The 52920-nt window shown below is 58.3% G+C and carries 71 protein-coding genes, 2 tRNA genes and 1 pseudogene (2 of these 74 running past the window's edge); 33 read left to right on the top strand and 41 right to left on the bottom strand.

Annotated elements, in window-relative coordinates; translation table 11 throughout:
• The 3 genes from VWZ81_RS02945 to VWZ81_RS02935 all read right to left on the bottom strand — a co-directional run.
• Positions 1–527, bottom strand: partial view of an ABC transporter transmembrane domain-containing protein gene (locus VWZ81_RS02945; protein ID WP_340546090.1) — the start only. Its footprint begins 1273 nt before the window's first position; the window shows 527 of its 1800 coding nt (coding positions 1–527); its start codon is at positions 525–527; the stop codon falls past the left edge of the window.
• A gap of 198 nt (positions 528–725) precedes the next feature.
• Positions 726–799 (bottom strand) — tRNA-Gly (locus VWZ81_RS02940).
• Positions 800–920: 121 nt separating this feature from the next.
• Positions 921–1469, bottom strand: a complete 549-nt coding sequence (locus VWZ81_RS02935; protein WP_340546091.1) for a CoxG family protein — start codon at positions 1467–1469, stop codon at positions 921–923.
• Between the two features lie 465 nt (positions 1470–1934).
• Here VWZ81_RS02935 and VWZ81_RS02930 point away from each other — a divergent pair, with 465 nt between their 5' ends.
• The 5 genes from VWZ81_RS02930 (at position 1935) to VWZ81_RS02910 (ending at position 7331) form a co-directional block, all read left to right on the top strand.
• The gene (locus VWZ81_RS02930) at positions 1935–2528 is read left to right on the top strand and encodes a LuxR C-terminal-related transcriptional regulator (RefSeq protein WP_416535137.1); all 594 of its coding nucleotides are present in this window, start codon (positions 1935–1937) and stop codon (positions 2526–2528) included.
• Positions 2529–2545: 17 nt separating this feature from the next.
• The gene (locus VWZ81_RS02925) at positions 2546–3799 is read left to right on the top strand and encodes an FIST N-terminal domain-containing protein (RefSeq protein ID WP_416542054.1); all 1254 of its coding nucleotides are present in this window, start codon (positions 2546–2548) and stop codon (positions 3797–3799) included.
• Entirely contained in the window at positions 3796–6099 is a 2304-nt protein-coding gene (locus tag VWZ81_RS02920; RefSeq protein WP_416542053.1) for a PAS-domain containing protein, read from the top strand. Before VWZ81_RS02925 ends, VWZ81_RS02920 begins: the two co-directional genes overlap by 4 nt.
• Positions 6100–6262: 163 nt before the next feature.
• On the top strand, positions 6263–7027 hold the full coding sequence (locus tag VWZ81_RS02915; RefSeq protein WP_416542052.1) for a CbiX/SirB N-terminal domain-containing protein: 765 nt from the start codon (positions 6263–6265) through the stop codon (positions 7025–7027).
• A 230-nt stretch (positions 7028–7257) separates the two neighbouring features.
• Positions 7258–7331: transfer RNA gene (locus VWZ81_RS02910), tRNA-Cys, on the top strand.
• A gap of 582 nt (positions 7332–7913) precedes the next feature.
• Here VWZ81_RS02910 and VWZ81_RS02905 read toward each other — a convergent pair.
• Entirely contained in the window at positions 7914–8195 is a 282-nt protein-coding gene (locus VWZ81_RS02905) for a hypothetical protein (protein ID WP_416542051.1), read from the bottom strand.
• Between the two features lie 193 nt (positions 8196–8388).
• On the opposite strand from VWZ81_RS02905, the gene VWZ81_RS02900 reads away from it, so the two are divergent.
• From VWZ81_RS02900 to VWZ81_RS02890, 3 genes are all read left to right on the top strand, one after another.
• Positions 8389–8694 (top strand): DUF3574 domain-containing protein, encoded by a 306-nt coding sequence (locus VWZ81_RS02900; RefSeq protein WP_024099680.1) that lies wholly within the window; start codon positions 8389–8391, stop codon positions 8692–8694.
• 57 nt (positions 8695–8751) lie between these two features.
• A complete protein-coding gene (locus VWZ81_RS02895; RefSeq protein ID WP_024099681.1) occupies positions 8752–9216 on the top strand; it encodes a helix-turn-helix domain-containing protein in 465 nt (154 codons plus the stop codon).
• 127 nt (positions 9217–9343) lie between these two features.
• Positions 9344–10189 carry a DUF3560 domain-containing protein gene (locus VWZ81_RS02890; RefSeq protein WP_416542050.1) on the top strand — a complete coding sequence of 282 codons (846 nt, stop codon included), beginning with the start codon at positions 9344–9346 and terminating at the stop codon, positions 10187–10189.
• Positions 10190–10249: 60 nt separating this feature from the next.
• Here the strand turns inward: VWZ81_RS02890 and VWZ81_RS02885 are convergent, their stop codons facing one another.
• Positions 10250–10966 carry a hypothetical protein gene (locus tag VWZ81_RS02885; protein ID WP_416542049.1) on the bottom strand — a complete coding sequence of 239 codons (717 nt, stop codon included), beginning with the start codon at positions 10964–10966 and terminating at the stop codon, positions 10250–10252.
• Positions 10967–11120: 154 nt separating this feature from the next.
• Here VWZ81_RS02885 and VWZ81_RS02880 point away from each other — a divergent pair, with 154 nt between their 5' ends.
• The gene (locus tag VWZ81_RS02880) at positions 11121–11351 is read left to right on the top strand and encodes a hypothetical protein (RefSeq protein WP_416542048.1); all 231 of its coding nucleotides are present in this window, start codon (positions 11121–11123) and stop codon (positions 11349–11351) included.
• Between the two features lie 246 nt (positions 11352–11597).
• Here the strand turns inward: VWZ81_RS02880 and VWZ81_RS02875 are convergent, their stop codons facing one another.
• The 25 genes from VWZ81_RS02875 to VWZ81_RS02755 form a co-directional block, all read right to left on the bottom strand.
• Positions 11598–11900, bottom strand: coding sequence for a hypothetical protein (locus VWZ81_RS02875; protein WP_416542047.1), 303 nt, complete (start codon positions 11898–11900; stop codon positions 11598–11600).
• On the bottom strand, positions 11897–12562 hold the full coding sequence (locus VWZ81_RS02870) for a peptidoglycan-binding domain-containing protein (protein WP_416542046.1): 666 nt from the start codon (positions 12560–12562) through the stop codon (positions 11897–11899). Before VWZ81_RS02870 ends, VWZ81_RS02875 begins: the two co-directional genes overlap by 4 nt.
• 189 nt (positions 12563–12751) lie before the next feature.
• Positions 12752–13129 carry a hypothetical protein gene (locus VWZ81_RS02865; RefSeq protein ID WP_416542045.1) on the bottom strand — a complete coding sequence of 126 codons (378 nt, stop codon included), beginning with the start codon at positions 13127–13129 and terminating at the stop codon, positions 12752–12754.
• An 11-nt stretch (positions 13130–13140) separates the two neighbouring features.
• Complete coding sequence (locus tag VWZ81_RS02860; protein ID WP_416542044.1) at positions 13141–13485, bottom strand: DUF1353 domain-containing protein; 345 nt, start codon at positions 13483–13485, stop codon at positions 13141–13143.
• On the bottom strand, positions 13466–13939 hold the full coding sequence (locus VWZ81_RS02855; protein WP_416542043.1) for a hypothetical protein: 474 nt from the start codon (positions 13937–13939) through the stop codon (positions 13466–13468). The genes VWZ81_RS02860 and VWZ81_RS02855 overlap by 20 nt, the downstream gene beginning before the upstream one ends.
• Position 13940: 1 nt before the next feature.
• The gene (locus VWZ81_RS02850; RefSeq protein WP_416542042.1) at positions 13941–14666 is read right to left on the bottom strand and encodes a hypothetical protein; all 726 of its coding nucleotides are present in this window, start codon (positions 14664–14666) and stop codon (positions 13941–13943) included.
• On the bottom strand, positions 14666–15001 hold the full coding sequence (locus VWZ81_RS02845) for a hypothetical protein (protein ID WP_416542041.1): 336 nt from the start codon (positions 14999–15001) through the stop codon (positions 14666–14668). Before VWZ81_RS02845 ends, VWZ81_RS02850 begins: the two co-directional genes overlap by 1 nt.
• A gap of 10 nt (positions 15002–15011) precedes the next feature.
• Positions 15012–15434, bottom strand: coding sequence for a hypothetical protein (locus VWZ81_RS02840; RefSeq protein ID WP_416542040.1), 423 nt, complete (start codon positions 15432–15434; stop codon positions 15012–15014).
• Positions 15434–16318: a hypothetical protein gene (locus VWZ81_RS02835; protein WP_416542039.1), complete on the bottom strand. Its 885-nt coding sequence runs from the start codon at positions 16316–16318 to the stop codon at positions 15434–15436. The genes VWZ81_RS02840 and VWZ81_RS02835 overlap by 1 nt, the downstream gene beginning before the upstream one ends.
• Positions 16315–20640 carry a tail tape measure protein gene (locus VWZ81_RS02830; RefSeq protein ID WP_416542038.1) on the bottom strand — a complete coding sequence of 1442 codons (4326 nt, stop codon included), beginning with the start codon at positions 20638–20640 and terminating at the stop codon, positions 16315–16317. The genes VWZ81_RS02835 and VWZ81_RS02830 overlap by 4 nt, the downstream gene beginning before the upstream one ends.
• Before the next feature lie 396 nt (positions 20641–21036).
• A complete protein-coding gene (locus VWZ81_RS02825) occupies positions 21037–21354 on the bottom strand; it encodes a hypothetical protein (protein ID WP_260081039.1) in 318 nt (105 codons plus the stop codon).
• Positions 21355–21470: 116 nt separating this feature from the next.
• The gene (locus tag VWZ81_RS02820; RefSeq protein ID WP_260081040.1) at positions 21471–21938 is read right to left on the bottom strand and encodes a hypothetical protein; all 468 of its coding nucleotides are present in this window, start codon (positions 21936–21938) and stop codon (positions 21471–21473) included.
• Positions 21939–22034: 96 nt separating this feature from the next.
• Positions 22035–22481: a hypothetical protein gene (locus tag VWZ81_RS02815; RefSeq protein WP_102874270.1), complete on the bottom strand. Its 447-nt coding sequence runs from the start codon at positions 22479–22481 to the stop codon at positions 22035–22037.
• A 60-nt stretch (positions 22482–22541) separates the two neighbouring features.
• Complete coding sequence (locus VWZ81_RS02810) at positions 22542–22829, bottom strand: hypothetical protein (protein WP_416542037.1); 288 nt, start codon at positions 22827–22829, stop codon at positions 22542–22544.
• A gap of 44 nt (positions 22830–22873) precedes the next feature.
• A complete protein-coding gene (gp17, locus tag VWZ81_RS02805) occupies positions 22874–23227 on the bottom strand; it encodes a tail completion protein gp17 (RefSeq protein WP_260081042.1) in 354 nt (117 codons plus the stop codon).
• Positions 23227–23682 carry a hypothetical protein gene (locus tag VWZ81_RS02800; protein ID WP_260081043.1) on the bottom strand — a complete coding sequence of 152 codons (456 nt, stop codon included), beginning with the start codon at positions 23680–23682 and terminating at the stop codon, positions 23227–23229. The genes gp17 and VWZ81_RS02800 overlap by 1 nt, the downstream gene beginning before the upstream one ends.
• On the bottom strand, positions 23679–24005 hold the full coding sequence (locus VWZ81_RS02795; protein ID WP_260081044.1) for a head-tail adaptor protein: 327 nt from the start codon (positions 24003–24005) through the stop codon (positions 23679–23681). Before VWZ81_RS02795 ends, VWZ81_RS02800 begins: the two co-directional genes overlap by 4 nt.
• Positions 24005–24574 carry a head-tail connector protein gene (locus VWZ81_RS02790; RefSeq protein ID WP_260081045.1) on the bottom strand — a complete coding sequence of 190 codons (570 nt, stop codon included), beginning with the start codon at positions 24572–24574 and terminating at the stop codon, positions 24005–24007. The genes VWZ81_RS02795 and VWZ81_RS02790 overlap by 1 nt, the downstream gene beginning before the upstream one ends.
• A gap of 6 nt (positions 24575–24580) precedes the next feature.
• Entirely contained in the window at positions 24581–24721 is a 141-nt protein-coding gene (locus VWZ81_RS02785) for a hypothetical protein (RefSeq protein WP_260081046.1), read from the bottom strand.
• 58 nt (positions 24722–24779) lie between these two features.
• Entirely contained in the window at positions 24780–26018 is a 1239-nt protein-coding gene (locus VWZ81_RS02780; RefSeq protein ID WP_416542036.1) for a phage major capsid protein, read from the bottom strand.
• Positions 26019–26034: 16 nt separating this feature from the next.
• Positions 26035–26871 (bottom strand): head maturation protease, ClpP-related, encoded by an 837-nt coding sequence (locus VWZ81_RS02775; RefSeq protein ID WP_416542035.1) that lies wholly within the window; start codon positions 26869–26871, stop codon positions 26035–26037.
• Positions 26849–28099 carry a phage portal protein gene (locus tag VWZ81_RS02770; RefSeq protein ID WP_416542034.1) on the bottom strand — a complete coding sequence of 417 codons (1251 nt, stop codon included), beginning with the start codon at positions 28097–28099 and terminating at the stop codon, positions 26849–26851. Before VWZ81_RS02770 ends, VWZ81_RS02775 begins: the two co-directional genes overlap by 23 nt.
• Positions 28100–28106: 7 nt before the next feature.
• Positions 28107–29885, bottom strand: coding sequence for a terminase large subunit (locus tag VWZ81_RS02765; protein ID WP_416542033.1), 1779 nt, complete (start codon positions 29883–29885; stop codon positions 28107–28109).
• Positions 29863–30270 (bottom strand): P27 family phage terminase small subunit, encoded by a 408-nt coding sequence (locus VWZ81_RS02760; RefSeq protein WP_102906744.1) that lies wholly within the window; start codon positions 30268–30270, stop codon positions 29863–29865. Before VWZ81_RS02760 ends, VWZ81_RS02765 begins: the two co-directional genes overlap by 23 nt.
• 176 nt (positions 30271–30446) lie before the next feature.
• Positions 30447–30680: an HNH endonuclease gene (locus VWZ81_RS02755; protein WP_416542446.1), complete on the bottom strand. Its 234-nt coding sequence runs from the start codon at positions 30678–30680 to the stop codon at positions 30447–30449.
• Between the two features lie 534 nt (positions 30681–31214).
• On the opposite strand from VWZ81_RS02755, the gene VWZ81_RS02750 reads away from it, so the two are divergent.
• Positions 31215–33026 carry an AAA family ATPase gene (locus tag VWZ81_RS02750; protein WP_416542032.1) on the top strand — a complete coding sequence of 604 codons (1812 nt, stop codon included), beginning with the start codon at positions 31215–31217 and terminating at the stop codon, positions 33024–33026.
• Between the two features lie 112 nt (positions 33027–33138).
• Here the strand turns inward: VWZ81_RS02750 and nusG are convergent, their stop codons facing one another.
• From nusG to VWZ81_RS02700, 10 genes and pseudogenes are all read right to left on the bottom strand, one after another.
• Positions 33139–33690, bottom strand: coding sequence for a transcription termination/antitermination protein NusG (gene nusG, locus VWZ81_RS02745; protein ID WP_416542031.1), 552 nt, complete (start codon positions 33688–33690; stop codon positions 33139–33141).
• A gap of 38 nt (positions 33691–33728) precedes the next feature.
• Positions 33729–34145 carry a DUF1064 domain-containing protein gene (locus VWZ81_RS02740; RefSeq protein ID WP_416542030.1) on the bottom strand — a complete coding sequence of 139 codons (417 nt, stop codon included), beginning with the start codon at positions 34143–34145 and terminating at the stop codon, positions 33729–33731.
• The gene (locus VWZ81_RS02735; RefSeq protein ID WP_416542029.1) at positions 34142–34567 is read right to left on the bottom strand and encodes a hypothetical protein; all 426 of its coding nucleotides are present in this window, start codon (positions 34565–34567) and stop codon (positions 34142–34144) included. Before VWZ81_RS02735 ends, VWZ81_RS02740 begins: the two co-directional genes overlap by 4 nt.
• Before the next feature lie 8 nt (positions 34568–34575).
• The gene (locus tag VWZ81_RS02730) at positions 34576–34848 is read right to left on the bottom strand and encodes a DUF2312 domain-containing protein (RefSeq protein ID WP_416542445.1); all 273 of its coding nucleotides are present in this window, start codon (positions 34846–34848) and stop codon (positions 34576–34578) included.
• Positions 34849–35025: 177 nt separating this feature from the next.
• A pseudogene (locus tag VWZ81_RS02725) lies at positions 35026–35259 on the bottom strand (DNA translocase FtsK); the annotation flags it as partial.
• A 352-nt stretch (positions 35260–35611) separates the two neighbouring features.
• On the bottom strand, positions 35612–35926 hold the full coding sequence (locus tag VWZ81_RS02720; protein WP_416542028.1) for a hypothetical protein: 315 nt from the start codon (positions 35924–35926) through the stop codon (positions 35612–35614).
• Positions 35926–36837: a helix-turn-helix domain-containing protein gene (locus VWZ81_RS02715; protein ID WP_416542027.1), complete on the bottom strand. Its 912-nt coding sequence runs from the start codon at positions 36835–36837 to the stop codon at positions 35926–35928. The genes VWZ81_RS02720 and VWZ81_RS02715 overlap by 1 nt, the downstream gene beginning before the upstream one ends.
• A gap of 324 nt (positions 36838–37161) precedes the next feature.
• Positions 37162–37398, bottom strand: coding sequence for a hypothetical protein (locus VWZ81_RS02710; RefSeq protein WP_416542026.1), 237 nt, complete (start codon positions 37396–37398; stop codon positions 37162–37164).
• Positions 37391–37891, bottom strand: coding sequence for a hypothetical protein (locus VWZ81_RS02705; protein WP_416542024.1), 501 nt, complete (start codon positions 37889–37891; stop codon positions 37391–37393). The genes VWZ81_RS02710 and VWZ81_RS02705 overlap by 8 nt, the downstream gene beginning before the upstream one ends.
• Positions 37892–37975: 84 nt before the next feature.
• Positions 37976–38191 (bottom strand): hypothetical protein, encoded by a 216-nt coding sequence (locus VWZ81_RS02700; RefSeq protein WP_416549311.1) that lies wholly within the window; start codon positions 38189–38191, stop codon positions 37976–37978.
• Positions 38192–38268: 77 nt separating this feature from the next.
• Between VWZ81_RS02700 and VWZ81_RS02695 the strand changes: the two genes are divergently transcribed.
• From VWZ81_RS02695 to VWZ81_RS02595, 21 genes are all read left to right on the top strand, one after another.
• Positions 38269–38904, top strand: coding sequence for an XRE family transcriptional regulator (locus VWZ81_RS02695; protein WP_416542022.1), 636 nt, complete (start codon positions 38269–38271; stop codon positions 38902–38904).
• Between the two features lie 59 nt (positions 38905–38963).
• Complete coding sequence (locus VWZ81_RS02690) at positions 38964–39452, top strand: hypothetical protein (protein ID WP_260103271.1); 489 nt, start codon at positions 38964–38966, stop codon at positions 39450–39452.
• Positions 39436–39855: a helix-turn-helix domain-containing protein gene (locus VWZ81_RS02685; protein WP_260103272.1), complete on the top strand. Its 420-nt coding sequence runs from the start codon at positions 39436–39438 to the stop codon at positions 39853–39855. Before VWZ81_RS02690 ends, VWZ81_RS02685 begins: the two co-directional genes overlap by 17 nt.
• Complete coding sequence (locus VWZ81_RS02680; protein WP_260103273.1) at positions 39852–40232, top strand: DUF6941 family protein; 381 nt, start codon at positions 39852–39854, stop codon at positions 40230–40232. Before VWZ81_RS02685 ends, VWZ81_RS02680 begins: the two co-directional genes overlap by 4 nt.
• A gap of 332 nt (positions 40233–40564) precedes the next feature.
• The gene (locus VWZ81_RS02675) at positions 40565–40828 is read left to right on the top strand and encodes a hypothetical protein (protein WP_416542021.1); all 264 of its coding nucleotides are present in this window, start codon (positions 40565–40567) and stop codon (positions 40826–40828) included.
• A 16-nt stretch (positions 40829–40844) separates the two neighbouring features.
• Positions 40845–41210 (top strand): hypothetical protein, encoded by a 366-nt coding sequence (locus tag VWZ81_RS02670; RefSeq protein ID WP_416542020.1) that lies wholly within the window; start codon positions 40845–40847, stop codon positions 41208–41210.
• Positions 41211–41303: 93 nt separating this feature from the next.
• Positions 41304–41687: a helix-turn-helix domain-containing protein gene (locus VWZ81_RS02665; RefSeq protein ID WP_416542019.1), complete on the top strand. Its 384-nt coding sequence runs from the start codon at positions 41304–41306 to the stop codon at positions 41685–41687.
• Between the two features lie 75 nt (positions 41688–41762).
• On the top strand, positions 41763–42182 hold the full coding sequence (locus VWZ81_RS02660; RefSeq protein WP_416542018.1) for a hypothetical protein: 420 nt from the start codon (positions 41763–41765) through the stop codon (positions 42180–42182).
• A 148-nt stretch (positions 42183–42330) separates the two neighbouring features.
• The gene (locus tag VWZ81_RS02655) at positions 42331–43104 is read left to right on the top strand and encodes a hypothetical protein (protein WP_416542017.1); all 774 of its coding nucleotides are present in this window, start codon (positions 42331–42333) and stop codon (positions 43102–43104) included.
• A gap of 42 nt (positions 43105–43146) precedes the next feature.
• On the top strand, positions 43147–43536 hold the full coding sequence (locus VWZ81_RS02650) for a hypothetical protein (RefSeq protein WP_416542016.1): 390 nt from the start codon (positions 43147–43149) through the stop codon (positions 43534–43536).
• Between the two features lie 33 nt (positions 43537–43569).
• Complete coding sequence (locus tag VWZ81_RS02645) at positions 43570–43752, top strand: hypothetical protein (RefSeq protein ID WP_260074105.1); 183 nt, start codon at positions 43570–43572, stop codon at positions 43750–43752.
• Between the two features lie 31 nt (positions 43753–43783).
• Positions 43784–44116 (top strand): hypothetical protein, encoded by a 333-nt coding sequence (locus VWZ81_RS02640; protein WP_416542015.1) that lies wholly within the window; start codon positions 43784–43786, stop codon positions 44114–44116.
• Positions 44117–44150: 34 nt separating this feature from the next.
• Complete coding sequence (locus tag VWZ81_RS02635; RefSeq protein ID WP_416542014.1) at positions 44151–44525, top strand: hypothetical protein; 375 nt, start codon at positions 44151–44153, stop codon at positions 44523–44525.
• Positions 44526–44551: 26 nt separating this feature from the next.
• On the top strand, positions 44552–44803 hold the full coding sequence (locus VWZ81_RS02630; protein WP_416542013.1) for a hypothetical protein: 252 nt from the start codon (positions 44552–44554) through the stop codon (positions 44801–44803).
• A gap of 42 nt (positions 44804–44845) precedes the next feature.
• On the top strand, positions 44846–45094 hold the full coding sequence (locus VWZ81_RS02625) for a hypothetical protein (RefSeq protein ID WP_416542012.1): 249 nt from the start codon (positions 44846–44848) through the stop codon (positions 45092–45094).
• Between the two features lie 19 nt (positions 45095–45113).
• Entirely contained in the window at positions 45114–45299 is a 186-nt protein-coding gene (locus VWZ81_RS02620; RefSeq protein WP_416542011.1) for a hypothetical protein, read from the top strand.
• A 14-nt stretch (positions 45300–45313) separates the two neighbouring features.
• Positions 45314–45604, top strand: a complete 291-nt coding sequence (locus VWZ81_RS02615; protein ID WP_416542010.1) for a hypothetical protein — start codon at positions 45314–45316, stop codon at positions 45602–45604.
• Positions 45605–45639: 35 nt separating this feature from the next.
• Positions 45640–45885 carry a hypothetical protein gene (locus VWZ81_RS02610; RefSeq protein ID WP_260087769.1) on the top strand — a complete coding sequence of 82 codons (246 nt, stop codon included), beginning with the start codon at positions 45640–45642 and terminating at the stop codon, positions 45883–45885.
• 25 nt (positions 45886–45910) lie between these two features.
• Complete coding sequence (locus VWZ81_RS02605; RefSeq protein WP_416542009.1) at positions 45911–46108, top strand: hypothetical protein; 198 nt, start codon at positions 45911–45913, stop codon at positions 46106–46108.
• An 80-nt stretch (positions 46109–46188) separates the two neighbouring features.
• The gene (locus tag VWZ81_RS02600; protein ID WP_416542008.1) at positions 46189–46371 is read left to right on the top strand and encodes a hypothetical protein; all 183 of its coding nucleotides are present in this window, start codon (positions 46189–46191) and stop codon (positions 46369–46371) included.
• A complete protein-coding gene (locus VWZ81_RS02595; RefSeq protein WP_416542007.1) occupies positions 46368–47348 on the top strand; it encodes a tyrosine-type recombinase/integrase in 981 nt (326 codons plus the stop codon). Before VWZ81_RS02600 ends, VWZ81_RS02595 begins: the two co-directional genes overlap by 4 nt.
• A 262-nt stretch (positions 47349–47610) precedes the next feature.
• Here VWZ81_RS02595 and VWZ81_RS02590 read toward each other — a convergent pair whose 3' ends face one another.
• Positions 47611–48393: a hypothetical protein gene (locus tag VWZ81_RS02590; RefSeq protein ID WP_416539071.1), complete on the bottom strand. Its 783-nt coding sequence runs from the start codon at positions 48391–48393 to the stop codon at positions 47611–47613.
• A 359-nt stretch (positions 48394–48752) separates the two neighbouring features.
• On the opposite strand from VWZ81_RS02590, the gene VWZ81_RS02585 reads away from it, so the two are divergent.
• Together VWZ81_RS02585 and VWZ81_RS02580 are read left to right on the top strand one after the other, a co-directional pair.
• Entirely contained in the window at positions 48753–52085 is a 3333-nt protein-coding gene (locus VWZ81_RS02585) for a glycosyltransferase family 2 protein (protein WP_416542006.1), read from the top strand.
• A gap of 3 nt (positions 52086–52088) precedes the next feature.
• Positions 52089–52920, top strand: partial view of a glycosyltransferase family 2 protein gene (locus VWZ81_RS02580; RefSeq protein ID WP_416542005.1) — the 5' portion only. Its footprint extends 290 nt past the window's final position; only the first 832 of its 1122 coding nucleotides appear in the window; it begins with the start codon at positions 52089–52091; its stop codon lies beyond the right edge, outside the window.

The raw sequence follows: 52920 nt of genomic DNA, 5'->3' as shown, positions 1-52920 counted from the left end.
AGCTTGGCCGAGGTCAGCAGCATCAGCACCAGACCGCCGCCAAAGATCAGCATATTGCGCAGGGCAATCGACACCGACGAGCCCAGCACCGACTGGATCAGCGTTGTATCCGTGGTGATCCGGCTCAGCACCTCTCCGGTCATGATCTGCTCGAAAAACGCCGGGCTCATGCCGATGACGCGGTCAAACACCGCCTTGCGGATATCTGCAACCACCCGCTCTCCCAGCCGCGTGACCAGCGCATAGCGCAGGCCCGTGCCCACGGCCAGCAGCGCCGCAATCACCAGAGCAGCGGCGAAATACTGGTTCAGCAGCTCAGCATCGGAAACCCGGAAGTTATCGACCACCCGGCGAACCGCCAGCGGCAGCGTCAGCGACAGGCCCGCGGTGAGCACGAGTGCTAGCGTCGCGGTGGCCATCAACAGGCGGTAGGGGCGCATAAAGGGCCAGAGGGCAGACAGGACACCAATCTTGCGCGATTTCTCGCGCTCTACATCCGCAGTCGGGACCGCTTGATTGCCCGCCATGTCAGCTCCTTCGACGTTCCGTGTGGCAGGCTCTGTCGCCTGCGCATCGCCAAGGTTCATGACCCCGCAAACCCCTGAGGTCAAGCGCACAGAGGCCGCCAAAGCCTGTCATACCGCCGCATGAATGGTTCGGGACCGCCCTGAACACCCCGGAGAGATCTTCTGCGCGGCTACCGGTCTGATCTATGTCGGAAATCCTGGAGCGGGTAGCGGGAATCGAACCCGCACCTTAAGCTTGGAAGGCTCTTATGATACCATTTCACCATACCCGCTCAGGGAATTTGGTCTATAAATCGGTGCTTTCGGAGCGTCAAGCGGCTGTGGCGTGAAATCGTGAAATTTCATCTGGAAGAGCCGGATTAACCGGCATCTCTCCCCTGACCACCTGTCCACTCAATTGCCGAGCACCCGGCCAATCCAACCTTTGCGCGGCGCCTCGTCTTGGCTGGCGTCGGGTGTCCCGGCCTCCTCCGCTGAGGCATCTGTTTCGACCGAACTATCCCCTTCGACGGCGGTCTGGAACCGCTCGAAGAACTGGTCGGCCATCTTTTTGGCAAACCCGTCGATGATCCGGCTTCCAAGCTGGGCGAGTTTGCCGCCGACCTTGGCCTCGACCTCATAAGTCAGCAGGGTATGCCCGTCCTCACCATCGCTCAGCGTCACATGGGCGTCGCCCTTGGCGAACCCAGCCGCGCCGCCCTTGCCCTCCCCCCGCAGGGTCAGACTATTGGGCGCATCTAGATCGGACAGGGTCACAGTGCCACGGAATGTCGCCTTAACCGGGCCGACCTTTTGCACCACAACCGCCGTGAAACCCTCCTCGGCCGATCCCTCCATTTCCTGGCAGCCGGGCACCGCATCCTTCAGCGTTTCGGCATCCAGAAGCCCCTGCCAGACCTCGGCGCGCGGGGCAGCGATGCTGCGGGTATCGGCAAGTTTCATAAGCCTATTCCTTTTGCTGGCGATACATCGTGTTGCGGGCACTGGGACGCCCCTGCTGGCGCCTGCATAACGCAATCCGGCTGCGCGCCGATATGCGACATTGGTTGCAGATCAGACGGCGACGGTGCGCGCAGCAAGGATAGCACAGGCCTACGCTCCCGCCAGACGCGAAATCACGGCAGTTGCATCTTCGCGAGCCGTCTTAGACTTTTCGCCTATTGGTCGCGGCTTGCAGGTGCTGCTAGCATGAGCGGCATGGCGGGCGCGTGGCTTTGGCGCGCGATGTGACCCGCGATTGCCCGGCGCAGACCATGGACCATTGGCATAGGCTTGAGGAGTGTGATGACCCATTCGCCCGCCCCAGATCATCCCCAGCGACCTCGCACCCCGGATGCGCAGGACCCGGCAGGCTTTGTGACCGCGCTGATCGTCGAGGATCACCCGCTGTTCTGCGACGCCCTGGCGATGACGCTGCGCGCCACGGTTGGGATCACCAGCATCGCAACCGCCGCGACAGTGGAACAGGCCATTTCCGAGGTTTCGGACACTCCTGCTCCCGATGCGGTGGTGCTGGATCTCAACCTGCCCGATGCTCAGGGCCTCGACGGGCTGATACGGCTGCACAATGCGACAACCGCGCCGATCCTTGTCGTATCGTCGATGGCGGACAACCGGGTCATCAGCGCAGCCATCCACGCCGGTGCCGCCGGCTTTGTGCCCAAGCACAGCCAGCGCGAGATCTATATCGACGCCTTTGACGCCATCGGCAGGGGCACGCCTTTCGTCCCGCCCGGCTATGTGCTGCTGCCGCGGGACAGTGAAACGCAGGATGCGACCGGGCGTCTGGCGACGCTGACCAATCAGCAGGCGCGGATCCTGCAACTGATCTGCGCGGGCAAACTGAACAAGCAGATCGCCTATGACCTGTCGATCGCCGAAACCACGGTAAAGGCGCATGTCACCGCGATCATGCGCAAACTCGGGGTCCAAAGCCGGACCCAAGCGGTTCTGATTGCAAAGGAAACAAGCTTTGCAAACGTCTTGCAAGATCTGGGCTGAGCTGCCTACCATCCGACATGACGCGCCCCGCCCCCTTCCCTGACACGGCTGATCCCCGCGCAACGGCGCAGGCTTCAGACCGGGTCTCTCTGCCCGCCATGGCGGGGGCGCTGCACAATGCGGATCGCATCACCCGCACGGGACGGGCAGCGGCAGACTCCCCTGATGCGCTGGCGACATTGGCCGGAACGCTGGCGCCGCTGGACGAGCTGGAGCTGGTCATCCTCTTTGTCTCGCCGCAGGCCGATATCCATGCGCTCAGCGCGGCTGCGGCGCAGCAGCTCGCACCGGCCACTGTTATTGGATGCACCACCGCAGGCGAGATCGGCGAAGCTGGCTATACCGACGGGGAGATCATCGCAATCGGCCTGCCGCGCAGCCATTTCTGCGCACGTGTGCTGAGCATCGAAGATCTGAACACCTATGATGCCCAGTGCCAGATCGACCAGATCATCCGCAACCGCAACGACATGGCGCGAGAGACGCCGCAATGGACCTCCGAATTCGCCTTTCTGCTGATCGACGGGCTGTCGATCAAGGAGGACGCGCTGACCGCCGATCTCGCACCCGGTCTGGGCCCCGTGCCGCTGTTTGGCGGCTCCGCAGGCGATGGTACCGATTTTGGCGCGACCTATGTGCTCTGTGACGGCATCGCGCGCAAGAATGCGGCGGTGTTGCTACAGATCCGCAGCAATTGCCCGGTCAAGGTCTTCAACACCGACCATCTGGTGCCCACGGCCCAGCGCATGGTGGTCACCGGTGCCGATCCCGCCCGTCGGCTGGTCTATGAAATCAACGCCGAGCCAGCCGCGCGAGAATATGCACGGCTCCTGGGCAAGGATCCTGAACAGCTGACCACCTTCACCTTTGCGGCCCATCCCGTCGTCGTGCGCCTGGGTGGCCAGCACCATGTCCGCGCCATTCAGCAGGTCGCTGAGACGGGCGATCTGGTGTTCTTTTCCGCCATCGACGAAGGCGTCGTGCTGACCCTGGCCGAACCCCTGGACATGGTCGATCACCTCGACCGCGCCCTGACCGCTCTTGGCGAGACACAGACCCCGGATGTTATCCTTGCCTGCGATTGCCTCCTGCGACGGATGGAAGCCCAGCAAAAACAGCTCACGCCGCAGATCTCATCGCTTCTTGCCAAACATCGCGCTGTCGGCTTCTGCACCTATGGCGAACAGGTGAATTCCATCCATGTGAACCAGACGCTGACAGGGGTTGCCATCTATCCGCCCCTGGCCTGCGACCCACCGGCACGATCATGACGCAAGGCCTGATTGATCCCCGCGACTCGCTGGAGCGGCAGAACGAAAAACTGCTGAAAATCACCGCAACGCTGATGCGCCGGGTGGAACAGAACACCGATGCCTCCGGTCTCGCCTATGCGCAGTTCGAACGCGCCGTTTTGCTGGAAGAGGAAATCCGCAGCCGCACCCGCGATCTGGAGCGAACGCTGGACCTTCTGAATCTGTCCAATGCCAAACTTGCCGAGGCCAACCGCGAGACCGAGGCGGCGCGCGCCAATCTCGCCGATGCAATCGAAACCGTGCAGGAGGGGTTTGCCCTCTTTAATCCGCAGGATGTACTGGTGATGTGCAACAGCCGATTTGGGATGCACATGCCCGACATCCATGCGCGGCTGCGGCCGGGGCTGGCATTTGAGGCCTATGTCAATCTGGTCAGCGGCAGTTCGGCCCTGTCGCTGCCCGCCGGGACCACAGCCGCCGAATGGGCCGCGCGCAGGCTGGCCCGGCATCAGGACCGCAGCGTCATGTTCAACGTTCGCATGACCGGGAACCGCTGGCTTCAGGTCAGCGAACACCGCACCTCCGACAGTGGCACCGTCATCCTGCAAACCGATGTCACCGACATCATGCGCCTTCAGCACCAGGAACGTGAACGCATCCTCGACGATCAGGCCCGGCTCATCCGCGCCACTTTGGAACACCTGAACCAGGGGGTCTGCATCTTCGATCAGCAGGCGCGTCTGGTTGGCTGGAACCGGCTCATGGGAGAGCTGCTCTCCATTCCGATCAGCCGGTTTCGCATCGGCAGCCGCTTCGAGCGGATCTTCGAACATCTGCGTGCGGAGTTCACATTTGAACAGGCCGATATGGCCGATCAGGTCACCCTCTGGACCCGGCCAAAAGCAGATCCTGCACCGGATATCCCTTCTGAACGGATGCGATCCGGCCCAGCGATACGGGCGCCGCTTTCCTTCGACGTGCAGCAGGGCATGACGCGGGTCCTGACGGTTTTTATGCAGGAAATGCCCGACGGCGGTTTCGTGATCAGCTTCACCGATGTCACCGCCGAACGGACCGCCGCGCGCGCGATGAGCGAGGCCCGTGACACGCTTGAACAGCGTGTGCTTGACCGAACGCTGGAGCTGGAAGACGCGCTTCAGGCCGCCGAACGCGCCAATGCCTCAAAGTCGCGCTTTGTGGCCGCCGCCTCCCATGACCTGCTGCAACCGCTCTCGGCGGCAAAGCTCTTTGTCGCAGCGCTGCAGAGCGAATTGCCGACAGGCGGTTCCCGCGAAACCCTGAACAAGGCGGCAAATGCGCTGGACAGTGTAGAGACACTGGTCTCAGCGCTCCTTGATATTTCGCGATTGGATTCCGGCCGCGCCACACGGCATGTGACGTCCGTCGATCTCGACGACCTGCTGCTGCAACTGCATGACGAATTGCGCCCGATGGCAGATGCCAAGGGCCTCTCGTTCCGCCTCAGGCTCAGCCAGACGCGGGTGCTGAGCGATGTGACCTACCTGCGGCGCATCCTGCAGAACCTGATATCAAATGCGCTGCGCTATACCAGCCGGGGGGGTGTGCTTGTCGGCATCCGCCCCCGCCGGGACACGGTCCGGGTTGAGATCTGGGACACCGGGACCGGCATTCCCGACGAGGATCGCACGCTGATCTTTGCAGAATTCCAGCGGCTGAACGCCACGGTGAGCGCCGCTGACGGCATGGGCCTTGGCCTTGCGATTGTGGAACGCGCCTGCGGGTTGCTGGGCCATCCCCTGACGCTCAGATCCCGTGTGGGGCGCGGCACGGTCTTTGCCGTTGATCTGCCCCGTGACACCACACGGCTGCACCAGTCACATCAGTCGGAGCTGTCCGGCGCTCGCATGGCCGAGGTCGCCCCCTCCGGGACAGCCTCCCCGGATCCGGCAGCTGTGCCCTTGGGGCAGCTGATCGCGCTGCTGATCGTCACCGATCCCGATCTGCGCCACGCATTGACCCTGACGATGGAGCAATGGGGGATCGATGTCTTGCCCTGTGCCAGTGAAGAGGATGCCCGCGCCTTGCTGACGGAAATCGACGTCACACCGGATGTTCTGGTGATTGACCTGCAACTGGGGGCGGACCAGAACGGCGCCGAGGTGATCGCCCGCCTCAACCGCGACCTTGGCGCGCTGCCCGCCTGCCTGATCTCCGCCGACCGCCGCCCGCAGGTCGCCCGGCTTGCCCAAAACACAGGTGCCAGACTGTTCACAAAACCCATTCAGCCGGAGCAGCTGCGCAGTTTCCTCGACGATCTGCGACAGCCGCCTCAATGACGCCCATGGCTTGCCCCCAGCGCCAGCGGTGGCGAGGCCATGGCGGCCCGCAGAAGATTGATCCAGCGCCCCCGCCCTGCCGTAATGCCATCGAAACACCCGCAGGCGACCCGCAAGGTCGATGCACTGCCAGCCCCCTCCTACAGCCGAAAGGCTCCTCCAGATGACCGATCCCGCCCCCCTGCCCCCACATCGCCCGACCGCCGTGATTACCGCGCATGGCCAGCCTTCCGATCCGGCGCCCCAGGAACGCGCGCTGGCCGATCTGGCCGATGCCGTCGCTGCGCTGTTGCCCGACTGGGATATCCGCTCGGCCACGTTGTCCACAGCTGATCGACTGGAACAGGTGACACCAAAGGGCGCGCTGATCTATCCGTTCTTCATGGCCAACGGCTGGTTCACCGGCTCGGTGCTGCCCAAGCGGCTCCAGGGGCATGATGTTCACCTGTTACCCCCCTTCGGTCTGGACCCGGCCCTGCCGGAACTGGCCTGCAAGGCGCTGGCCACGGCCTGCGAGGCACGCGGATGGTCGCTGCCCCGGACCCGCATCCTTCTGGCCGCTCATGGGTCGGCCCGGGGCCCCAAGGCCGCCGAAGCCGCCGAGGCGTTTGCAGCCGCCATGCGCCACCACCTGCCGGGCACGGATCTGATCACAGGCTATGTCGAGGAAGATCCGCGTATCGCGGACGCCGCCCGCGATCTTGCAGCGGCCAAACCGGAACACCCGACCCTCTGCCTGCCGTTCTTTGCACAATCCGGCGAACACGTCCGCGACGACATCCCCGAGGCGCTGGCCGATGCCAGTTATCCCGGCGACATATTGCCCGTGCTCGGGGCGCTGCCCGGCGTCCCCCAGCTGATCGCCGACGCCCTTAGACAGGCCCTCCTCGGGCCAAACCCGGCAGCAGACAAAGCCGGTCGGATCTGACCAAACCCGCCCGCAGCCCGGCGTAACCGTCCCCCGTTGCGACACCCGGCAGGGCTACGGACAGCCCCCAAGGCAGCCTGCCCCGCTGGCGCCCCCGGCAGATCGACACTCAAAGCGGCACTCCAGCCCATTGCGGCCGCAGAATTTTTCAAAATTTCCCGCCGGTTCTGCGCACGCCCCCTTGCACCGTCCCCCGGCATGTGATTAATCACGCCTCACACCACCGGTAAGGCGAGTTGGCGGAGTGGTGACGCAGCGGATTGCAAATCCGTGTACACCGGTTCGATTCCGGTACTCGCCTCCAAATAAAATCAATACCTTATCTGAATTTCCGGTTCGACAGATTTAGGCCTCTCAACAGGCCTCTCAACATTCCTGTTTTGGTTCTGTTCTGTTCCTTTGGAACCTGGGCGCGCTTCGGTGTGAACGAAGCGCTATGCAGCCAAGATACTGATATTTGGTCAAAGGCGCTGTTTTTAACCGGTGCCTTTTCCCGGTTTTCGCAGGCTTTGCCGGTTCAGGCCAGTTCACGGAACCAAGGAGCGCTTCGTAGGAATGGGGCGATTCGACTGCTCCGCCTCTCACAAGCACATCAACGGAAATACAATTGACGCCGTCCAAATGTTCGCTATATGTTCTCGCTCATGTAGACCATGAGAAGAACAGATATCGGCGGCGAGGTTCTCAAGGATGATTGGGTGATGATCTGGGATGGCCGCGAGGTGGGGCGAATTTTCTTCAACGATTTGCCATACAAAAACGCCAACCCTTGGGTGTGGGCGACCTGGGTGATCCCTGCAGAGAGCGGGCGGGTAAAACCATGGAAGAAGCGAGAGAGACGGTCGGGCGCGTAGTGCTGCGCGTGTCCGGCTGCGAGGAATAGCGCCTATTTGGATTGTTCAGTTTCGTCGCGCAGGTTGATAATTGACTTGATCTTGCCGTCCTCAAAAACGATGGCCTTGTCGACCGGCACGGCTTTTGATGTGCGAATTTCAATGCCGCCAAACGACCCCATGTGCTTTGAGTGTCGTGCAACCTCCTGCCCCGTCCGCCGCTGAAATGCGTGGATAAATTCATCCATATCGCCGCAGTGAATTTCCTGCTTCGGAGGTGGCGGTCCTACTTTACGCATGACTTCGAGCATCATGTCTAAGGTCAGTGTGGTCATGTCTCGCTTGGATTTGGGATGGCAAAGAGAAATACAGCAGCTGGTACGCATAAGCGAAAGGCGGGGGGAAACCCCCGCTATAAAAAAGTGGGTGCTGTAGTACACTTTTTGCTTGCCCTTGGGTGCTGTAGTACCTATTCTAAATACATCGACAGGGATTGAGTTCCCGCCCAAACAAAAAGGAGGAAAGTCGATGAAAGTAGAACTGATCATCCCCACTCTGGATAACGACGGCTCGGACAACTCGGCCATCATCGAGCGCAACATCGCCCAGATGTGCAAGCTCTATGGCGGCGCGACTGTCAGCGATGCCAAAGGCTACTGGATCAATGACGAAGGTCGCCTGTTTGAGGACGCGGTGAAGGTTCTGGTGAGCGCGACCACCGACAAAGATAGCGCCATGGCTGAACTGGAAAAGCTGGCGCAGGACATTCTGGACGCCACCGATCAAGAGGCGGTTTTTCTCTCAGTCGGCGGTGAAGCCAAGATCATCGAATAAGGGACAGGGGCGGCACCAGCCGCCCCACCACCCCCCGAACGCACAAGGAACAAACAAATGCCTATCGCAATCGCATTTTCAAATGGTGGAACAATCCCTGCCATTATTCAGGAAGCCACCGCCGCCGATTTGGTCAAGGCTTTGGACGGGCTGAAAGAGGCCCCGGCCCTTCAGACTGAAGAACAGGCCCGCCAGTGGCTGCAAACTCTGCCCATGCCCTCAGGGTGGTTTGAAACCATCAGCGAGGCCAAAGCGCACCTTGCACGCTGGAAAGAGCCAACACCGCTTTTGACCAAAGACCAGGTTCGCGCGGCCAGGGAAGAACTCGGCATGTCTCAGGCTGATTTTGCAGCGGCGGTCGGGATTGGGGGCAACCCTGATACACGCCGCCGCTATATGGTCGGCGTTGAAAGGGGCGAAATCCAGCCAAAGACAAACGCGGCCCGCGCGCTCAGCGTTGACGCCACACGCCGCTTGCGCGCGCTGATGGCTGAAAAGGGCTTGGAAATTTCGGACGAATAAGCATCTACACCACGGGCAAATAAAGTGGGTGCTGTAGTACACTTATTGCTTGCCAATAGGTGCTGTAGTACCTATTCTGAATACATCGACAGGGATTGAGTTCCCACCCAACAAAAAGGACGAGACCATGAATAGCTATGAGGAAAAACAGCAAGCCCGCCGCGCGCGCCTGGAAGCCGCGGCGGATCGGGCGGAGGCCCGCGCAGACAGCCACTACCAGCGCGCAGATCTGCGCGAGGAAGTTTCAGGAATCCCACTTGGTCAACCAATCCTGATCGGGCACCACAGCGAGGGGCGGCACCGTCGCGCCATTGCCCGCGCAGATAGCGCAATGCGAAAGAGCATTGACGAAGGCAACCGCGCCAAGGATCTGCGCGCTAAAGCGGCCTCAGTAGGAACCGGCGGGATCTCCAGCGACGACCCCGACGCGATCAGAAAGCTGTCCAAAAAGCTGGACCGGCTGGAAGAAAAACAGGTGAAAATGAAGGCAGCAAACCGCGTCATTAAATCTTGGGCAAAAAAGGGCATAACCCATGAAACACAGGGTGCCGATTTCGACGTATACGCTGCAGCGCTGACTGTTGTTTGCAGTGACTATAGCAGCGCCATCGCCCGCGAACTGATCAAACCGCAATGGGGCAATTCTGGGCCGGTCGGTTTCGCACCCTACCAGTTGAGCAACAACAATGCCGAGATCAAGCGCTTGAAGATGCGGATTGCCAAATTAGAAAAAGCGCAAACTCAAGAGACCGTCCGACAGTCCTATCAGGGGGTTTGCGAGGTGGTCGAAAATGCTGAAGAAAACCGCCTTCAGTTTGTCTTTGAGGGCAAGCCAAGCGCAGAGGCTCGCGCAACCATGAAAGCACATGGATTCCGATGGGCGCCTAGCCAAGGTGCATGGCAAAGGCAGCTGACCCCGAACGCCCGTTACAATGCTCGCCTTGCACTGAAGGCCCTGGGCGTTAGTGAATAGTATAATCGACCCCGCCGTCTGGCGGGGTCGCTCTCGCATATCTGGATTCCACGCGAATATTCATGTCTCTGCATCCATCAGCCGCTTAATAGGCTCATCATTTTCAATGACAAACCGCAAAAAGGTACGGGCAGTATCAAGAAGGATTAGATCAGCCAGATCATATATCTTTGACCGTCGCGCGGGGTCACTCTTTGCTTCTGAAATTTCTGGACCAAAAAGATATCTTTCGATGGTGCCACCGTCACTGACCTCAAACCCAAGTGTCTCAATGATCAGCGCCTTATCCGTATCTTTGGCCTTGTACTTTCCCGCCGAATAATGAGCACCGCCTAAGTTGTTAACATGGAACTTGACTACCTGGCGACGTGAGAAAACAGATCCGCCAACATAGCAGACTGTTTGATTTAGGTATGCGGATATGGGTTCAGCAACGATCCGTAAATCGCGTTCGCGCTTCGCCTCTCGTGCGTGTCGCTCAGACTTGAACTTCCTATGATCACACCAAAAATTGAAATAGAAAAAGCCCCCTGCCCAGTGCTCGTAAAGCCCCCTCTTAATATTGCTAATGGCCGCCCGATCGATGTTGTAAATGAATTTTATCTTTTCAGGTTTGATGGCGCGCTCAATACGATCAAAACCGCCCGGGTCGATCAGCCACTTCCTAACGAATGGCCCTGCAATGGTCCGCACGTTGACGACACTAGGGCGCGCACCTCCTAGTGCATCCTCTAGTAAGTGAACCTCTTCGATGAGGCGTGTTGCCAGTTCCCGCAATAATCATCTCCTAACCTAAACAGGTGACACAAAGAACGTATGGCTCTTGATAGGTGCTTTACAGCATTTTCGATCCTGCCGGAATGCTCTTGCAATTATTGGTTGCGCTGACAATTTGGACGCATTTGAGAATCACACTTGGGGAATATCCGTCATGCCGGGGCGCTACCAGACAACAATCAAGCTTTTGAATGTCATCCAGATATTGGGCTGGATCATCGCGGCGATCAGTCTGTTTTCAGGGTATCAGACCTATTTATCACATGGCCTGTTGGTCTCTGGCCTTTCGATTGCACCAAGCCTGGCAAGCGGCCTGTTACTGATGGCAGCAGGACAGGTGGGCGGCGTGTTAATCGACATAGCTGAGAATACAGCGAAAGACTGACAGGACGTACAAACGCAAAAAGCCCCGCCAGTCAGCGGGGCTTTCTTCATTCAGCGCGGCCCAACCAACTCGCCCACGCTTCGGAGCTTGTCAGCGTTGCACCGGGCAGTGAAACGCCAGCCCAGAGCCAGCTCCGCAAAGCCGCCTTCTGTTCGCTCCCCCTTCACCGGCTCAGCGCAAGGCGTGGTCAGCTCATCCGGTATGGTCCGCTCAACATAAATCGGCTCAGGATCTCGCACCAGCCAGCTACAGCCGGTTAAAGACATCGCCAAGAAAATCAGACAATGGCGCATCGTATCCCTCCCGTTCCAGCAGGCGGCGCAGATCTGCACCATCGGTGCGGCGATCCTCCTGCATCCGCTTGATATGAGCATCCAGTACATCAGCGGTTTGCCGTGCGTCATCGGCCTGCCGCTCCGCCACCCGTAGGCGACGCGTGGCTGCATCCAGATCTTCGCGCAGGTGCCCATTGCGCCAGACCATGTATGAGGACAAGCCCGCAAACAATAGGGCCAGACACAGGCCCCCGATCGCGACCCACCGCATCATGCGGCAGCTCGCACGTCAGGCAGGCGTTCGCGGATCATGTCGCGCAGGCGCTCGCCAACCACCAAGGGATCACCGGGGGCAGACATTCCGGGCAACCAGGTGATGTCCCATTTCCAGCGCTGGCGCACGCCGAATATCGGCTGGATTTCTGCATGGGTCGGCATGCCGTAGACATTGATCGGAATCAAATACTGGACGCTGTATTCCGCAGCCCACCCGCAGAACGCATCAAGCTGACGCGGTGTGATTGGCGCGGATCCACGATCAAAGGGACGCTCGTTTGCACCCGCCATTGCATCCATTCCGTGCCCGATCGCGCCGGTGTTGAACATGCGGGTGTGGGATGCCGCCCGACCAACTTCATAGGCTGCCTGCGCCTCTGGCGGAAACACGCCCTGCACCCGCTGCCCATCATGCGTGACCAGCGAGTTATAGGCGCGGCGCTCCACCTCGATCACGCCCTTGGCTCCGGCGGTCCAGTGCATATGCACCCGGTGCAAACCGCTCTTGTGGAACAGATCAGTGACCGTGCTGCCGCTGTGCGCCTCAAGAGCGGCCCGAATGGCCGCAGAGGTGCGTGGCCCTCTGCGTCCGTCTATCGGCCCAGGGTGAAAGCCCAGGGCGGCGCAGCGGGCCTGAATATCACGGGTGGTGAGTTTCATGGGCATGCCCTTTCTGATGTTGGATTGGTTGCATCGCGATCGCGGCGAAACACAGCGCCGCCCAAAGCACGAGCGAGAGAGCAAGGCGCACCCGGCCCCAGGTGCGCGATCTGAGGAAACAGACGACACAGCGGGCGCGGTGCCGTAGCACCGGCCCCGCGATCGTGGTGACAAAATCAATGAGGGCATTCATCGGCTCGACCCTCCGGCCATGCCGATCACCTTCACCATCAGCGCCATGATCGGCCCGCGCGCCTTGCTGAAAGCGTCATGCGCCACATAGGCCACCAGAAAGGCGATGATCAGCGTCAAGGCGGGAAACTGAAGATCGAACTTGGCGCCCAGAAAGGCCGCGACCATCGGCCCGCCCAATGCCCCAATCATCAGGTTAAAGACGCTGAGGACCAATGCAGGCCGCCAACGCAGGTTTTCGATCTCCAGCAGCGCCGCTGCCACGCCAAGACAGACAACCACCACCACCGGCCAGGACGTGCCATAGCTGGTCAGGATGGCTGACATCACACCAAGCGCGCCAGCGAGCGCGGATTGAAACAGCTCCAACTTCATAAAATTGCCCTTCAGCTCCATTTGTGGATGGTGACGGCCAGCACCATTGCCAGCCTGCGGATGCGCCCCACGCCATCGGCGCGGAGGGCTTCGGAAAACGGTGCGGCCGCGCTGACCCGGCCCCAGCCGAGGACATGGATCGCATAGTCATGCAGCGCGGCGGCTTTCAGATAGCGGGGATCGTGCCGGTCAAAGATCCACCCGGCCCAGCGGGGGATTGAGACATCAAAGGGAAACCCCTGCGGCACGTACAAAAAGAGACCGGACCCTTTGGCTCCGATCTCCCATGCGATTGCTTTGGTGGTGTGATAGCCCGACCCGCTACGGGCGCACCAATCAGGCGGCTGGCCAGCCATCCAGAACGGCCTGCGCGCCATTGGGGAGATGACCCAATCCAGCAAGCAGCGCCAACCCCGGCGCTACCTCAGGATCATCCCGTTGCACCTGTTCGGCCATATCCAGCATGATCCACATGGCTTTCAGCTCAGGTGCATCCCGCGCAGCCACCAGCATGTCGGGGGTCATGCCGCCAAGAAACATGCACAGCCGCATGAACCCGATCTTGGTCAGCGGCTGATAGACCGGATCCGGCACCGGGATATCCTCAATGCCCCAGGCGGCCCCGTCCCACGTCAGGCGCTGGGTTTCCGGGTCGTGATCAGGCTGCGGCGGTGCCGCGACATAACCCGCATTCGCGATTTCCTCAGCGGTGAAGCTGGCCGGATCGGTGCGGCTGCGCCCGTCGCTCAGACGAATACGGAAAGGGAGCGGCGCCGGGGCGGTGGTGGCAGTGTGATAAAGTTTGGTCATGCTAAACCTTTGCTACTCCGTCATATTGCACAATATGGTAGTTGTTTTTCGAACCTGACTGATGCAGTAGATCACCGCTGGCAAAATCAATTGCAGCAGAAACGGGAAACCCCATTGAGTGAAACCGGGTCCATTGGTGGACTACCGTATCGATATCCTCACCATCATGAATTCTGGTGACGCCACCTACTGTTGTGATGAGGTTTTCCCCATCGTGAGCGATGGCACTTGGGCTTAAGAAGCCGATAGACTTCGTTTCCAAAATCGTGCCGCTAGGGGTGACCTTGAACAGGTTTTGTGACCCGCCTCCTGCCTGATCGTAGAGCCAGAGGTTATCACCATCGCTACAGATAAGTTTGATGTAGGGCGAGGGTCGCCCAAACCCTGCAGCGGTACTAAAATCGGGCAGGTTGTAGGCCCAAGCTGAACTGGAAGAGACACAGTAAAGAACATCTCCCAAGACGGTCATATCGTCATAAGTTCTGGTGGGACTTGTTGTCGCAAGGATAGAAGGGCTCAGCCCATCATGCAGATTGATTTTGCGGTATTGTGTGTTGCGACCACCAACGATCAAATTACCGTTCCATACAGCGATCCCCATGGAGTAATCGTAGGGAACATTGATCGGAAACACGTCTTCTGCGATAGGCCACTGGTCGCTGTAGGTACGCCGCCCACCGGCCCGCAACATGCGATCCCCGCGCATGGTGCCAATCATGCCGCCCATCAGAGATCATACTCCAGGGCACTGAAGCTCAGCACCGCGTCACCTGCGGTTGAGGCTTCAGCCTGCACCTGATCGCCTGCACTCAGGATCAATATGCCGCCCATCGGATAGATCGGGCCAGTACCGTTCGGCTTGATCGTTTCATCCTGACAGAGCTGCGTAATCGCGTCGCCGTCCGACGCATCCAGCCACTGGACTGTCACGTCCACCTCGTTGGCCGGATCGATCGGGGTGATCTGAAGGTGCGAGACCATCGCATAGCGACCGGCAGGCACGGTGTAGACCGTCGCCATGGCATCAAGCGCGAGGCGTTTTGACACAGGATATTGCGACATCGGGTTCTCCTTAGAAATTCGCGGCGAAGACCAGCGCAAGGCGGGTCATTTCGTCCTTGGCCTTCGCGACCGGGTTCAGGTTGTGCCAGTTGGCGGGATCTGCGGCAGGATCGATGGCCGAGGTGAAATCGGCCTTGGCTCGGTAGGTCAGCCCATCCGTGGGCGACCAGACCGCATCGCCATCGCTATAGTCGCCAGCGGCCCAGCGATCCGCGTTCACGCCGCTTTCAAACGCGGCGCTGGCCTCTGCCACCGCTGCGGCCTGTGTGGCCACCTGCTCTGCCGCTGCGTTGACCTCCTGCGCCTGCTGATTGCTGGCAAGCGCGCGGGCCGGGATCTCGCCCAGGAAGATGTCAACGTCGGCGGAAAAGGTATCCGGAGTGTCCGACCGGCTTGGAACCTTGGTGAATGCGGGAACTTGGGTGACAGACATCAGGTGACGCTCTCCACTTCGAGGGACAGTTTGGAAATCGACGGGGTCTCATACGGAAAGCCGAAATCGCGCGGGTAGCCATAGGTGATGGTGCCGCCGCGCGTCGGATCACCGATGTAGATGCCTGGCACGTCGGCGACATCTTCTAGAAAATCAGCAATGTAATCGTTGTTGCGGGTCTCGACCGCGACCTCATAAGTGACAAGCTTGGCCTTATTGCGCGAGACAATGTTGAACCTGCCGAACTGGTCACGCTCTTTGGTGGAAAAGTTCAGCAGATCGCGGCGGGTGCCATAGACTGCTTCGCCGATAATGCGCTGACGCCCGATGAACGCGCCGCCGACCCTGACCTCCGCTCCGTCCGCGCCAGTTACGGTGATCGTGACAGGTTGGGAGTACGACGGCAGATCAATGAAGGTCACGTCCCGCCGTTTCAGAATTGGCGAGAAGAAGTATTCCCAGTAGTCGGCCACCTGGCTGTTATCCAACAGGCTCTTGGTTTCGTCGTAGAGGGTGTCGCCTGCCCCATCATCCACGGTCACCCGTGCGGACAGTGCGTCGAGGTTAAGCAAGGTGACTGAATTCACGACCTCAGTCGGCTGGATTGTCACCTCAATCTGATCAACCTGCACCGTCTGCGAGTGGTAGAACTCATCAAACATCTGAAACCGATTGACCACGCCAATGCGGATCCATGTTGGCGGATCCGCGTCAACGCCGGTGACAGGATCATCGGCGGTCTCGATCACAGCGCGGTAAAGGTCATTGCCAATACGGCGCTCTTCACCCTCTGGCGTGGTGCCCGCTGTCCATTCGATCTCGGACAGCGGGACATCCGTGGTCAGGTTTGCGTCGGTGACGTCAATAGGCTGGATGATGATCATGCTGCCCCCTTTGTGGTCAGGCCATCCCGCTCAACACGCTTCAGCGAACGTTCAGTTGCGCCAGTCGCCTTGGAAATTGGTCCGAGATAGCCAGCCATCTCTTCACGCAGGGCCCGGATCTCGCCAACGGCCTCAAGGGCGCCACCAATTGTGCCGTTTTCTCCGGCCGCGCGTGCTGCACCCGGGCGACTGTTGACAACCTGAGTGCGCTCCAACGCCTTGATCTGCGCGATGCGATTGGCTTCCTTTTGCGCGCTGGCAACCGAGGCAACGCCAGCTGCCATCTGTCCAATGGATCCACCCAGCGCATTCACGGCGCCGACGACGTTAAAAACACCTTCGCTGATGCTGGGCAGACCAGCGGATGGATCCAAAGTCGCCGCGACCATCTGCTCCATATTGAGACGAATGGTTTCCAGCTCTTCCATGCGCGTTTCGATCCGCTCAGACACGAGCGTGTATCGCTCCGCGGTGTGATTGAGCTGAGTGACCGCATTTTCGACATTGATGGCTGCAATATATTCGCCCATTGCCAGCTCATAAGTGCGCTGCCCGTCTGCCAGGATTTGGTCAAGGCGCTGCATTTCCGCCTCATGCTGCGATTGGGCGAGCGTGATCTGTTGCTCCAGCGCACTGACGGCCATGTCAGCAGCTGTCATTTCGGTCTGCGCCGCGTCACCGCGCTCCGAAACAATGTTTGAGGTGCGATAGTAGTCTGCCAGATAGTCGGCATAGTTGGAGAAATCAGCAGAATTATCTTCGCCCAGCACGCTGAGCGCATCAGACAGGCGATCTGGATCAGAGCCGCCGTTTTGCACATACGTCAGTGCGCGGCGGCGCTCCACCTCGCGCCCTTCCGCATCGATGCGGCGGCGGTCGCGGATGGCATCATCCAGGGTTTCGAACAGTTGACGGGATTTCTCTGCCGCGCCCTCCAATGTGCCAAGGCGCCCCTCCAACTGATCCATCAGGGCGGTATGGCTGGCGGTTATGGTATCCCGCTCAGCACCGACCGAGATTTGCAGGCGCTTGAGGCGGAGTTTGAGCCTATCGCCGATGATGCCTAGTCGCCCCTGCATTTCATCGACAGCCTCTTTTATGGCCCCTGTCAGCTCTGCCAGCGCATCACGGATGTTCTGCTCTTTGAGCCTGCGCGCCTCGGCCTCCGCCTGTGAGAGGGCATCACCTACCCCATTGAGCGCATCTGCTGCCTGTTGCGCCGTACCATGGACAACCGAAAATTCATCAGACAGACCAATCAGCGTCACGTAAGCCTCGCGACCTTCCTCGGTCGTGCGGTCCAGACCTGCCACCAAATTGCGAAATGACTCATGGGTTGTTGGCAGGGTCAGGTTCAATTGTTCAGCAGCTTCGTCCAGCGCCTCCTGTGCGTACTGCTGCTGCTTGGCCAGCCGCTCGACTTCGGTGAACATAAGCTCAAAGTAGCTGCCGACACTGACAGTGAATTGCTCCACACCGCCAAAGGCATCCATGAGTGCTGACGCGCTTTCGGCCGCCTTGAGACTGCCTTCGAACAGTGATTGGTTCAGCAGGCCAAAGCCCTCATTGGCCGAGATCAGTGAGCCGCCAAGTCGTGTCAACGTGTCATACGCGCCCTCGCCTGCCTTTGCGTAATCCTCTGTTTCCAAAACAAGGTCCGCCATGCCATCGCCCAGGCGGGTCAGCTGATCCTCGAAGGCCTTCGCGATCTGTTCTTCACTCCCTGCATTCGGGCCGGTCAGCCAGATCGTGAAACCATCTGCTGTGAAGTCATCAATTGCTGTTGAGGCCAAGCCAAGAGCGGCTGCCATTTCCTCAACGCTGCTACGAACCGCAAGCGCACCGTCGTCAAGCATACTTTGGATCTCGGGCCGAGCCGTGTGGTTGACCTGCTTATCACCGCGCAGGAAGCCACCGTCCCAGAAGTCAAATTCAAAGCCGTCGAAGCCCTCGGGCCCGAGCGAACCACGCACCGCGCGCCCGTCGTATTCTCGCGATAGCCCCTTGGCAAGCAAAGCGATCCCGCCAGCCACAATGCCAAGCGCGGGTAGCGCTGCCCCAAACGCCCCTAGACCGCTGGACGCCCCGGTGACAAGACCGCCAAGATTGGCAAAACTTGATCCAAGGCCTCCGCCCGTGAAAATCCCACCCAGGCCGGACATGACGCCCTGCGCGATCTGACCTCCTCCCAGAAGATTTGCCCCAAGATTGATAAGGCCACCGCCCCCCCCGCCAAGAATGCCACCGCCGCCACCAAGCCCGCCTGCGGCTGAGGCAGCAGTTCCAGCAAGCGACCCGCCGAACCCAAGTGAAAGCATGATCCGGTTCTTGGCTGCCGTGCTGATCATCTGGATCAACCAATTTTTGAAGGTCTGACCGATATCTTTAAGCGTGCCTTCAAAACCGTTGAACAGCCCCTCGGTCAGAGTGTCCGTCAAATCACCCACCAAAGGCAGGGAATCCGCCAGCTCAACATTCAAATTCGCAACGGCCTTGGCCATTTCATCTTTGGACAAAAGCCCCTGCAGCTTGGCCAACTCTGCCAGCTCACGGTTGTAGGCGGCCATGGGGTCAAGGGACGCTCGTACCGCATCGGCTTCTTTCTTCAACTGGTTGGTGGCTTTGCGGCTTGCCGACCCCGTCTTTTTCAGATTGCGCTCACGACTGCGTGCGGCCTCGCGCTCTTTGTCCAAGACAGCATCCAAGGCAATGCCATGCTCAAACTGATACTGCTCGGCATCAATGGCCTGGCGTTCCAGCCATGTGGCCCCCTCGCGCCGCGCATCGAATTCCAGCTCTTTCCGAAATCGCTCTGCTTCAATCGCTGCGCTACGGATAGACTTGCCCGCCTTAAGTGCGTCGACCTCAGCTTGCTTGGCCGCATTTGAAATCAGCCCTCCGCCAATGGCAGATAGCGAGGACATGATGGCTTGGATCTCTGCATTCACACCGGCCATCGCACCAGCCCAGATATATGCCTGTGCAGTCGCTTCTTCCGTATTGGCTACAGAGCGACTTGATGAGGTGATGATCGCTTCGAGTTGCACAACCGCATCCGCCAGCGCCGAGGGTAGCTTTTGACCTTCGGGATAGAATTTGCGGATGACATCCAAGGCGTCCTTCGCCTCACGCTGGATATCCTCCAAACTCTGGGCGCCCCGTAGCTCGTCAAACCCCTTCTTGATGAGTGTAACCTGTTCGGGCAGCAAGCCCACGGCTTGAGACGCCGCATAGGCATCGTCTTCCAAGCTCTCAAAGTTCTCGCGAAACGTCTGGATTTGCTCCGAAGTGGCCTTCATCGCGGTATTCCGCTCGAGCGCATCAAGCGCATCTTCCATCGCAGAAATAGCAGACGCGGCCTCTCCAAGGTCCACAAACAGATCAAAGTTGTCAGTCTGAAGAGCATCCAGAGCGCGCCGGACAGAAACCCCGCTGAGGTATTCGTAGGTTTCCTTCACATCTTGTGCAAAAGCCCCGAATTCTTCAACAAGATCCATAGTGCTGGCCCGAGCGCCGTCAGCGTACCGGCTGTAGTCATCCAGCGCCCCTACGAGGTTGTCGAGAGCCTCGGTATTTAGCTTCGATCTTTCTTCCAGCGAAAGCGATGCGCTCCCCAAATCGAACAAAATTGGCACCAGCGCCCCACCAACCGCCACCGCTGTCCCAAGCCATGGAAGTATGGTGCCAATGCTACCGCCGAGCATACTGAAAGCGCCTGCAGCTTGAGGAGCCTGCTGTGAAATTGCGCGAAACCAACCAATCATCGGGCCAGAAACAAAAACGTCTTGGATTTGAAAGCCGACCTGATTTGCAACGAGACCGAATTTCGACATACCCTTGCCCGCCCGAGCAGAAGCGCCGCCAACGCCCTGCATCTGATCTTTGAGCATTTGCAGGGTGCTGGCCCTTTCCTTGTCGGAGATCAGTCCAGCTCTGTGGGTGGCATTCAAAGTTTCAGTGGCGGCATCAAGCTGTCTGGTGGCCGCATATGTTGGGTCAATAGATGCTTTCAACCTGTCGTAAGCTTGCGATTGCCGATCCAACTGGCCCACCCACGCTTTTGCAGATGCAGAGGCTGTCCTCGATGCCTTGTCAACACCAAGAAGGGCATCAAGTTGCTTCTGCGCTGCGGTGGCAGTTTTTTCAAATCCAACGTCATATGCCCGCGCCATCGCCTCAGCTGATCGCACAGCATCACGAGAAGTTTCTTCAAACCCGCCGCCCAACATTTTGAGGGCTGATCGTGCTTTTTTAGCGCCAGCATCAAACGATGCGGCGTCAAGTGATGCAGACGCTCGCAGCGCCCCAACTTCAATGGCCATAATGACAAACCTATTGCGTGTTCTGACCCGTCCAACTAGCGTTAGGCGGGTTTTCTCTGAGAGAGGCTATCGTGAGGTCAGCAACAATAATTTTGGCACTTTCGGTGCTTGGACTTGGTGCGTACTGGCCATACCGAAGCGCTGAGAAAATTATCGAACCTGCGAAATATGATCCGTCGTGCGAAGCGGAGGCTCGAAAGCTATTGAGGCAACTTCAAGTCTCTAAAAGCCGGGCCAACTCCAACCTGAACGATTTGCGCAGGGAGTTTGGGGTTAGTGCGAGTGATATTCGAGATAACGCGAGGTATGTGGCTGGAATGTATGCAGGGCAATTGGAGCGGCTGCCCTGCTACAACCGATGACACCGGCCCCTTACCCGTGCTGCGAAACCGATTGTCACCCTGCCAACGCTGACAGGCTGGCGTTCAAGTTGTCAGACAAGCGCTGACGTTCCATCTCGACACCGGGATCCTCATCTGGCCGATCATCAAATGCGGGTGAGACCTTCATCGGCTCTCGCCCGCGCGCCAGACCTTGCACATAGGCCGCGCTCATCGCCCGGAGCTGCTTTACTTCCCACGGCTCAAGATCCAGCCCTGCTGCCAGTGAAAAGGCGTTGATCTCCGTCCAAGCGATTGGTGCCGCGCCGCCCATCTGATCGAAGCTGCACCACCCAAGAGCCTCTGGCACCATCATATCGAGCAGATATTCCACTCCGCTGACATCTGGCAGAGCAAGGTCAATACCCTCTTTCTGCCAGATCTTCAGCCGGTTGGACTTCCACTCATCGGGGCGCGCAGATAGAAACCCTGCCTGTTCGGCATAGAGCGTCAGTCGGCGGAGGCGTTTCCCAAGTAGTTACCGCGCTTGGCAGAGAACGCGGCGACCTGCTCGACAAAGGACATCTCACCTTCTTGGGCGTTCATACGATTCAATCCAAAAAGCCAGGCCGCATCAGCCTTGGTCGCCGGAGCCTTGCCCTTGCGAACGTTTTTGAAACCGAGAACCCGTGGCACCATAGCCTCGACCATGCGCTCATGCACTGCCTCAAGGGTGTTCTCGTCATAAGCTTTCTCATCGCCATCGTCAGCTTCAGCCCGTGCCTTCTGGCGAGCGCGTGCGGCGGCCCGAACTGATGGCGCCTCGCCCCCCAGGACAACGACCAAGCAAGGTTTACCGTTATCAACGGTGGGGTCATCGGGGTTGTCAAACAGTGGTTTCAAGGTCGCCGGGTGCTTCAGGTGGCATTCGGCGCCTTTTTCAGCAGCCGAAACGCTATCAAACTGGTTGAAGTCCATTATCTTATCCTATCGGTTCGTGGTTCATTCGGGCCGGGGGATCGAACCACTCTCCGCCCGGCCCTTCCGCTCAAATGAGCGGATCTTGATCAGCTCTTAGGCGGCCTTTTTGAGGATCTGCTCAGGCGTCAGCTCAATTGAGGTGGTGGCCGTAACCACATCATCCACGCCGCCGATGTTTGGCTTGAACGACATCACCAGACCCACAAGATAGAAGATCGTTCCATCCTGAAGCGTGATCGCCATATAAACCGGGTCATCGCTTTCAAGCGCGGTTTCCATCGCAGTTTGCCCGGCGTCGTCGGGATCAAGTGCAAGGCTGGGGTTCAGGTTGCCATTGTTATAGCTCCCCTTGCCCTTCTTGGTGCCCCGCGTTGACAGCGGGTTGTGTGTCACGAGGGCCCATTCTTTACCGAATTCGCCCACGTTGGTGATTTCACCAACCGGGATGAAGGTGAGGGCGTCAAACCCTGCGGTGTCATGGGTTGCGGGCGCCGCGGCAGAAATGCCGAGCGTCACCCCAGAGGCGGTCTGGTGCGCCATATCTGTTTCCTTTCAGTATAGAGAGAAAGCGCCTTGGGGCGCGGGTAGATAGGCCTTGGCCTATTTCGTGGGGATCACCTTCAGCGGCCCCGTGAACTCGGCCAGCACTTCGCCATCAGCCTCGGTCGCCTCGGCTACCTTGCCCTGGTAGGTCACGCCATTGGCAGAGGTGAACTGCAGCAGATCGCCGGGCTTTGGCTCCGGGCCCCGGTACAGCGCGGCCGGGTGTGAGGCCTTGTTCGTCTCCATCGGCAGGCGGATCAGCTTGACGCCCGTCGCGACAACGGGTTCCGGGTTGGATTTAGCCGCAGATCTTTGGCCCGCCGCAGCAGGTTTCTGGCTGGTCATGATGTGTGTCCTCTGATGTGGGGTGTGCCGCCGCAGATTTGCGGCTATTCGCGATAGGTGATCGCAAACGTGAGTGAGACTCTGTGGGCAGCACTGGCATCGGTGCTGTTACTGTCTCGTGCGGCCGTCAGACGCGCGCTGACAACGGGCCCGCCGCTAAAGCCTTCAAGCGAAGTCCGCACCTCTCGGCTGGCAATCATCGCCTGACGGTAGGTTTTGCCCCAGCAGTCGATCTGTATCGAGCCTTGCATGAGGCCCTTGCTGTTCAGGGTGTGGTATCGCCTGCCAGACATGCGCGACATCGACACCAGCGGCATGGTTTCGCCATCCTCGAAGTAGCCCCATTTCACCGGGCAATTCACTGCCGCAGCAAGCAAGACCTGAAGATATTCCTCCATCACAGCCCCCTCTTGGCGCGGCGCGCCAGTGTAGCCTCCAACTCGCTCCGAATCTCAGCAGCCAAGCCCTGAAGGATGTCGCCCTTGTAGGCCTCCCACGACGGGGTGAGCGACGGTGTCGGGGCCACAGCACCCACATACTTGCCGCTTTTGTGGTAGCGCGGCTCGGTGCCCCATTCGCGTAGATGTGCATGCGGGGCAGATCTGGTCGCACCAACGAACATGGTGACCGCGCCCGAACCGACATCTGGTTGCGGCTGGCCGTTTTTGAGCCTCGATGAAACCGCGAATGCACTATCGTCGGCCCCGGGCCAAAGGTAATTCGCCATTTCCGCAACTGGCTGCAACTGCTTGGCCAGGGCGCGCCGAACAACCGGCTTTGATACAGCTTTCGGCAATGCGGCCAGATCATTGTCGAGTTCGCGCAAACCCTCCATTTTCAGCAGGGTTTTCACGAAAGGCTCTCGCAAACAATGTCCAGATATTGCCGCGGCTTGTCCCGGTTTGGCTCTATTGCTCGGATGTCGTACGTGATGCCTTTTCCGATATCTCGCATTTGCCATTTGGTTTTTATGGCCAGCGCAGGGGGTGATTGGCGGATCGTCGCGACAATTGTTTGCCGACCTGTCAAACGCGCTGCTTGAACACTCTCACCGCCGCGCAGGAACTGAAAAAAAGCACGAACCCGGAGGCGCTCAACAGGTGTCCAGTCTTTGCCTCCTAAACCATCATCGGTGCCGACCAGTTCATCGAAAGCCACGCGTTCGATCAGCAGCATCAGACTGCCATCCAACGATAGGGCTGGATCAGGGCTGAGACCCCCATCGGGAGGGCCTCACCCGGCTGCGCTGTTCGGTTTTCATACCAGGTCGCAGCAAGCGCCTTTACTGCAAGTTTCAAATTAGCTGGTACATCTACTGCGGCGCCAAAGCCGCATGTGAACTGCACTGCGATTGGCGCCGGGTTGCTGCTTTCCAGCGTCGGAAGGTCAAAACTATCGGCCAGCGAAACCAGCGTGCCGCTCGCGATAGGCAGGACAGCGATGTCATCCGCTGTCACCGACTGTTCTGCCCCGCCCGCATCAGCGTAGCTGATAGCCACGGCCGAGACGTCGGGCACCGGCAGGCAGATTTCTCGCGACCAAGCCGCCTGCTGAACCTGCCACGTCTGCGAGACCATGGCCCGCCCCAGAATCCCCCGAAATCCGTCCAGATGCGCCACAGCAGCGTCACGCAGGCCGGTCAGAAGGTCATCATCATCGGCAAAGTCAACAATCGCCTGGGCCTTCACCTCGTCCAGTGTGACGGGGCTTTGAGCCGGTGGTGTGATGAGAATGGGGCGGAACATGTGCGCTTACTTCTTCGCCGGTTTGCCGTACGGACCGGGATCAAGACCCAGATCTTTCGCCATTTCCGATGTCATCGATTGGCGGGACGCAGGCTTTGCATCCGCCGGTTTGGCCTGTTTGGCCGCAGTCTGCTTGGTTTCAGCCATCGGGTTCTCTCCTGAGAGGGTTGTAGGCGGGCCATTACAGCCCGCCGAAGATCACCGCTTAGGAAGCGGCCATTTCCATAACCTTGATGCACTCCGGGTTCACCACGCCGCCGCCGACGCGCTTGGTGGTGTAGAAATGCACGTAAGGCTTGTTGGTGAACGGGTCGCGCAACACGCGGACGCCGGTCCGGTCAACAATCAGGTAGCCGCGACGGAAATCACCGAAGGCGATGGGCAGGGCAGAAGCAACAGCATCCGGCATGCCCGGCATTTCTGTGACCGGGTAAGCCAGCAATTGCGAGGGCTGGCCCGCCTGCGAAGACGGCTGCCAGAGCTGTCGGCCTTCGGCATCGCGCAGCTTACGAACCTTGCCCATGGTGCTGCGATTCATCACGAACCGGCAATTGCCAGTGTAAGCGGACGGTACCGCGTAGATCAGATCCAGCAGTTCGTCTTCAGTCACTGCAGCAGCAGCGGCGGCGGTTTTCTTCTCGATGGCCCCCAGCGGATTTGCCGATGCGTTGCTGCCGCCGGTCACATAGGTCAGGAAACCGCTCGGCTTGTTCGTCCCGTTGCCGGAAATGAACGCCAGTCCTTCCTGGTAGGAGAACTCTGTTTCGACCTCGCCCGCGATCCAGGCTTCCAGGTCCACTTCGGCATCATCCAGCATCTGCTGCGTTGCTGCGGGGTTGGCGTAAATTTCGCCCGTGGTGAAGGTCATGGAACCGAAAGTCGCGCTGCCGGTTTCGCCGCGTGCGGCGGTTTCGCCGACCCAGCCCGACGCGGTGCCGCGCAAGTTGAACAGCTTGGTGAAGCCGTTGCCGGAAATCGACTGGGTGCTCGCGATCTGACGCATCGCCGAGACTTCGATCAGCTTGTCGGTGATGGTGCGGTCCCACTCGACAGGAGCCAGATAGCCGCCCTCGTCGGAGGCGCCCTTGTTCAGGTTGGCCTGAACTTCACCCTTGCGGAAGTGCGCGCGGAAAGCCTCGGAATACTCCGGGTCCTTCACCTGGCCAGGGCCAGCGCCGTTGGCAGCCATCGCGGCCAGCTTGGCATTGGCCTGATCAACCGCGGCTTGCAGGTCAGACACGCTGGCGTCAATGCGCTTCATCTTTTCGGTCGTCACCACGTCGTCAAACTTGGCTTTGACCTCTTTGTCCTTTTCGGCCTGGGTGTCTTTGAACGACTGCCAGTCCTTCTGAAGGTCAGCAAGAATTTTGGTCACGTCACCGCCTGCATCTGCACGAACGGCGACGATCCCGCGGGCTTTCGCGGGGATCATGTGCTTGGACATGAGTTGTCTCCTGATTTTAGACTTTGAACAGGCCCGAAACGAGGGCCGCGATTTCGTCAGCGTCGTGCGTGACGGTCGGGGCAGCGTCCTGCATGCCCCCCTTTGCATCGGCCAGAAGCGCGCGGCGTTCTGAGCGAGGCATTCCGGTTTTTGCGAGGCGCGCATCAATGCGGCGGGTTGCATTCACGCCCTTGGCGGCCTCTGCCTTGGTTTTGTCTTCAGAAACAGCGTCCGCAGGAAGGAACCCAGTGGCAAGACCGGCCTCTACTGCCTGCTCGCCGTTGAACCATGTCTCGTTGTCCATCCATTCTGCGGCTCTGGGCTTTTCGACCCCAGCACGGTCGGCATAGAGGGTCGCCATTGCGTCATCGAACGGCTCCATGGTCTCTGCAGCGTCCTTGAGGTCGTGGCGATTGCCCATCGCTACCACCCAGGCGTTGTGGACCATAAGGAACCCTGCCTTGCCGATCTCGATTTCATCCCCGGCCATGGCGATGACCGACGCGGCCGATGCGGCCAAGCCAAGAATGCGCACTGTGACCTTGTGAGGGTGCGCACGGAGGGCGTTGTAAATCGCCACCCCTTCGAAGAAATCGCCGCCAGGGCTATTCACTTCGACAATCACGTCTTGTGAACCGATGGCGCGCAAGGCAGCCGCAATTCGCTTCGACGTGACACCACCGCCAGTCCAAAAATCCTCTCCGATCACGTCAAGGATTGTGATTGTGTTATCCGATGCCGCTTGCGGTGAAAGCCCCGCGTTCCAGCGTTCCAGCGCGTCTGCATCAGGTTCGAAAGCGCAGACGCTGGGAAGCCGCCCGGCTTGTATCTCAGGGAGTTTTCGAAGGCTCATTGCTTGCCCCTTTCTGTGCACCCATAGACATGGGCAGATCATCACGTTGCGGAAGGTCCATCCACTCTCGCGGCTCATCGGGGTGAAGCCATGGTTGATGCCCGCCAGCCCCAAGGCCTTTGGCGAAAAAGTCAGCTTGGTCCTTCATCGACCCGCGAAGTAGCCCGCCAGCGTTGAATTTCGCCTCGTATCGGTCGGCCTCGTCCTCCGTCAAAAGATCGCGCTCAATCGCCTGCTGCCACGCCTCAAACCACGGGTTCAGCGAATACCGAACGAAGAATTGCCCCAGAACGTCGATCCCCGACCCCCAAGAGGTTTCGTCCATCATCAGGAGGGGGCGCGGGACACCGAAAACCCGCGCGATTTCCTCGATTTGGTGCTGGCGCTGCTCCAGGCCCTGGGCATCCTTGCCAGGCGCTTGAAACGGCGTCATGTCCATGCCCTCTTCGAGAATTTTCCACTTGTGCGCGTTGTCTGCGCCCTCTGCTTCCTGCATGCTTGCCTTTAGGCGCTCGAACACCTCGGGCGAAAGCGTAGATTTGTGCTTCAAGACGCCGCCAACGATCATGCCTTTGCTGAACATCCGTGTGGCGGCTCGTTCCGCCGATAACGCCAACCCAATCGCCTCTGCCGCCTGATTGACCAGCGAAAGCCCGGTGATCCCATCCTCCGAAAGACCGTATCGAAGGTGCAAAATCTCATCCTGCGAATATGTAACCTTGCCGCCGTCCTTTCTGGTGACGGTATAGGTCAGAGACCAGTCGGCGTTTTGCTCTGGCTTGCAATTTGCGAGCGGGACAAGCTGGATGATCCGCTGGCCGCTGCGGACCTTGAGTGCGAACGCGTCGCCCTTCGTCAGCGCGCGCTGCTGCATCACAGAGCGGAACTCAAAGGCCGTTTGCCACGCATTCGGCTTGCGGTGCAGAAGCCGGTGGACAGGGTGGTCCGCTATTCCCTTGGTTGCCTTGTCCTTAAGGTGCAAGGGCAGCATTCCGATGGAGAACGACAGCAGAGACACCGACCTCAGAACGGCAGTATTCTTGAGCGCCGTCTTGGGCGAAACCGACATTCCAGACGCCGTGGCAGCCGTAGTCCCTCCTCGAATAAACTCGTAAAATGCAGGGTCGTTCAAACCAGAGAACGACATGCTGTCGCCAGCCATGGCATGCGCCGATCTCGCCGCATGCTGCTCTTCGCCGCGAGGGCGGAAAAAGTCGAAAATGCCCATGTGCGCCTCAGAAGCTCAGTATTCCTCGCGCCTCATAGACGCTGGTTGTGTCTTTCATCGCCGCGGTGGCGGATCCCACGGCCATCGCCAAGGTGACAACCCCGTCGATCCGGCCACGCGACCGCGATTTGTCGAACATGCGGTTGCTGAACCCGTCTTCGCGGATGATTGCGTTGCGGGCGCAAATGCTGGTCAATTTGTTCCGGTCGATGACCACTGTGCCTTTGAGCATGTGATCTTCAAGCTGTGTGATCGAGGTTGGCATGCAGAGAAATTTGGCGTCAAAGCTCACGCTGTGACCCTGTTTATGGCGCACGACCTTGAGGCCGGAGCCCGCCTTGTCGTCACCCTCTTCGATCCAGTAGCTGAATCCAGCGGTGTCGAAGGCTTCGCAGAGCTTTTCCATATGTGCGCTGTCGATTGCCATCTGCACCACATTATGGCGGCCACAGAGTTCAATGATCTTAGCCGCGATGAAGCTGTAATCAATCACGCGTCCTGGCGTGATTTCGATCAGGTTCGCTTCTTCCAGTTCACGGTAAGGAATTGCATCAGCAGTCGAACGCTCTTCGACCTCAAATTCACGCGTCCAATACCAGTTCTTGACCTCGATCTTTTCCCCCTCCCACGCGGCTGTTAGCGCGGTCAGGTCGTTTTTCTCTGACAGATCAAGCGCCAGATGCGCTTTGCGACCTCGCATGGCCTTCTCATCAACAGCGCCTTGGACTTCCTTCCATGCCTGCTCAGACGTCCAGAATCCTGCCGAACCAACGGGGATCCCGAAATAGAGGCGCTTGGTCGTGAGTTGCGTGCTGATCTGCTGCTTGGCTGTAACGACCAGCTTGCGCACATTGTCGATGGGGTATGTCAGGCCCAGAGCTGGCAGCGCCTTAATCCAGCAGCTTTCGTCGTTCAAAGGGTCATCGCCTTCGTCAACTCTGGCGATATATGCGAAGACACTGTCATCTGTGAAATCGCCGGTCACAACCTTTTGGCAAAACTCGCTGTAGTCTGTACCGACATGCTGATCTGCACTTGGGGTATTGGTGCCAAGCATCAAGATGCTGTCGCCGTGCTTTTTCGTGACGGCCGCTCGCCACATCTCGATAGCCTTGTTGGTCTTCATCTCGTGGATTTCATCACCGGCCACGAGTATCGGCTTTGGTCCAGAAACGCTGTCGTTGTTTGCGATAGGCCGCATGAAGGATCCGCTCTTTGCGTGCTCGACGCTATAGGCGAGATCTCCAGTTCCACGGATCACGTAGGCCGCGTCCTCAAGCGTCATGCCCCCCTTGCCAGGTATCGGTGCCCGCAGCATTGCCACAGCATCGCGAAACATGACCCGAGCAGTGTCTTTGGTCTCTCCGATGCAATAAACCTCAGCGCGCTTTCGCCCATAAAACCCGCTGAGATAGATACCGATCGCCGCCATCAACGGCGACTTGGCCTGCCCCTTGCCGGTCTCTAACCACACAAACCGGAATCGAATAAAGCCATCCGCCGTTCGCCACCCGAAGATCGACCCAACAACAAACAGGTGCCACGGCAACAGAGTGAACGGTTCGCCCTCCTTTGCACCCTCAGTGATCGATAGCATCGCCGGGAAAAAACGAATGGCCCGCTCTGCCTGGTTCACATCCCAGGTCAATTCACGCCTATGCGCTTGCTTTAGATCATCTAGATGGCGCTTGCACTGTGCTCTGACAAACTCTCCAGCGATGACTTTTCCTGCAATAACGTCACGCGCATATTGCGTTGTCTGATCAATGCGCTCCGAGGAATTCATCCGCCGGTGTCTTTGCTGCAGGTTTCAACGGAGCCTCTGTCTTTGCGCCAACGCTCTCAGGCGTGAGGGTTAAAGATTTTTCCAGCTTGGCGATTTGGTCCGCCATATTTTTCACCTGAGACCAAAGCATGTCGGCATACTGCCCGCCATCCTTGCTATCGCGAACCGGCCCGCTCGCGACCGCCAGGGGTTGATAGTGCAAATACTCGGCAGTCATCCGGACCAGACGGTCAAGCGTACGAGCCCGCGCCCGATTCCACAGGCCCCTTGCCTCAAGATCAGCTTTGTACTCCTCCCAGAGAACGCAAGCCTGTTCGGCGATACTGCCACCCTCGTCGTGGCCAGCGAAAATATCACCGTATCGAGGGCGCGGAATTTGGGCCATTTGGCAGTCTCCAGCCTACGACGGGGACACCCCCCTTTTTGCGAGCAGATATTGCGCACGCAGGAGGGGCGATAGGTTTCCAGCATTGGGGGCTGAACTTTTGACCTCCCCCCTGCCTCAGATCAGAGCCGGAAGGCCAGAAACAGGGCGGCATAGGGCCGAAACGCTTTACCTCGTCACCACTCCTGCCCGATGCGCTCCTTGGCCAGAGCAATCAGCTCGGCATCTCCTGCGTGGGCAGCTTCGATTGAAGCGCAATGAGTGAGGTGGCAACCGGAGCAAACCAGAGCAAGGTTCCTGAGTTGGAAAGCCAGATCCGGGCGGAGGCGCCACGGGCGGAGGTGATCCACCACGGCGGCGCGCTTGCCCGTCTTACCCCGGAGGCTTGCCGGTATCGGCTGGCAGCACATCCGGCATCTTCCGCCCTGCTGAGCGTAGAGCGTGGTTGCAAAGCAGTCGCGGGCCGCGCTGCCCTTGCGGCCTGAGAATGGGTGTCGATCGCTCAATTGCCCCATCCTAATCATTTAGAATTTAATAGCTCATCTAGCCTTGCGGTGCACACATTTGGAATGCAGTAGCACACGCCCTTTCCTCAGTTCCGCAAACCGGGGGCGCATGGTTGTCATAGCCTAGAGCCGAACTCCGGGGATCCTACAATACCTGAGGTATACATCATATCCCGGGACATTCAAGCTGCCACAGAATATTCAGCAGCAAGGCTGTACATACTTCCGTCAAGCCGCCAGAGATACTAACCTGCCTCTGAAACCGTCAACTTAACCCTTTTCAGTACAAACCAAAGATAGAAATTTAGGTTAACAAAGTTTATGCCCCACACTCTAGTCTATAAAAGCAGTCACAAGTCTATACAGTCTTTGAATGATGTTGAGCTTCCTGATTTTTCACTGGTGACTGGGCGAAACGGATCCGGGAAGAGTCACCTCTTGGAATCCATTCTTTCCAGAGCAATAAATAGCTCTGCGGCAAACGATAACTCGAGTGTAGAATTATTCACGTGGGCAACACTTTCACCTGCGGATCAACCACCATCCGGACCTGGACAGCTAAGTTCAACGGGTGAAATGCTTTCGAGGGATTTGAGTAAGATTTCCAAAAATCCAAATGGAAAGATAAATATTGTAATTGATAGGGTTGGGTATAATCTTGGATGTGCCGAAATAATTGCCAACGCGAAATCGATGGAGGACCCCGATGAGGCGAGGAGATACATTTACTTATTCATAGAGCGTTTTGTGAATAGCTCAGCTGAAAATGAATCCCAGATTAGAGCGGCCCAATCATACCTAACGGGTGTTAAGGAGATAATCTCAATAGAAGACGCTTGCCATCTGTTCGGTGCTAATGATGCAAAAAGAAGAGCAATACTTCAAAAAATAGATCAAATAACGCCGACCAGCTTTGAGCAAAATTTAAACAAAATTTTTCGAGTTTACAGAGATCTGGAAAATCGCAATTCAGTCGCAAGGGATCGTGAACAACCAGAAAAAGTAGAGGTTCTTCCAGAGCCCGCCCCTTGGGATCTATTGAATAAGCTATTTGATGAGGGAAATATACCTTTTGCTGTAGATCGGCCTGATTATCTCGAGTTGAATTCCAGTGTTTTGGTGACGCTCAAAAAGAAAGGCAGCAATTCAGAGATAAACTTCTCTGATCTGTCCTCAGGTGAGCGAATATTTATTTCATTTGTAGTGGGGTTGTATAATGCAATCAGCCTTAAAAACACTACATCGTTCCCCAGTCTATTACTGTTGGACGAAATTGATGCCACTCTGCATCCAAGTATGGTGAAATATGTCCTTCGTATAATAAAGAACACCTTGGTTTCGGAGCTTGGTATAAAAGTCATAATGACAACACACTCTCCGACCACGGTAGCATTGGTTGAGGATGAGGAAGTCTATGAGATGGACAACTGTTCTGGCACCCTTAAGAAAATTGGGCGAGCAAAGGCTTTACGCATTCTAACAGAAGCACTCCCAACACTGGCAATTGACTACGATGCTAGGTGTCTAGTCATTACCGAAGATGAAAATGATGCCACGCTATGGAGCATCCTTTATCGCGGGCTGAAAGGTGATATTTCATCGGATTCTTCTTTAAATTTTCTAGGGTCGGGCGTCAAAAAAGAAAAGGGAGGTACAGAGGGCGGCGGTTGTGAACGTGTAAAAAAGCTAGTCGAAAATATGGTTGAATCAAAAATAAAACGATTAGTTGGGATGATTGATTGGGATCTCATGAATTCCTCGTCTGACAGCCAAAATGTACATGTTCTTTGCGAAGGTCAGCGCTATGCGATTGAGAATCTTTTATTAGATCCAGTGCTTTGCATTCGCTTGATGTGCAAGCGGCAACCGGAGGCGGCTACTAGAGCGGGTTATCTATCAGAAACCGAAGGTGACAGAAGCCTTGATACTTGGTGTGACCAAAAGTGGCAAGTTATGGTTGATAAGTTTTGCGCTGAAGTTCTCCCTGATGACGACCGCTCGAAAACTGATGCGATAGAATACATGAATGGCCGTCAACTCGATATTCCAATATCTTTTCTCCAGATGAACGGTCACGATCTGCAAAAGAAGATCGTTGAAAAGTACGGATGCCTTCTGGCCTACGAAGGTCAGGGCAAGCTACTCACTATAATTGCACAACACATTTCAGTCGGTGACTATGAAGGTTGGTACCCGAAATCCATCGTTACAACGATGAATACACTGATCAATTTGGCGACTGATCACTAAGACGATGTGAAGGTAAACAGACCAGGGAGGGGGGTACAACTGCTGACAAACGACAACCTCGTGACCCACTGTATGTTGGCAAGGGTAGGGTCATGACACCCCTGAGATCTCATCAGCTTATTGGACTGACTTGGTCCGGGTCTAGCTCAACAGGGGTTTCTCTCCCAAAGATTTCAACCGAGACACTCAGCCTAGCGTAATCATCATGTGCCCGCTGGACGGTGTCCTGAAATAAGGCGGGGAACCCCTCAAAAGCCCCATTCAGAATGACCAGTGCCTGGCCGGGTCGATACAGGCACTGATACTGACTGTTTTCCTTTAACCGCTGGGTATCAAAATACTCCGTCTTGACGGCCTCTTGAAAATCTCGCAGACCGGGTGTGCCTCTCCCGCTGTCGCCATCAATGTCTAACCGGGAGAGCTGCAGTGGCTTTCCGATGACGTGCTTCAAATCATAGATGTCACGCCAGCAGATTGCCGGTACAACACAGAAAAGCAGCTTTGGAACATATGGACGATCATACCAGACCGTTTCACGCTTCTCTTTCACGTAGCGGCTGCTCAATCGGCGTGGCACCCAAGGCTGAAGGCCCATCGCCTTCAGTTCTGCCTCAACCTCGAATTCCCTGCCGCGTGTTGTGTTGATAGCGTAGGTATTGGTCATTGCTTACTGCCCTCTGCAAGCTTGTGTTATTGGTCTTTTTAGTTGGCGCGGGTGATCAGCAGCTCAATGCCCTGAGCCGCGAGAACTGATTTCACAAGTTTGAATTTGTCGGTCTCATGCCCCTTGCGATCCTCAACGACGGTGACGCCCAGCGCATTGTCAACGTAGACGAAATCCGCCTTGTAAACCCGCTGCTGGTTGCCGCTGTCCGTCATGATCGGGCCATCCCGGCCGATCAGCGGGATCGGGGCCTGCCGACGCAGACCGCAAATCGCACCGCTCGCCTGCAACAGCTTCAGCTCTTCCCAGCGATCCGCCTCTGTCTTGCTATCGTGTGTGATGCCGTCAGCGGTCGTGGTGCGCTTGGTGCCGCGCACCCGACGCCTGTCTTCTCCCAGCCCCTCCGCAGCGCGCTGGGCGGCTTTGTACTGCTCTGCCGTCATCCGCTCTGTCATTGTGCTGCCTTTCGCTTCTGTGCCTCTGCCTGCATCGCGGCAGCGAGTTCCGCTTCAAAGAACTGGGTGAGGCTGATTGTCTGATGCCAGCCACCAGAGTTGGTGCCGCCCTTCCCGCGTGTGCGCGCAGGCAGACCAAGATTTCGGCGACGTGTACCAATGGCTGATCGGTGTGTGTATCCGAAGTGCGCCGCCATATCCGTGGAGCAGACACCTGCGTTCCACATCCGGGTGAAGGTCTCATCGTCAACGTAGCAACGGCGCACCTTGACGCGACTGGGGAGGCCAAGGCTCTTGGCTTTGTAGCTCACAGCTTGACGGGTCACGCCCAGCGTAGATGCGATCCGGTCAACGGGGATGTCATGACGCCCCCATAGCGGCGCCAGTGTTTCTTTGGTTATGTTGGCAAGCGGTTTCGGCATGGGTGCGCTCACATGCCCAGCGCTTCTTTGTACATCTCGAGAACAGCGTCCTCTTCGGCGATGTCATCCTTGTCACGCTTACGCAGGGCGATCACCTTTCGGATGACCTTGGTGTCGTAGCCCCGGGCCTTGGCCTCTGCCATGACCTCTTTCTGTTGGTCAGCCAGATCTTTCTTCTCAGCGTCCAGGCGCTCGAACCGCTCAATGAACTGGCGCAGCTCGCCTGCTGTCACCCGGTAGGCGGTATCTGCAGCATTGTCGAAATCCGGATCCGCCTTCATGGGGGGCTTACCAGAGGCCTTGCGCTGCTCCGCGTGCTTTGCCTTAAGCTGCTGGCCACCTATATCGTCACAGGCCGCTGTCAGCATCTTCACAACGGTTTCGCGGTCTGCGTCATCGGGGATGGCCGATTGCAGGGACAGCGCGGTGCGGATCGTTTCAATCGTCGCCACCTCGCGCTTACCGACATGGTTGGGCGCAGAAACGATCCCGGCCTCTTCCATCCGCTCGATCAGACGCGCGGCCTTGTTGTAGCCGATTGCGAGCTTGCGCTGCACAAAGCTGGTGCTGGCTTTCCCTTCACTGACGACAATTGCCGCGGCGCGGAAATAGAGCGCATCGCCATCGGACTTTAGCGGGCCTTCGTTGGCAGATGTATCAACGCCCTGAAAGGTATTGGGCCCCACGCGCATTGACACCCCTTCCCCGCGCGACACATGCCCCGGGTCTGTTTTCTGGATGGGCGTAATGATTTCCTTGATCAGGGCAGTTTGGTCATCCGCGCTGCGGATATCATCCCAGCGCTTGACCAGAGCTGCCCAGTAGGCGTTGACGTCGGTCATCATAGACAGTTGATCCCGCAAGCCAGGCACCGCATCCAGCAGACGCTCACAGCGCCCGAAATCGGCACTATCCAGCGGGTAGTCACCGCGCTGCTCGCGCTCACCCGTCACACGCGCAGCGATGGATTCTGATGACGCGCCGGTCACGTTGTCCCAGATCTTAGCGGCGCGCTCTAGTTGCGCGTTGGACGGTTCCTGTTGATCAAGCATTGCTCTGCCCTTTCGGTTGGTGTTTTGCGCCCTGTGCGGCGCTCAGCGTCTTTCCTGCGAATTCAAGCGCTGACGCGATGTCTTTGGCGTGGGGGTGCTGATCCGGTACGCGCGCAGCGAGGCGGCTTTGGGTGCGGTAAGCCCCGCGGATCTCATCAAGGCTGTTCAGGCGCATGCGCTTGGGGCTGGTGCAGATCGGGCCGGGCTGCGGGGCGATGACGATGCAATCGCCCAGGGCGGCGTCGACAGTCACCACCACCCGGCCAAACTGCACGCCGTGGGTTTCTGGATCCGAATGCGGCGACATCACAGCGACACCCCGACCTGTCGGCAATCCTGCTCGGTCACCAGTCCCGCGCTCAGGCATTCCCGGGCCATGGACGGCGACACACGGCCCCGCATGTGGGGCTTGGCCTCAAGGATCTCTTTCGCCCAGTAGGCCAGCACCTCGGATTGATCAGCCTGGGCCTTGGGGGTGGTGACGTGCTGCCGCCAGCGTTTCTCAGCGATCCAGTTCTCGGAGAGCTTCACATACCGCGGGGCGTTGCCATCCTGCTCGACCGCATAGGCCCGGGCACCAGCCAGGATCTCTGCGGGATCCGCCCCCTCGCCCAGCGCCGTGCGCAGTGCGTCCTCGGTCGCCTCTGGCAGGCCCATCCGGGGATAGGCTGCTGAGAACTCGGCAACGAAACCATCAAAATCAAATTCGGAATTGTGCGGGGCGCCAGCCGCGCAAGGTTCCCTTACGGGTTTATTTACTAAGGTTTGTGTCTCAATTTGAGACTCGGGAATCGCGATTTTTGAGACTCGGGAATCCGCTTTTTTGAGACTCGGGACCGTGTCGCAATTTGAGACACGGGATGCGTCTTTGTTCTCCTTTTGCCCCTTCTGTTTCCGTGTCTCATTTTGAGACACAGCAAATTCGACCTCTGGTGGATTGTCGAAATTCAGGCCCAATATGTAGAATGTCGAAAGCGCCTTGTTCGTGCGAGGATTTACCCGCGGGATACGGCGGATCAACCCTGTGTGTTCAAGGTCCTCAAGGTGCCGGTTGACCGTGGCGCGAGACATATTGCAGTCAGCCGCGATCAGCTTCTGATCCGGGTCACACTGCAGGGTGTCTTTGTTGTGCCGGTCAGCCAGTTGGATCAATACGATCCATGGCCCCGGCTTTAGGTGGCGTTGCTCAAGCGCCCAGCTGACTGCCTTGTGGCTCATGCTCTCAACTCCCCACGGCGGCCCCGATCTGGCCAATAGCTGCTAGAAATGTCTTCCCCGCTCTTGGCGGCCTCAGCCTCGTCGGCGCGACGAACAGCAAGCGTTGCGTTTTTCACTGAGCTCAGCGACACGCCCAGCGCGTCCGCGATTCTCTGAGGGGCAATGCCCTCGCAACGCATTGCCACCATTTCGAGATACCGCTCATCAGCGGCCCGGCCTCTCTGGCCCCCGCCTTGTGTCATTGCTGCCTCCAGTAGAAATCAGCGTGAATTATCATTGAAACGCCGCAGCTGATCCCGCAGCGAATAGGCTGGTGGCGGCTGGTCATCGTCCCACCTCTGGCAACTTTGCCTCCAAGTCGTCAAAGTGGTGCGCCAGCCGCCGCAGCTCTGTCCCCATGCCCTTCTCAATGTGGCCGGTGAACAATGGCTTTGCCTCTCCCCCTTCGACATCAGGGAAAAGGCTGAATGTCTGTCCGTTCTCTCTGTGAACGGTTGTCCTGACCACCACGTGGCCGATGCGGAAATAGCTCTGATCCAGGATCCGCTTGCGCTCAGCCATCGCTGTGACCTCCGGAACTGGCAGCTGCTGCCCCGTCTTCATCGGGATTAGGGCCGCTGCGCATAAGGGCTTCTGCCTCTTCACGGATCTTTCGGTGCGCGGCTTCAGCTTCCCCGGCTTCACGCGCGATCTCAGCGAGGTCTCCCCCCTCGATTGCTGCGGAAACAGACTCGCCTGACTCTTTGGCAGCACGCGCGGCCAAGACGGGCATTGGTATGCTGGGAGGTAGGTTCCCCTCCTGGACCTCATTAAAGGCCAGCAGAGGCCGCTTATCGCCCGTGATCTGAACGAGGGCGAAGAGGTCATAGACATCGAAGGCGCGGCTTCCGTTCATCTTGCGTGAGAAACCACCAAAATCGACATCGCTGTCTTCCAGCCCGCGACCGGCCCAGAACTCTGCGATTTCGCGAGCCGCGCAGTTCTGTTTGCCGGGGAAGTATCGGACCACCAAGCCGCGGATAAGTGTGTGAAGATAGTTTCGCTGGTTCGCCATGCTGGGCAACCTCATTGCTTTGGCATTTGTGCTGACTGCGCCCAAATTGGAAGCATGGAAGCAGTGATTGGCATTGAGGAAGGGTTAGGCGGCGGATGGCTGCGAGGCTTTGCGAAGCTCTTGCATCTTTCCACGAACCTTGGAGCGCGTTACTTCGCGCGGCTCCATGCCGTTCCGAAGACCAGACACGAAGCCCGGATCGTTCAGCGCCTCTCGACCCAAACGAGAAGGGGCTATCCCTGTCTCACTCAGGAACTTTTCAACTTCAGCTTTGAACTCAGATAGCATCATGATTGGCATGATGTAGGATTTATCCATCACTGTAAAGAGGATTTATCCCATTTGCGGGCGCCTACTGCATGTAGGATAATCCCTACATGGACACTGGACAGATGATCGCAGAGCGAATTGAGAAATTAGTGCAAACGAAGGGCACCAACCCACGGGCCGTGTCCTTGGCTGCAGGTATGAGCCCGACCGGTGTTCGTGACATCATCATCCGAAAAACAAAGAACCCAACCTTCGCAAACATTCTGAAAATCGCTGAAGTCTTGGAGGTGGACGTCACGGAGATTATCGGCGGCACGGTCCCTCAGCGCGACACGATCGCCATAGCGGGAAAAGTCGGCGCCGGTGCGCAGGTGCCTGTGTTCGATGCCTACGAAAAGGGCGATGGCCCCCAGGTCGAGTGCCCACCTGGCCTATCTCCGCACGGCATTGTTGCCGTTGAGATCGAGGGCGACAGCATGGAACCTGTATATTCCGCGGGGGATCTGCTGTTTTACAGCCGGAACGGACACGACAGTGTGCCAAGCGACGTCATTGGATATCGGTGCGTCTGCGAGGATGTGGACGGCATGGGCTGGGTCAAACAAGTCAAAGCTGGGGATCAGCCAGGGTTGTTTCACCTGATTTCGCTGAACCCAGGCGCGAATACGATGTGGAACGTGCGGCTGAATTGGGCGGCGAGGGTCAGGCTGCATTGGCCTGCTGAGTTGGCGAAAAAGCGCTAATCACAGCGCGCGCCGCTAACGTCATTTTAAACATTGATATGCGAAAAAAGTTGACATAAATGGCAACAGTAGTTCAACTCGCCTCTCAAGGCGCGCTCGTAAAGATGAAAGGTAACTTGAGACCTCACGAGCAACCCAACCGAGCAATGTACGCCTCCCATGAGGTTATCGAATGGTTCAAAACGACTTTACCCAAGGCCAAATCTGATGGTGTAATTCCTGGCGCTCTTAAACCCTCGCACCAAGTAGCAGCAAAAATCCACGCATTTGTCGTCGGCGAGGACATGGCCGGCGAACTAGAACCCCACGTTATGCGTCCAGAGGATAAGGCAATCTGGGTTATCAAAACCGCTGACGTACGACTGTACGGTTGGTTCACCGACACCTGCATCTTTGTCATCGTCTGCGCAGCCTTGAAAAACATGCTTGAAGAAGAAAAGACACTATATGATGAAATGGTTCAGCGATCCGCTGCCTTCAGAGAGCAACTTGACCTTGACCACCCTAAGTATGTGGAAGGGAGCCTAGAAGATGTCTGCAGAGTTTGACTTCGATATTACCCCTAAGGACGCTGCAGCCGCGTACTTCATGGAACGCAATCACCGCCTTTTACTTGCGGCCGCGCTCAAGGCGAAGAGGGAAAAAGGAATCTCTCAGCGTTCGATCGCAGAGCTAATCGGCGTAAATAAGTCCGTGATTTCAAGGGCCTTAAAGGGGCAAAACAACCTTACTGAAAGAACGATAGCCGAGATCTGCTGGGCCCTTGGCGTTGAACCTACGCTAACTCTGCAATGGCTAGATAAGGCCAACGGGAACAACTGCAAGCACCACACCGACATACCCAGAAACCCGAACGTGAATCAAAGCTCGAATATGTCATCAGTGGCTGCCAATACATTCAAAACCGTTCAGAAATCTGAACTTACAGCCAACAACGGAACAAGTTCGTGACTTATAGAGCCGATGCTATCATCTGCGAAGATATTCGCGTCGAGAACAATGGGAAGGTATTCATCATTGGGATGTACACTGGAGCCATTGCCGCAAATGCCCCGACTGACATCAGCCTGACCGCACTACTAAGGTTTTGGAATTTACCGGAAGGTCAACACACCATTGATGTATCAGTGGACCTAAATGAAGCGGAAATCATGTCCGCTGAAGGAGAACTGAACGTCGGCGATCAGGAACAGTTTTCAGCCATCCCACTGCCACAGTTTCACTTTACACTAAAGGAAGATGGAGAGCTCAAAATCAAGGCGAAGCTCAAAGACAGCAAAGAGTTTCTGACAGCTGCAACCATACCAACACAGCTGGTTAGCGCCTAACGAACACTAGTCTACCTCGCCCCGCAGACTACGTCGGGGTTTTTCTTTGACCACACTGTTAACCACACGTTAACCACTCTGCCCGCATGTTGTTCTGGCCCGACCTCTTCCTGAGAAGTTTGGCAGAGACGTTTTTAAGCACCTCTGGAGTGACCACCCTACACTCCTTGACCCCGGCCACTGTGCTGGGGTTTCTTTTTGCCCGCGCAGCACACCACCCTTGCAGCAAGTCAGGTGGCGGGTGGAAGTTATGTATAGGATTTATCCTCTTTAGCTTATTGACGTAGGATTTTTCCTACATTACTTTGATTCTCAACCAAGGGAGAATCGCAATGAAGAACGTACCCTCAGAAAGTTTGATTTCAGACGGCCAGCTGCGCGCCATGGCGGGCAATGATCCTGTGACATCTTTGGCCACCTGCACTGACGAAGAGTTGGCGGCCATGGCCCGGCATATGCTTCCAGAAATGGCAGGTGAACTGCTCGCCTATCGACTGGCAGAGCAACTGGACACGGTGGCGCGCCCTCGTAAGGCACCAACCCTTTTGGCGGGCTGGCTCATCAATAAGCTGCCCGCCCATGTTGTGCGGCAGTAGCGCCATGGCATCGCCCGTGACCCATCAAGAAATCCACGCCGCCGCCCTAGATCTGGAGCACCGCTCCTGCTTTGGCCGTCGGACTCTGATCCGGACTAACGGAGGCAAGGTCTCCCCGGCGGTCTGCGAGGGCGGCAGTGGCTGGCAGATCGAGATGCTTGGCATCGAGGGCACCGGCCCTGATGTGAATGCCGCGATCTCCAGCTGGATCCGGGCTGCTCGCGTCCGCTGCAACCTTGACCCGGCACGGCGCGCGACGGACTGGCGCCACGACTGCCCCTACAACGGCCAAGCGCCGCTTCCTGAACAACTCCCCCCTTGCCGAAGCCTGAAACCTGCCGACGCAAGAACTGGTCGGGGCTACGGCCCCGGCCCCTTTTGAACAACGCGGGCAGTCCCGCTCCGCCGGGCGCGGCAACACCCACTCACGGCAACCGGCCGCGCCCATGTGCAGATAGATCAAAGGAACATCGCAATGCCGCATCCCATCGACATCCACGTTGGAAAACAGATCCGCCAAGCTCGCCTTCTGGCAGGGATTTCGCAGCAAGAGCTCGCAGACGCAGTGGGTATCAAGTTTCAGCAAATCCAGAAGTATGAAACTGGCGCAAACCGGGTCAGCGCGTCCCGCCTCTGGATGATTGCCAATCACCTTGAAGCAAAAACGTCAGACTTCTTCCCCACAGAAGACGCCAAACCTAACGCCGACCGCGAATTGAACTCCGACGAGATCAAGATCGTACGGGCGCACCGGGCGGCAAGCCCAATGGGAAAAGCAGCTCTCAATGTCGTCGCTGCAGGGCTGGTTGGCCTCAACGGCGATATGCCAGGCAACGCCGCAGCCATCGCCGCTGAATAATCCCAACTCTCACCATGCTGGCATCGCGCCCAGCGCGTCTACACAAGGCCCCGAAACTCAGGAGCTCGCTCGCCAATGAGAAAGCTGGAAATAAACCTGCACGATTCACACATCGGAATTTGGCAGGATGACCCCAACGAACCGTCCTTCAAGGAGGAGGTTTACGGCGGCCTTATCCGACTGCTGCGCGATCGAGGCTGGACCACCCATAAAGACCCGGAGACCAAACGGAACTGGGTGTCTTTAAGCCCAAACACCCGTCAAGCAGCGAAAGGCAATCTTCGCGCGCATATTCAGACTGCGGGGAGATGCGTGGAGCTTCTGGGCATCAGCGTGGACGGCATCGACCTGCCCAGCGCGCTGTCTGCGTGGATCCGCGCGGCCCGCATGTCCTGCCGATTGACCAGGGCCCGCCGCGCCACCGACTGGCGGCCTGACTGCCCCTACAACGGACAGGCGCCGCTGCCACCCTCACTCCCTGTTGCCGAGGCCTGAAACCTGCTGAGGCACAAACTGGCCGGGGCCACGGTCCCGGCCCTTTTCCAACACATGCGGGGTGGCGCCCGCTCCACCCGGGCGCGGCAACCCCACTCACGGAAACCGGCCGCGCCCAGCGCTGACATCGTAAATCACAGGTGCCATCATGAAAGACAAAGTCGACACTCCGACAACCGACATTGCACAGCTGGCCGCACAAGCTCTGGCCAACGCCACAGCGCCGGAGCGCGTGAAAGAGATCGTGGATAAGCAGATCGCGAAGACGGTCGAAAATGCCATTGAACAGGCGACACGCAGCTTTTCACCCTTTGGCCAGGTGTTGGAGCGCAAGATCTCCGAGGCCCTCAAGATCAACGATGTGAACCTGCCCAGCTACAACACGCTGATTAGCGGCATGGTTCTGAAACAGGTGGAGACCATCGCGTCCGACCTGATCGAAGGGCGCCTGAAAGACGATATCGCTCAGATGCTCAAGATCGCGCCGAAATCGGTAAAGCTCTCTGAGATCGTGGAAGAGATGAGGGCGCCTCACGAGAGCGATGGCGGATATGGTGAGGTGGTGACCTGCATCGTTGAGCGAGAGGATCCGCGGGACAGCACGTGCTTTGGCCCTGAGTGGACGATCTACCTTGATGACAGCGCGTACTATGAGCACCTGGAAAAGACTTCCTGCGACATCACTCTGCGCATCCGCCATGGCTTGAAACCCGACCTCAACCAAGACAGCGATGAGCTGCACACTGGCACCATCAGTAGTATCCGCGATTACACCGGCGTCATTGCCAGCAAGGGCGGTCGGGAGGGCTTCACCACCAATAAGCCCTACGGCCTCGCCCAGCGCCTCTTGGCTATGTACGCCGCGGAGACCGTGATCGAGGTCGATGAGGACGAGGTCTGCACCTCTGTCGGTGACTACTGATCCCACCAGCCCCACAACCGCACCCCTTTGATGGAGGGACCAATGTCAAAGCTTGTTCTGAACCTCGGATATGGCGTCCAGTTCGAGGGCGAATACCACCCCAACGGACACCCGAAGAACATTTGCAAGGTGACCGGCAGCGCCGACCCGGCGGTGTTTGGCCGCAATGTCGATGTGATGCGTCAGCTTGTGGAATTGTGGAACTCACGTGAGGCCGAACCAGATCCCTGCATCTTGAATGCGATCAGCTTCCTCAAGAGCAAAGGGTTCGACGTGTTCGAGGCGGTTCCGCCACTTGCTGAAATGGACGACGCGACCCTGCGCATGTGGCGGACCAAGATCAACGCTTGGGGGACCGATATCCATCACCGGCAGACAGCTCTAGTGCAGCAGATCTGCGACGAAATCGACCGGCGCGATGTCACTGTCTGATTTCCAACAATCCCCCCCGAAGGAGAAATACCCATGTTCGGAATTTTGAAGTCAGCAATGAAGGCCGCCAGCGCGGTGGTGGATGTGCCGGTTTCGGTGGCGGCTGATATCGTCACCCTGGGCGGTGCACTGACGGACAAGGATAAGCCCTACACTGCCGAGGCCGCAGAGCGCCTTGTCAAGAACGTCAAAGACATGTCGGACCCCGAGTCCTAGAACCCCAACCCCGAAACGCACCGGAGGCACTATGAGCGAAACAGACGACCCGGAATGGCCGCGTGAAATCTGGATGGCCGAACTGGACGAACACCACAACGGCACCGGAATGGTGGTGCTGTCGGTGCAGGCCACCGTACCGCGGTGGGAGGGCGATGATGAACGCGACTGCGACTTTCAGAAATATGTGGACGCCGACATCCTCGAAACCACGGAACGCTACTACGAGGCGAAGCTGGAAGAAATGCGCGCGAGGATCAACGCGTTGCGCGGGTGGATCGAGGATGAAGCCGCGGATCGCGGTGAGGCTGACACGGAATACGAAACGCACCGTCAGTGCGCTTACGCGCTGTCCGAACTTTGAATCCAAAAACCGCACCCCTTTGATGGAGATCCTTATGAGCGAAGAAATCAAACTGCCCATCAAGTCAGCCCGTGACATCGCCGAAACCTATGGCTGGGATCAGGTGATCGTATTGGCGCGAAAAGTTGGCGATGATGGATATGAGCATGTCGTGACTTACGGCAAAGGCGCGTCTCACTGCGAAGCAGCTGCGCGCGCGGGAAACGCAATCAAGCACCATCTGATGAAGTGGCCATGCTCCCTCTTTGACAGTGCGCTGCGGGTCTTGGGTGTTGGCCGCGATGGTGAGAACCCAAAGGCGCTATCGCTGACCCTGAACGCCGAAGCCTCTGACGCCGATATTCGCATGGTTCACGACCTCTTGAGACCGCCCACCCATTCGCCCGCCGCCGTAGAGCGCGGCGCTTAAAACGCACCCCTTTAATGGAGAGAAATATGGCAGAAGCTTTTTTCGCTTGGGCGCAAGTCAACGAGGTTCCGTTTTTTTTCGTTTTTCTGGCGATCATTGGCACGATGCTGGCTTGGATGTTTGCTCTGGCATTCATCGTCGAGCTGACAGCGCGCGCACTGCGGAAAATCAAGCCGATGATTTGCAGCCACGATTGGCGCGCAACGAAGTTCCAAGCGCTGGTGCCTGGCATCGGGCAGGAATGCACCAAGTGCGGCAAGCAGCGCCAAGTTTACTAATCCAGAAACCGCCAACCCAGAAACGCACCGCCAGGAGAGACCATGCCCGAAGGGAAAAAGAAGTTCGTCGCCGACGCCGCGCGCGTGGCCCGTGGACGCGCTGACGCTCTGCGCCGGGAAATCAGGCAGTGCGAAAAGAACGGGAAGCCGGTCTACCCCGGCGACCGGGCCGCAGCACGTGAGGCTGACCATATCGCCCGGATGATTGAGACACTGGCTCAAAGCCCCTATCGCGGTGATCCCTATGAAGCCGCTCGCAAGCGCGTGTTCGCTGCGAAACCTGAATCCTAAAACCGCCACGGAGGAAACAATGAAGGTATCGACGGAATGGCGCGGGCACGCGCATGACCTCAAACGGATTGCAGAGATGCTGGAAAGCCGCCCGACCCGGCTCTGTAGCGATCATGTCGCCTCTCTGCATGAACTCGCCGAGGAGTTCGAGAAGGAGGCCGATGGATATGAAACGGCGCATGAGCGCGCCGCCCATTCCACCTAACCCCGGAGGAACCAATGAACCCCATGACCGAACCGCCGCGCGACGCAAACCGTGTGCCGCGCCCTCTCGATGAATGGCACCAAGATCACGGCGACGTGCTCTGGTGGTGCTGGGACGGAAACGACTGGCTAGGCGAAGCGCCCTATGTTGGATCGCCGCTTGACCTCGGCCATACCGTCGAATGCCACACGCATCGCGAGACAGGCGAAAAACCCGCCGCCCGCTTCGATGTTGGCGGCTGGCCCGGATACCACACCCACTGGACGCCGCTGCCCGTGCAACCCTACGTTCCCGATTTCACCTAACCCCAACCCCGAAACGCACCACCCGGAGGAACCCCATGGATATCACCAAGCCGCTGAAGCGCTGGGAACCAGATCCTGACGTGCCCTGCCCCTCTGATTACCCGTGGCAGGCACACCGCCCAGAAGACATGGACGCAGAGTTCTCCAATGTGACCTGCCCCGGGACTGACGGGATCATTGCTTGCAGGCTTCCGAACAAGGTGGCGATGGCGATTGCCGATCACCACAACGGCATGTTCACCGAACACGCAACTGACAAAACCAGCCGCATCCACGACTAATCCAGCAAAGCCCGGAGGCCAAACATTGTCCTACCCAACACCTAAGATCGGGCGTCGATATGCGCGGCAATCCGGCAAGCCCGTCACCATCGTAGCCGTCGGTCCATTCAACGCCGTGGGTAAAACAGAGGGCGGGAAATATCTGCTCTTTGGCCTTGATGGTCATGGTGTCGGCGCAACCGGAAACCTGACCGAAGAACTGGACAAGACCCAATCCAACTAAGCCCGGAGGAACACATGAAGGAAGTCACCGCATACAAGGCCCTTGGCGGCAGCCTGCATTCCGACAAGAAAGGATAGCTGATGGGCAAGCATGAACCAGTCACCAAGCCGCTTTGGCGCCCGGCGGATCTACGCAAGGCGGTCACAGAATGGGCCGCACAAGGGTTTTCCGTGATCATCGAGCCGGATGGAAAGGTGCATGTTAAACCGGCAACACCCGGCGGCGAGCTGGACGACTTCGATCAGGTGGACTTCAAACGATGAAGCGAGAACTACCAGCGCATGTCTACAACAAGAAAGGCGTGCTGTACTTCCAGCGACGCGGCTACCAAACCACACGCATTGAGAGCCGCCCTGGCACCAAGGAATTCGCTCTGGAGTATGCCGCCCTTCTGAATGGCGCGCAGGCGGCCCCAACCACCGGCAAGACATTCTCTGCCCTTGTCACCAACTACGAGCGCAGCCAACGCTACAAGCGCCTGGCGCCTCGCACAGCGCGTGACTACGACAAAGTGCTCTCATGGGTGCGGGAGAAGATCGGCAGCAAGGCCGTTGCTGGCATCAAGCGCAAGGACGTGATCAGAGCGCGGGATGCCAACGCCGAGACCGTGCGCTTTGCCAATTACATCGTGCAGGTGGTGCGGATCCTGATGGAGCACGCGATTGACCTGGGCTGGCGCGACGACAACCCGGCCAAGGGCGTTTCCCTGCTGAAAGCCGACACCAAGCCGCGCGAGCCATGGCCGCTGGAGATGATCGAGAAATTCCGCGCCGCCGCTGACGGCCGGGCGCTGCTAGTATTTGAACTGTGCCTTGGGACCGGCCAGCGGATCGGTGATGTTCTGAAAATGCGCTGGAGCGATATAGAGGGCGACGGCATCAACGTGGCGCAGGGAAAGACCGGAGCCAAACTGTGGGTGCCGTTCACCTCACACCTGCGCGCCATTCTTGCGGACACGCAGAAGATTGGCCCGACGATCTGCGCATGGGGCCGCGGAAAGCCGACCAGCTACCGCAGTGCTCATGAGGCGGTGATGAACGTGCGCAAGGTGATTGGCGCCGAGGACTATGACCTGCACGGGCTGCGCTATGCCGCGGCGGCAGAGCTGGCCGCGCTGGGTTGCGACGATGATTTGATAGCGGCAGTCACCGGCCACACCACGAAGGCGATGATTGCAAAATACGCAGGCTCGACGCGGCAGAAAGTGCGGGCTTTGGAAGCGCAGCGGAGGCGCAAATAGCCTTCGCAACTTTCACGGTTCGTTTCCGTTTTATTCCGCCTTTTTCTCAACACTCAATGTAGTTATTTCAATGACTTGGGTTCGGATTGCAAATCCGTGTACACCGGTTCGATTCCGGTACTCGCCTCCAGACGTCAGATTTGACAGCGCGATGCGCGACAGCTTTGACTGTTTTGCTCGCGTCGCCTCTAAAGGCGGATCTGGCACTTCCCTCCGGGCGTTCAACTGAACTCATCGGCACTGCGCCTGCCCCCCCCCCGGATCAGGCCGATGTGGATGTCGGCACGCGCTGCCAATAGGCGGGACCGCAGGCGTTTTGTTCCAGAAACCGATAGCGGGCCGTTCGGCGGTCCGGGCTCAGGTGGACCTCCGGTGCGCTGCGGTCTTCGAAACGGTAGGGCAGCACCGAGCGCAGCTCTTGGGAATGCTCCTCAACTGCCCGGATCACCCAAGGCCGCGTGAACATGACCTCCCGTGTCGCCTCCTTGGGGCGCTGAAAGCCCTTGGAGGCCGGGAAGCTGATCTCCCCCTCGATCACGATGCCCAATGATCCGAGAAAATCGCGGTAGTCTTCCGTCAGACGTTCGACCCGGATGATGTGATCGGCGACACAGACACCGTTCACGGAGTAGACATCGAAATCCTGCGGCCAGCGACCGTCGTTGACAAATCTCTTGAATCGCGGCTCAACCGGGCGTTCGGGGCGCCTGTTTCCCTTCCAGAAGAATGACGAGATCGCCTTTTCCCACGGGTTCCGCTCGGTGCAAACCACATCATAGTCGACGATCTGCTCGCCATATACCCGCAGCGCATCGCTGTATCTGGAATGGTTCTGCAGTTCGATGGTCTCGCCGGAATTGATATTCACGAATTGCGGGTTTTCGATCCGCGCCGCACAGTCGCCGCGCTGATATTCCTCGCGCGGGCGCAGCCTGGTGATCACATCCTGTGGCCCGCAATAGGCGCTGATGGCCAGCTCGATCGAGCTGCCCGCAGTCTTGCCGGGCTTGACGTAAACAAAGTTGTGCTTATGGCTTACAATCATTTGAACGCGCCCTGAAGGTAGGTTATCGTCCGCTTATGACATGTGGGGTCACCTCAGGCAATGATCGCAAGCAGACGGTCAAGTGGCTCCGGTAGTTAGATAAAAACGAGTTTGAGGACGTGCGGGCGGCCTGGGCTGTCCCTGCTTAATCAAGAGGGGCTCTGGTGGCGATACGCCCCTTCGCGAACCTCTCGCAGTCACGAGGATGAGTGTCGAACAGGGCATTGCCGGACAGAAAACCGTTTTGCAGGCTCAGCTTTGCAGCTGGCAGCGGTCGCGCGTCGGATCTCGCGGCCCCGGACGGTAGACCAGCGCCCCTTCGACAGTCCCAGAATAAGAATGAAGCAGTGCGCAATACTATGTCTGACCTCCCGGTAATCGCCTCCCTCTGGATTGGTGGCAATCTCAGCTATCTTGAGCAAACCTGTCTGAAATCCTTTGCCGATCACGGGCATCGCACCCTGCTCTATACCTACGAGACGGTCGACAACTGCCCGCCGGGTGTCGAGCTGATGGATGCAAACCGGATTTTCCCGGCGTCGGATTTCATCCGCCACAAGGTCTCCGGCTCGCCTGCGGTTCATGCCGACGCCTTTCGCTACAAGATGATTTCGATGCAGAATGTGATCTGGGTGGATGCCGACGTTCTCTGCGTCAAACCCTGGGATTTTCAGGACCAATGGGTCTTTGGCTGGGAAAAACCGGGACGGCTGGTCTGTAATGCAGTTCTGGGATTGCCCCGGTTTTCGCGAACGCTACAGCGGTTGAACACGTTCTGCGAAAACGAATACCCGATCCCGCCCTGGGTCAAGGGCGAGGAACGCGCGGCCCTGGAAGCGGCTCATGCGGCTGGCAACCCGGTTCATGTCTCCGAATTGAAATGGGGCGTCTGGGGGCCGTCGGCGCTGACCTATTTCCTGAATGAAACCGGTGAGATGGCGCATGTGAAACCGCAGATGGCCTTCTTTCAGATCTCTTTCAAAGAACGCCGGAACCTGCTGTCACCGGGCTATACCGTAGAGAAGAAGATCGACGAGGGCTGCTATGGTGTGCATCTGTGGAACCGTCGGCTGAGCCGACGCCTGATCACCCATGAAGGCGGCATTCCTCATCCCGACAGCTATCTCGGCCGCGCGCTGGTCCGGCATGATATCGAAGCCGCCGCCGCACCGATCCCGGACCGGCCCCCACAGGGCAAACCCACTCAGGCCGAACTTGCCAAAGCCGCGGCTGCAACCGCAAAAACCCCGGCTCCGGCGCCACGGGCAGCAGCACAACAGACCGCGCACCCCCTGCTCAAAATGCCGCTGGATCGTCTCACGCAGAGCGCCCATTACCAGCGGGCGATCGACAATCTGGAGCTGCGGACCGAAACACTCGTGGATCGCCTCGCGCCGCTGGCAGAGCCGGTTTCCCACGACAATATCCTGATCCTCACCTCGATGAAGAACGAGGCCCCGTTCATTCTGGAGTGGATCGCCTATCACAAGGCAATCGGGGCGAAACACTTCCTGATCTACACCAACGACTGCCGCGACAATACCGATGCGATGCTGGACCGTCTGGCAGAACTGGGGCTGGTTACCCGCGTTGACAATCCCTGGGATCCGGCCTCCGGCAAGAAGCCCCAGCATGTCGCGCTGGAGGACGCCATGAGACAGCCTGCCTTCAAGGCTGCGGATTGGGTTCTGACCATTGATGTCGATGAATTTGTGAACATCCATGTCGGTGACGGCAGATTTGCCGATCTGTTCAGGGCCGCTGGCGATCCGAATGTGATCTCCTTTACCTGGAAATTCTTCGGCAATGGCGGGGTCGGCACCTATGAAGACCGCCCCATTATCGAACAGTTCACCCGCTGCGCGCCCGAGTTCATCCCAAAACCCAGGCTTGGCTGGGGGTTCAAGAGCATGGTGCATAAATCCGCGCCCTACACCAAGATAGGCGTTCACCGCCCGCTGAAGATCGACAACGAAGACAACGTCTCGCAGGTGCGCTGGGTCAACGGGTCAGGGCGCGTCATGCCTGATATGCTGCTCACCAACAACGGCTGGCGCTCCACCAAACGCTCGCTTGGCTATCAGATGGCGACACTGAACCACTATGTGCTGCGGTCGGCCGACAGTTTCCTGGTGAAACGGGATCGTGGGCGGATCAACCATACCGAACAGGATCAGGGGATCGACTATTGGGCGCGCCGCAACTACGCCTCGGAAACCGACGGGCGGATGCTCAATCGCCTGCCGATGATGCGGGCCGAACTGGATCAGCTGATGGCGGATCCGCAGCTGGCACGCCTGCACAAAGAGGCCGTGCAATGGCATAGGGCCAAAATCGACGATCTGAAATCTCAGCCGGAATACGCCAATCTATATGAAAACCTGACCGAGGTCGCGCGCCCGGATGCGATCTACCTCACCAAGCTTGAGGATCAGGCCGAGGCAGGCACCCCGGCAGGTGTGCAGATCCCCGAACCGGAGGCGCTGCTGCTCTCTCCCGCCCAGATCAAGGCCAAGACCCGGCTGCTGAAAGAGATGGTGCAGGGCAAGATCCGCGTTGCGGACCTGAAAACACGCGAGGCCGAGCTGGGAGCCGATATCGATATCGCCGACCTCGCCCAGAAGATGCAGCGTCCCTTTGCGCCTGCGCCTGCCGTCGTCGCGCCTGCCCCGGCGCCTGCCAGCCGCGTGGTCACGATCGCGCCGGCCGCCACCAATGCCCAGATCAAAAATCAGGGCGCCCTTGATCGTTCCGCCGTCGGGCGTCCGGACGCGCCGGACAGCGCCCAGCCGATGACCAGTGATGCACGGTTCACCGACATGCGCGCCCATGCCGCCCAGCGTGCCGGCTTCTTCTGGGAGGACAAGGACAACGCGCTGTATTACGAGCCTTCTGGCAAGCGTCTGGTGGTCAGCTTCGACAATATCCATGTCGTCCAGCAAAAGGAGGGCCAGCGCTGGCCCTGGGGTTACAAGCTGCTGTCGCAGACCATGGGCTGTTCGGTGCTTGGCGTGATCGGCGCCAAGCGGAACTGGTTCCGTAACCCCTTCGTGCATGACAGCTTTGACCAGCTGCGCGACAGCGGCTTCTTTGCACAATTTGACGAGGTTCTGTTCTATGGCGCCTCCATGGGGGCCTTTGGCGCACTCACCTATTCGCAATGCGTGCCAGGCTCCAAGGTCTTTGCCATCGCGCCGCAGACCACGCTCGACCGTCGCATCCTGCCGGATGACAACCGCTGGGGCTGGACCGCGCGTCTGGATTGGGAGGACCGTTATGCGGATGCCGCGCAGGCGACCCAGTCGGCAGAGGATGTCGTGGTCCTGTACGACCCCTATTTCGCGCCGGATGTGGAACAGGTGAACCGGCTCACAGGTGACAATATCCGCAAGATGAGGATGCCGTTCTTCGGCCACCAGCTGCCGCAGGCGCTGGCCAATATGGACATCCTCAAACCGATGCTGAACGAAATCTGCGAGGGCCGTTTCACCTCCCAACGGTTCTACCAACTTCTGCGCGCACGCCGCGACCTGCCCCGATACCAGCACGACCTCCTGATGAAGGCCGAGGAGAAAAACCACAGAAAACTGGCCATTCAGGTCTGCGAATACACGCTGAAGAAACGCAATGCGAAAAACATTCGCAACTCGCTGGAACGGCTGCGTGCCGAACTCGCCGAGGCAGAGGGCTAGGTCATGACAACACGCCCTGCAAAGACGGCTCAACGTCTGATCATCACCTGTATGAAAAACGAAGGCCCCTTCATCCTGGAATGGGTCGCCCACCACCGCGCCCTCGGGTTCGATCATATCCTGGTTTTCACCAATGACTGCGACGACGGCACCGTCGAGCTGCTCGATGCGTTGGCGGCCCGTGGCTATGTCACCCGGATGGACAACCCCTATCAGGAGATGGGCAGCGGCTATAATCCGCAGAAAGGCGCGTTGAAATTCGCAGAAGGTCTTGATCTGGTCCGGGAGGCCGAGTGGGTTCTGGTCTCTGATGTGGATGAGTTCGTGAACATTCACGTTGGCGACGGCGACCTCGACAGCCTTTTTGCTGCCACCGGTGATCCAGACATGATCTCGATGCAATGGCGCCTGTTCGGCAACAGTTTCCGCGATTCCTATGGGGACGTGCTGCTGACCCAGCAGCATACCTATTGCGCGCCCAAATACTGCCCTGCCCCGATCCAGGCCTGGGGCATCAAAACCCTGTTCCGAACGCGAGGGCACCATGTCGCCGGAGGTTATGACCGCATTGGCGTCCACCGTCCGCTGAAACGGCGCATAGAGGGGATGCCGAATTGGGTGGCAGGCACGGGAAAACCGGTGCCCGAGGATATGGCCGATCAGGGCTGGCGTTTCGGCATTCGCGACCACGGCTACGACATGGTGACGCTGAACCATTACGCCGTACGCAGCACCGAAAGCTTCCTTGTCAAACGCGACCGTGGCCGGGTGAACCATGTGGAGCGCGACCAGGGGCTGGCCTATTGGATGCGCATGAATTTCAACATGGAACAGG

Source organism: Phaeobacter sp. JH20_34, from assembly GCF_048056095.1.
Taxonomy (GTDB): domain Bacteria; phylum Pseudomonadota; class Alphaproteobacteria; order Rhodobacterales; family Rhodobacteraceae; genus Phaeobacter; species Phaeobacter bryozoorum.
This window is presented reverse-complemented; position numbering and strand designations above follow the sequence as displayed.

What these genes read in the sequence shown, in the direction of transcription:
- VWZ81_RS02935 (WP_340546091.1), bottom strand. Translation starts at nt 1,469, where the DNA reads ATGAAACTTGCCGATACCCGCAGCATCGCTGCCCCGCGCGCCGAGGTC.
- VWZ81_RS02930 (WP_416535137.1), top strand. Translation starts at nt 1,935, where the DNA reads ATGACGCTGCGCGCCACGGTTGGGATCACCAGCATCGCAACCGCCGCG.
- VWZ81_RS02925 (WP_416542054.1), top strand. Translation starts at nt 2,546, where the DNA reads ATGACGCGCCCCGCCCCCTTCCCTGACACGGCTGATCCCCGCGCAACG.
- VWZ81_RS02920 (WP_416542053.1), top strand. Translation starts at nt 3,796, where the DNA reads ATGACGCAAGGCCTGATTGATCCCCGCGACTCGCTGGAGCGGCAGAAC.
- VWZ81_RS02915 (WP_416542052.1), top strand. Translation starts at nt 6,263, where the DNA reads ATGACCGATCCCGCCCCCCTGCCCCCACATCGCCCGACCGCCGTGATT.
- VWZ81_RS02905 (WP_416542051.1), bottom strand. Translation starts at nt 8,195, where the DNA reads ATGACCACACTGACCTTAGACATGATGCTCGAAGTCATGCGTAAAGTA.
- VWZ81_RS02900 (WP_024099680.1), top strand. Translation starts at nt 8,389, where the DNA reads ATGAAAGTAGAACTGATCATCCCCACTCTGGATAACGACGGCTCGGAC.
- VWZ81_RS02895 (WP_024099681.1), top strand. Translation starts at nt 8,752, where the DNA reads ATGCCTATCGCAATCGCATTTTCAAATGGTGGAACAATCCCTGCCATT.
- VWZ81_RS02890 (WP_416542050.1), top strand. Translation starts at nt 9,344, where the DNA reads ATGAATAGCTATGAGGAAAAACAGCAAGCCCGCCGCGCGCGCCTGGAA.
- VWZ81_RS02880 (WP_416542048.1), top strand. Translation starts at nt 11,121, where the DNA reads ATGCCGGGGCGCTACCAGACAACAATCAAGCTTTTGAATGTCATCCAG.
- VWZ81_RS02875 (WP_416542047.1), bottom strand. Translation starts at nt 11,900, where the DNA reads ATGATGCGGTGGGTCGCGATCGGGGGCCTGTGTCTGGCCCTATTGTTT.
- VWZ81_RS02870 (WP_416542046.1), bottom strand. Translation starts at nt 12,562, where the DNA reads ATGAAACTCACCACCCGTGATATTCAGGCCCGCTGCGCCGCCCTGGGC.
- VWZ81_RS02865 (WP_416542045.1), bottom strand. Translation starts at nt 13,129, where the DNA reads ATGAAGTTGGAGCTGTTTCAATCCGCGCTCGCTGGCGCGCTTGGTGTG.
- VWZ81_RS02860 (WP_416542044.1), bottom strand. Translation starts at nt 13,485, where the DNA reads ATGGCTGGCCAGCCGCCTGATTGGTGCGCCCGTAGCGGGTCGGGCTAT.
- VWZ81_RS02855 (WP_416542043.1), bottom strand. Translation starts at nt 13,939, where the DNA reads ATGACCAAACTTTATCACACTGCCACCACCGCCCCGGCGCCGCTCCCT.
- VWZ81_RS02850 (WP_416542042.1), bottom strand. Translation starts at nt 14,666, where the DNA reads ATGGGCGGCATGATTGGCACCATGCGCGGGGATCGCATGTTGCGGGCC.
- VWZ81_RS02845 (WP_416542041.1), bottom strand. Translation starts at nt 15,001, where the DNA reads ATGTCGCAATATCCTGTGTCAAAACGCCTCGCGCTTGATGCCATGGCG.
- VWZ81_RS02840 (WP_416542040.1), bottom strand. Translation starts at nt 15,434, where the DNA reads ATGTCTGTCACCCAAGTTCCCGCATTCACCAAGGTTCCAAGCCGGTCG.
- VWZ81_RS02835 (WP_416542039.1), bottom strand. Translation starts at nt 16,318, where the DNA reads ATGATCATCATCCAGCCTATTGACGTCACCGACGCAAACCTGACCACG.
- VWZ81_RS02830 (WP_416542038.1), bottom strand. Translation starts at nt 20,640, where the DNA reads ATGGCCATTGAAGTTGGGGCGCTGCGAGCGTCTGCATCACTTGACGCC.
- VWZ81_RS02820 (WP_260081040.1), bottom strand. Translation starts at nt 21,938, where the DNA reads ATGGACTTCAACCAGTTTGATAGCGTTTCGGCTGCTGAAAAAGGCGCC.
- VWZ81_RS02815 (WP_102874270.1), bottom strand. Translation starts at nt 22,481, where the DNA reads ATGGCGCACCAGACCGCCTCTGGGGTGACGCTCGGCATTTCTGCCGCG.
- VWZ81_RS02810 (WP_416542037.1), bottom strand. Translation starts at nt 22,829, where the DNA reads ATGACCAGCCAGAAACCTGCTGCGGCGGGCCAAAGATCTGCGGCTAAA.
- gp17 (WP_260081042.1), bottom strand. Translation starts at nt 23,227, where the DNA reads ATGGAGGAATATCTTCAGGTCTTGCTTGCTGCGGCAGTGAATTGCCCG.
- VWZ81_RS02795 (WP_260081044.1), bottom strand. Translation starts at nt 24,005, where the DNA reads ATGCTGCTGATCGAACGCGTGGCTTTCGATGAACTGGTCGGCACCGAT.
- VWZ81_RS02790 (WP_260081045.1), bottom strand. Translation starts at nt 24,574, where the DNA reads ATGTTCCGCCCCATTCTCATCACACCACCGGCTCAAAGCCCCGTCACA.
- VWZ81_RS02785 (WP_260081046.1), bottom strand. Translation starts at nt 24,721, where the DNA reads ATGGCTGAAACCAAGCAGACTGCGGCCAAACAGGCCAAACCGGCGGAT.
- VWZ81_RS02780 (WP_416542036.1), bottom strand. Translation starts at nt 26,018, where the DNA reads ATGTCCAAGCACATGATCCCCGCGAAAGCCCGCGGGATCGTCGCCGTT.
- VWZ81_RS02775 (WP_416542035.1), bottom strand. Translation starts at nt 26,871, where the DNA reads ATGAGCCTTCGAAAACTCCCTGAGATACAAGCCGGGCGGCTTCCCAGC.
- VWZ81_RS02770 (WP_416542034.1), bottom strand. Translation starts at nt 28,099, where the DNA reads ATGGGCATTTTCGACTTTTTCCGCCCTCGCGGCGAAGAGCAGCATGCG.
- VWZ81_RS02765 (WP_416542033.1), bottom strand. Translation starts at nt 29,885, where the DNA reads ATGAATTCCTCGGAGCGCATTGATCAGACAACGCAATATGCGCGTGAC.
- VWZ81_RS02760 (WP_102906744.1), bottom strand. Translation starts at nt 30,270, where the DNA reads ATGGCCCAAATTCCGCGCCCTCGATACGGTGATATTTTCGCTGGCCAC.
- VWZ81_RS02755 (WP_416542446.1), bottom strand. Translation starts at nt 30,680, where the DNA reads ATGTGCTGCCAGCCGATACCGGCAAGCCTCCGGGGTAAGACGGGCAAG.
- nusG (WP_416542031.1), bottom strand. Translation starts at nt 33,690, where the DNA reads ATGACCAATACCTACGCTATCAACACAACACGCGGCAGGGAATTCGAG.
- VWZ81_RS02740 (WP_416542030.1), bottom strand. Translation starts at nt 34,145, where the DNA reads ATGACAGAGCGGATGACGGCAGAGCAGTACAAAGCCGCCCAGCGCGCT.
- VWZ81_RS02735 (WP_416542029.1), bottom strand. Translation starts at nt 34,567, where the DNA reads ATGCCGAAACCGCTTGCCAACATAACCAAAGAAACACTGGCGCCGCTA.
- VWZ81_RS02730 (WP_416542445.1), bottom strand. Translation starts at nt 34,848, where the DNA reads ATGAAGGCGGATCCGGATTTCGACAATGCTGCAGATACCGCCTACCGG.
- VWZ81_RS02720 (WP_416542028.1), bottom strand. Translation starts at nt 35,926, where the DNA reads ATGTCGCCGCATTCGGATCCAGAAACCCACGGCGTGCAGTTTGGCCGG.
- VWZ81_RS02715 (WP_416542027.1), bottom strand. Translation starts at nt 36,837, where the DNA reads ATGAGCCACAAGGCAGTCAGCTGGGCGCTTGAGCAACGCCACCTAAAG.
- VWZ81_RS02710 (WP_416542026.1), bottom strand. Translation starts at nt 37,398, where the DNA reads ATGGCTGAGCGCAAGCGGATCCTGGATCAGAGCTATTTCCGCATCGGC.
- VWZ81_RS02705 (WP_416542024.1), bottom strand. Translation starts at nt 37,891, where the DNA reads ATGGCGAACCAGCGAAACTATCTTCACACACTTATCCGCGGCTTGGTG.
- VWZ81_RS02700 (WP_416549311.1), bottom strand. Translation starts at nt 38,191, where the DNA reads ATGCCAATCATGATGCTATCTGAGTTCAAAGCTGAAGTTGAAAAGTTC.
- VWZ81_RS02695 (WP_416542022.1), top strand. Translation starts at nt 38,269, where the DNA reads ATGGACACTGGACAGATGATCGCAGAGCGAATTGAGAAATTAGTGCAA.
- VWZ81_RS02690 (WP_260103271.1), top strand. Translation starts at nt 38,964, where the DNA reads ATGGCAACAGTAGTTCAACTCGCCTCTCAAGGCGCGCTCGTAAAGATG.
- VWZ81_RS02685 (WP_260103272.1), top strand. Translation starts at nt 39,436, where the DNA reads ATGTCTGCAGAGTTTGACTTCGATATTACCCCTAAGGACGCTGCAGCC.
- VWZ81_RS02675 (WP_416542021.1), top strand. Translation starts at nt 40,565, where the DNA reads ATGAAGAACGTACCCTCAGAAAGTTTGATTTCAGACGGCCAGCTGCGC.
- VWZ81_RS02665 (WP_416542019.1), top strand. Translation starts at nt 41,304, where the DNA reads ATGCCGCATCCCATCGACATCCACGTTGGAAAACAGATCCGCCAAGCT.
- VWZ81_RS02660 (WP_416542018.1), top strand. Translation starts at nt 41,763, where the DNA reads ATGAGAAAGCTGGAAATAAACCTGCACGATTCACACATCGGAATTTGG.
- VWZ81_RS02655 (WP_416542017.1), top strand. Translation starts at nt 42,331, where the DNA reads ATGAAAGACAAAGTCGACACTCCGACAACCGACATTGCACAGCTGGCC.
- VWZ81_RS02650 (WP_416542016.1), top strand. Translation starts at nt 43,147, where the DNA reads ATGTCAAAGCTTGTTCTGAACCTCGGATATGGCGTCCAGTTCGAGGGC.
- VWZ81_RS02645 (WP_260074105.1), top strand. Translation starts at nt 43,570, where the DNA reads ATGTTCGGAATTTTGAAGTCAGCAATGAAGGCCGCCAGCGCGGTGGTG.
- VWZ81_RS02640 (WP_416542015.1), top strand. Translation starts at nt 43,784, where the DNA reads ATGAGCGAAACAGACGACCCGGAATGGCCGCGTGAAATCTGGATGGCC.
- VWZ81_RS02635 (WP_416542014.1), top strand. Translation starts at nt 44,151, where the DNA reads ATGAGCGAAGAAATCAAACTGCCCATCAAGTCAGCCCGTGACATCGCC.
- VWZ81_RS02630 (WP_416542013.1), top strand. Translation starts at nt 44,552, where the DNA reads ATGGCAGAAGCTTTTTTCGCTTGGGCGCAAGTCAACGAGGTTCCGTTT.
- VWZ81_RS02625 (WP_416542012.1), top strand. Translation starts at nt 44,846, where the DNA reads ATGCCCGAAGGGAAAAAGAAGTTCGTCGCCGACGCCGCGCGCGTGGCC.
- VWZ81_RS02620 (WP_416542011.1), top strand. Translation starts at nt 45,114, where the DNA reads ATGAAGGTATCGACGGAATGGCGCGGGCACGCGCATGACCTCAAACGG.
- VWZ81_RS02615 (WP_416542010.1), top strand. Translation starts at nt 45,314, where the DNA reads ATGAACCCCATGACCGAACCGCCGCGCGACGCAAACCGTGTGCCGCGC.
- VWZ81_RS02610 (WP_260087769.1), top strand. Translation starts at nt 45,640, where the DNA reads ATGGATATCACCAAGCCGCTGAAGCGCTGGGAACCAGATCCTGACGTG.
- VWZ81_RS02600 (WP_416542008.1), top strand. Translation starts at nt 46,189, where the DNA reads ATGGGCAAGCATGAACCAGTCACCAAGCCGCTTTGGCGCCCGGCGGAT.
- VWZ81_RS02595 (WP_416542007.1), top strand. Translation starts at nt 46,368, where the DNA reads ATGAAGCGAGAACTACCAGCGCATGTCTACAACAAGAAAGGCGTGCTG.
- VWZ81_RS02590 (WP_416539071.1), bottom strand. Translation starts at nt 48,393, where the DNA reads ATGATTGTAAGCCATAAGCACAACTTTGTTTACGTCAAGCCCGGCAAG.
- VWZ81_RS02585 (WP_416542006.1), top strand. Translation starts at nt 48,753, where the DNA reads ATGTCTGACCTCCCGGTAATCGCCTCCCTCTGGATTGGTGGCAATCTC.